General features: G+C 65.1%; 43 protein-coding genes and 1 pseudogene. 26 read left to right on the forward strand and 18 right to left on the reverse strand.

Going from position 1 to position 46,621, the window contains the following annotated elements; translation table 11 throughout:
• A partial coding sequence (locus IF803_RS34525; RefSeq protein ID WP_461195265.1) for an MmgE/PrpD family protein occupies positions 1 to 595 on the reverse strand: 595 nt, incomplete at its 3' end.
• 162 nt (positions 596 to 757) lie between these two features.
• On the opposite strand from IF803_RS34525, the gene IF803_RS34530 reads away from it, so the two are divergent.
• A complete protein-coding gene (locus IF803_RS34530; RefSeq protein WP_028341389.1) occupies positions 758 to 1,897 on the forward strand; it encodes an FUSC family protein in 1,140 nt (379 codons plus the stop codon).
• A 13-nt stretch (positions 1,898 to 1,910) separates the two neighbouring features.
• On the opposite strand, the gene IF803_RS34535 is transcribed toward IF803_RS34530, so the two are convergent.
• From IF803_RS34535 to rpsT, 9 genes are all read right to left on the reverse strand, one after another.
• Entirely contained in the window at positions 1,911 to 2,384 is a 474-nt protein-coding gene (locus tag IF803_RS34535) for a DUF2867 domain-containing protein (RefSeq protein WP_212057907.1), read from the reverse strand.
• Entirely contained in the window at positions 2,381 to 3,778 is a 1,398-nt protein-coding gene (locus IF803_RS34540; protein WP_461195267.1) for an MATE family efflux transporter, read from the reverse strand. The genes IF803_RS34535 and IF803_RS34540 overlap by 4 nt, the downstream gene beginning before the upstream one ends.
• A 57-nt stretch (positions 3,779 to 3,835) precedes the next feature.
• Entirely contained in the window at positions 3,836 to 5,128 is a 1,293-nt protein-coding gene (gene murA / locus IF803_RS34545) for a UDP-N-acetylglucosamine 1-carboxyvinyltransferase (RefSeq protein WP_411782674.1), read from the reverse strand.
• 165 nt (positions 5,129 to 5,293) lie between these two features.
• Positions 5,294 to 7,729: a DNA topoisomerase (ATP-hydrolyzing) subunit B gene (gyrB, locus tag IF803_RS34550; RefSeq protein WP_461195269.1), complete on the reverse strand. Its 2,436-nt coding sequence runs from the start codon at positions 7,727 to 7,729 to the stop codon at positions 5,294 to 5,296.
• A gap of 488 nt (positions 7,730 to 8,217) precedes the next feature.
• Positions 8,218 to 9,354: a DNA replication/repair protein RecF gene (recF, locus tag IF803_RS34555; RefSeq protein WP_028341394.1), complete on the reverse strand. Its 1,137-nt coding sequence runs from the start codon at positions 9,352 to 9,354 to the stop codon at positions 8,218 to 8,220.
• 74 nt (positions 9,355 to 9,428) lie between these two features.
• Entirely contained in the window at positions 9,429 to 9,794 is a 366-nt protein-coding gene (locus IF803_RS34560; protein WP_461195305.1) for an endonuclease domain-containing protein, read from the reverse strand.
• A gap of 78 nt (positions 9,795 to 9,872) precedes the next feature.
• On the reverse strand, positions 9,873 to 10,991 hold the full coding sequence (gene dnaN / locus IF803_RS34565; protein ID WP_074126563.1) for a DNA polymerase III subunit beta: 1,119 nt from the start codon (positions 10,989 to 10,991) through the stop codon (positions 9,873 to 9,875).
• 265 nt (positions 10,992 to 11,256) lie between these two features.
• On the reverse strand, positions 11,257 to 12,687 hold the full coding sequence (dnaA, locus tag IF803_RS34570; protein WP_461195271.1) for a chromosomal replication initiator protein DnaA: 1,431 nt from the start codon (positions 12,685 to 12,687) through the stop codon (positions 11,257 to 11,259).
• 1,226 nt (positions 12,688 to 13,913) lie between these two features.
• Positions 13,914 to 14,180 carry a 30S ribosomal protein S20 gene (rpsT, locus tag IF803_RS34575; protein WP_016842667.1) on the reverse strand — a complete coding sequence of 89 codons (267 nt, stop codon included), beginning with the start codon at positions 14,178 to 14,180 and terminating at the stop codon, positions 13,914 to 13,916.
• Between the two features lie 374 nt (positions 14,181 to 14,554).
• On the opposite strand from rpsT, the gene IF803_RS34580 reads away from it, so the two are divergent.
• The 3 genes from IF803_RS34580 (at position 14,555) to IF803_RS34590 (ending at position 16,601) form a co-directional block, all read left to right on the forward strand.
• The gene (locus IF803_RS34580) at positions 14,555 to 14,872 is read left to right on the forward strand and encodes a hypothetical protein (RefSeq protein WP_016842666.1); all 318 of its coding nucleotides are present in this window, start codon (positions 14,555 to 14,557) and stop codon (positions 14,870 to 14,872) included.
• A gap of 146 nt (positions 14,873 to 15,018) precedes the next feature.
• Positions 15,019 to 15,675 (forward strand): peptide-methionine (S)-S-oxide reductase MsrA, encoded by a 657-nt coding sequence (msrA, locus tag IF803_RS34585; protein ID WP_411782669.1) that lies wholly within the window; start codon positions 15,019 to 15,021, stop codon positions 15,673 to 15,675.
• 173 nt (positions 15,676 to 15,848) lie between these two features.
• Positions 15,849 to 16,601 (forward strand): polysaccharide biosynthesis/export family protein, encoded by a 753-nt coding sequence (locus IF803_RS34590; protein WP_411782668.1) that lies wholly within the window; start codon positions 15,849 to 15,851, stop codon positions 16,599 to 16,601.
• A gap of 109 nt (positions 16,602 to 16,710) precedes the next feature.
• On the opposite strand, the gene IF803_RS34595 is transcribed toward IF803_RS34590, so the two are convergent.
• The 3 genes from IF803_RS34595 to IF803_RS34605 form a co-directional block, all read right to left on the reverse strand.
• Positions 16,711 to 17,385, reverse strand: a complete 675-nt coding sequence (locus IF803_RS34595; protein ID WP_461195274.1) for a dienelactone hydrolase family protein — start codon at positions 17,383 to 17,385, stop codon at positions 16,711 to 16,713.
• A 141-nt stretch (positions 17,386 to 17,526) separates the two neighbouring features.
• Positions 17,527 to 17,862 carry a hypothetical protein gene (locus tag IF803_RS34600; RefSeq protein WP_028341400.1) on the reverse strand — a complete coding sequence of 112 codons (336 nt, stop codon included), beginning with the start codon at positions 17,860 to 17,862 and terminating at the stop codon, positions 17,527 to 17,529.
• Positions 17,859 to 18,647, reverse strand: a complete 789-nt coding sequence (locus tag IF803_RS34605) for an alpha/beta fold hydrolase (protein WP_461195276.1) — start codon at positions 18,645 to 18,647, stop codon at positions 17,859 to 17,861. The genes IF803_RS34600 and IF803_RS34605 overlap by 4 nt, the downstream gene beginning before the upstream one ends.
• A gap of 309 nt (positions 18,648 to 18,956) precedes the next feature.
• Here IF803_RS34605 and IF803_RS34610 point away from each other — a divergent pair, with 309 nt between their 5' ends.
• The 4 genes from IF803_RS34610 to IF803_RS34625 all read left to right on the forward strand — a co-directional run bounded on the left by IF803_RS34610 (position 18,957) and on the right by IF803_RS34625 (position 24,621).
• On the forward strand, positions 18,957 to 19,448 hold the full coding sequence (locus IF803_RS34610; RefSeq protein WP_026192016.1) for a (2Fe-2S)-binding protein: 492 nt from the start codon (positions 18,957 to 18,959) through the stop codon (positions 19,446 to 19,448).
• Positions 19,445 to 21,730, forward strand: coding sequence for a xanthine dehydrogenase family protein molybdopterin-binding subunit (locus IF803_RS34615; protein WP_461195278.1), 2,286 nt, complete (start codon positions 19,445 to 19,447; stop codon positions 21,728 to 21,730). The genes IF803_RS34610 and IF803_RS34615 overlap by 4 nt, the downstream gene beginning before the upstream one ends.
• A gap of 294 nt (positions 21,731 to 22,024) precedes the next feature.
• Positions 22,025 to 23,122: an HD-GYP domain-containing protein gene (locus tag IF803_RS34620; RefSeq protein ID WP_028341404.1), complete on the forward strand. Its 1,098-nt coding sequence runs from the start codon at positions 22,025 to 22,027 to the stop codon at positions 23,120 to 23,122.
• Between the two features lie 209 nt (positions 23,123 to 23,331).
• Positions 23,332 to 24,621, forward strand: a complete 1,290-nt coding sequence (locus tag IF803_RS34625; RefSeq protein ID WP_461195280.1) for a cytochrome P450 — start codon at positions 23,332 to 23,334, stop codon at positions 24,619 to 24,621.
• 100 nt (positions 24,622 to 24,721) lie between these two features.
• Here the strand turns inward: IF803_RS34625 and IF803_RS34630 are convergent, their stop codons facing one another.
• Both IF803_RS34630 and IF803_RS34635 read right to left on the reverse strand, forming a co-directional pair.
• Positions 24,722 to 26,302: an AMP-binding protein gene (locus IF803_RS34630; RefSeq protein WP_461195282.1), complete on the reverse strand. Its 1,581-nt coding sequence runs from the start codon at positions 26,300 to 26,302 to the stop codon at positions 24,722 to 24,724.
• 208 nt (positions 26,303 to 26,510) lie between these two features.
• On the reverse strand, positions 26,511 to 26,930 hold the full coding sequence (locus tag IF803_RS34635) for a VOC family protein (RefSeq protein ID WP_038382552.1): 420 nt from the start codon (positions 26,928 to 26,930) through the stop codon (positions 26,511 to 26,513).
• Positions 26,931 to 27,134: 204 nt separating this feature from the next.
• On the opposite strand from IF803_RS34635, the gene IF803_RS34640 reads away from it, so the two are divergent.
• The 13 genes and pseudogenes from IF803_RS34640 (at position 27,135) to IF803_RS34700 (ending at position 36,741) form a co-directional block, all read left to right on the forward strand.
• A complete protein-coding gene (locus IF803_RS34640; protein WP_016843619.1) occupies positions 27,135 to 28,106 on the forward strand; it encodes a Bug family tripartite tricarboxylate transporter substrate binding protein in 972 nt (323 codons plus the stop codon).
• Positions 28,107 to 28,277: 171 nt separating this feature from the next.
• Positions 28,278 to 28,565, forward strand: a complete 288-nt coding sequence (locus IF803_RS34645; RefSeq protein ID WP_028341408.1) for a DUF3551 domain-containing protein — start codon at positions 28,278 to 28,280, stop codon at positions 28,563 to 28,565.
• Positions 28,566 to 28,694: 129 nt separating this feature from the next.
• Entirely contained in the window at positions 28,695 to 29,150 is a 456-nt protein-coding gene (locus IF803_RS34650; RefSeq protein ID WP_461195284.1) for an ArsR/SmtB family transcription factor, read from the forward strand.
• A pseudogene (locus IF803_RS34655) lies at positions 29,135 to 29,497 on the forward strand (SRPBCC family protein); the annotation flags it as partial. The gene IF803_RS34650 and the pseudogene IF803_RS34655, both read left to right, overlap by 16 nt.
• 18 nt (positions 29,498 to 29,515) lie before the next feature.
• Positions 29,516 to 30,253 (forward strand): DUF899 domain-containing protein, encoded by a 738-nt coding sequence (locus IF803_RS34660; RefSeq protein WP_028341410.1) that lies wholly within the window; start codon positions 29,516 to 29,518, stop codon positions 30,251 to 30,253.
• Between the two features lie 128 nt (positions 30,254 to 30,381).
• On the forward strand, positions 30,382 to 30,738 hold the full coding sequence (locus IF803_RS34665) for a DUF1428 domain-containing protein (RefSeq protein ID WP_461195286.1): 357 nt from the start codon (positions 30,382 to 30,384) through the stop codon (positions 30,736 to 30,738).
• A gap of 128 nt (positions 30,739 to 30,866) precedes the next feature.
• On the forward strand, positions 30,867 to 31,484 hold the full coding sequence (locus IF803_RS34670) for a hypothetical protein (RefSeq protein WP_461195288.1): 618 nt from the start codon (positions 30,867 to 30,869) through the stop codon (positions 31,482 to 31,484).
• The gene (locus IF803_RS34675; RefSeq protein ID WP_461195306.1) at positions 31,471 to 31,893 is read left to right on the forward strand and encodes a transcriptional regulator; all 423 of its coding nucleotides are present in this window, start codon (positions 31,471 to 31,473) and stop codon (positions 31,891 to 31,893) included. The genes IF803_RS34670 and IF803_RS34675 overlap by 14 nt, the downstream gene beginning before the upstream one ends.
• A 30-nt stretch (positions 31,894 to 31,923) precedes the next feature.
• Positions 31,924 to 32,664: a di-trans,poly-cis-decaprenylcistransferase gene (locus tag IF803_RS34680; protein ID WP_018269238.1), complete on the forward strand. Its 741-nt coding sequence runs from the start codon at positions 31,924 to 31,926 to the stop codon at positions 32,662 to 32,664.
• A 115-nt stretch (positions 32,665 to 32,779) separates the two neighbouring features.
• Positions 32,780 to 34,306: a magnesium-protoporphyrin IX monomethyl ester anaerobic oxidative cyclase gene (bchE, locus tag IF803_RS34685; RefSeq protein WP_461195289.1), complete on the forward strand. Its 1,527-nt coding sequence runs from the start codon at positions 32,780 to 32,782 to the stop codon at positions 34,304 to 34,306.
• Between the two features lie 154 nt (positions 34,307 to 34,460).
• On the forward strand, positions 34,461 to 34,841 hold the full coding sequence (locus IF803_RS34690; RefSeq protein WP_461195291.1) for an aminoacyl-tRNA deacylase: 381 nt from the start codon (positions 34,461 to 34,463) through the stop codon (positions 34,839 to 34,841).
• Between the two features lie 49 nt (positions 34,842 to 34,890).
• On the forward strand, positions 34,891 to 35,046 hold the full coding sequence (locus tag IF803_RS34695; protein WP_461195293.1) for a response regulator: 156 nt from the start codon (positions 34,891 to 34,893) through the stop codon (positions 35,044 to 35,046).
• A 471-nt stretch (positions 35,047 to 35,517) separates the two neighbouring features.
• Entirely contained in the window at positions 35,518 to 36,741 is a 1,224-nt protein-coding gene (locus IF803_RS34700; RefSeq protein ID WP_461195295.1) for a threonine ammonia-lyase, read from the forward strand.
• Positions 36,742 to 36,918: 177 nt separating this feature from the next.
• Here the strand turns inward: IF803_RS34700 and IF803_RS34705 are convergent, their stop codons facing one another.
• Both IF803_RS34705 and IF803_RS34710 read right to left on the reverse strand, forming a co-directional pair.
• Positions 36,919 to 37,431: a DUF1697 domain-containing protein gene (locus IF803_RS34705; protein WP_461195297.1), complete on the reverse strand. Its 513-nt coding sequence runs from the start codon at positions 37,429 to 37,431 to the stop codon at positions 36,919 to 36,921.
• Positions 37,432 to 37,434: 3 nt separating this feature from the next.
• On the reverse strand, positions 37,435 to 37,740 hold the full coding sequence (locus IF803_RS34710) for a hypothetical protein (RefSeq protein ID WP_411783501.1): 306 nt from the start codon (positions 37,738 to 37,740) through the stop codon (positions 37,435 to 37,437).
• 96 nt (positions 37,741 to 37,836) lie between these two features.
• On the opposite strand from IF803_RS34710, the gene IF803_RS34715 reads away from it, so the two are divergent.
• A complete protein-coding gene (locus IF803_RS34715) occupies positions 37,837 to 38,208 on the forward strand; it encodes a dienelactone hydrolase family protein (RefSeq protein ID WP_411783500.1) in 372 nt (123 codons plus the stop codon).
• A 24-nt stretch (positions 38,209 to 38,232) separates the two neighbouring features.
• On the opposite strand, the gene IF803_RS34720 is transcribed toward IF803_RS34715, so the two are convergent.
• Entirely contained in the window at positions 38,233 to 39,345 is a 1,113-nt protein-coding gene (locus IF803_RS34720) for a helix-turn-helix transcriptional regulator (protein ID WP_461195299.1), read from the reverse strand.
• 657 nt (positions 39,346 to 40,002) lie between these two features.
• Here IF803_RS34720 and IF803_RS34725 point away from each other — a divergent pair.
• The 4 genes from IF803_RS34725 (at position 40,003) to greA (ending at position 46,392) form a co-directional block, all read left to right on the forward strand.
• Positions 40,003 to 41,139, forward strand: coding sequence for a hypothetical protein (locus IF803_RS34725; protein WP_461195301.1), 1,137 nt, complete (start codon positions 40,003 to 40,005; stop codon positions 41,137 to 41,139).
• A gap of 312 nt (positions 41,140 to 41,451) precedes the next feature.
• Positions 41,452 to 42,687 (forward strand): efflux RND transporter periplasmic adaptor subunit, encoded by a 1,236-nt coding sequence (locus IF803_RS34730; protein WP_461195302.1) that lies wholly within the window; start codon positions 41,452 to 41,454, stop codon positions 42,685 to 42,687.
• On the forward strand, positions 42,684 to 45,830 hold the full coding sequence (locus IF803_RS34735) for an efflux RND transporter permease subunit (RefSeq protein WP_461195303.1): 3,147 nt from the start codon (positions 42,684 to 42,686) through the stop codon (positions 45,828 to 45,830). Before IF803_RS34730 ends, IF803_RS34735 begins: the two co-directional genes overlap by 4 nt.
• Positions 45,831 to 45,909: 79 nt before the next feature.
• The gene (gene greA, locus IF803_RS34740; protein WP_411783495.1) at positions 45,910 to 46,392 is read left to right on the forward strand and encodes a transcription elongation factor GreA; all 483 of its coding nucleotides are present in this window, start codon (positions 45,910 to 45,912) and stop codon (positions 46,390 to 46,392) included.
• Positions 46,393 to 46,621: the final 229 nt, after the last annotated feature.

Consider the following 46,621-nt stretch of genomic DNA (forward strand, 5'->3'; position numbering starts at 1 on the left):
GGAATTGCAGCGAGCCCGCAGCCTGGCTGCCGGAGACGCCGAACGCGGAGACGATCTGCTCTTTCGACAATCCGAACAGCTTGGCCGCCGCCGCGGCGGCGCCATAGGTGCCGGCGGTCGCGGTCGGGTGGAAGCCGCGGGCGTAATGCGAGGTCGGGTCGAGCGCGTTGCCGAGCCGGCAGCACACTTCATAACCGGCGACGATCGCGGTCAGCACGTCGCGGCCGGAGGCGCCGACCATCTCGCCGACCGCGAACGCGGCGGGCACCACCGGTGCGCTCGGATGCAGCGAGGAATCGGCGTGGGTGTCGTCGAAGTCGAGCGAATGGCCGAGCGCGCCGTTGAGCAGCGCGGCGACCGCCGGGGTCCAGGTCTTGGTGTCGCCGAACACGGTGGCCTCGCCCTTGCCGTCGAGCGCCAGCGCCTCCAGCATCTTCATCAGCGAGGGCGTCGATTCCGCGTCGCGCCGGGCGCGGATGGTGCTGCCGAGGAAATCCAGCGTCAAAACCTTGGCGCGCTCCAGCACCTCCGGCGGAATGTCGGAATATTTCAGGTCGGCGACATAGGCGGCGAGCGTTGCGGTTTCGTGGGCCATCGTGTTTCCTCAATTTTGCGGCGCAGGGTAGGCGGGCAGGTCAGGCCTTTCAAGCCACCTTGCCGCCGCGGGCAGCTGCCATGCTCCAGATCGGTTAGCTTCAGGTCGGTTAGCTTCAAGTCATGTAACACGGGCCTTTCCTTTGATTGCGGATCACGGTGCATGAGGACCTTCGCAAAACGCATGTTCGACCAGCTCTGGACCCGCAAGACGCAGCTGGCGCTGGCGGTCCGGATCGCGTCCGCCGGCGTGGCGGCCTATACCATCGCGCTGGCGCTCAACCTGATGCTGCCGCTCTGGGCGGTGCTGACCTCGCTGATCGTGACCCAGATGAGCGTCGGCCGCTCGCTGAAGGCCAGCCGCGACTACATGCTCGGTACCATCGGCGGCGCCGTCTATGGCGGCGCGATTGCAGTTTTGATCCCGCATTCCGGCGAGGGCAGCCTGCTGGCGCTGCTGGTGCTGGCGATCGTGCCGCTGGCCTTCATCGCCGCGCTCAATCCGAGCCTGAACTCTGCGACGGTGACGGCGGTGATCGTGCTGCTGCTGCCGACGATGCATCACTCCAACCCGCTGGATTCCGCGATCGACCGCGTCCTCGAGGTGACGGTCGGCGCGCTCACCGGGCTCCTGATCTCGTTCCTGGTGCTGCCGTCGCGCGCGGTCAGCCAAATCAGGGTCAATGGATCGAAGCTGTTGGAGCTGCTGTCGGCGGCGTTCGCCGAATTGCTCGCCGGGCTGACCCGCGGCCTCGACAACGACGCGCTGCACCGGATCCAGGACGGCATCGGCACCGCGGTGACCAATCTGCACGCGACCGGCCTCGAGGCCGAGCGCGAGCGCTCGATGCATCTGTCATCGGGGCCGGACACCGGTCCGTTGCTGCGGACCATCCAGCGGCTGCGGCACGACGTCGTGATGATCGGGCGCGCCTGTGTGGTGCCGCTGCCGACGGATATTCAGGCGAGGCTGGCGCGGCCATTGGCCGACGTCAGCAAGGCGATCGTGACTTACATGGTGGCGGTCGCGACCGCCTTGCGCGCCGGCAGCGGCCCGGCCGACATGGCGCCGGTCGATGCCGCGCTGCATGCCTATAGCGAGGAGGTCGCCGCGGTCCGCAGGGATGGCCTGATCCGCGGCCTGCCGGTCGATGCCGCCGAGCGCTTCTACGCGCTCGGCTTCTCGCTCGACCAGATGCGGCAGAATCTCAACGACCTCAAGCGCTGCCACGGCAATTGGTGCACCAACGCCGACGGCTCCGAGAAGATCGTCGCCGACACGCCGGAGAAGAGCGCGGCTTGAGATGGAGCAGGGCTCAGTCTACGGCCTTGCGCAGCATCGCGGGCACGATCAGGCGGTGGAACGGCATGATCACCGTAAGATAGGCCCGCCCGAGCCAGTTATGGGTGAGCACCAGCGTGGTCGCGGTGATGCTGCGCGCGGGCCCTGCGGGCGCGACGTCGACGACGAGCCGGAAGTCGAGATGCTTGTCGTTGAAGCCCGCAACCAGCCGCTCCGGCGTTTCGCTGACCACCGGAAAGATCCCGATCATGTCGCGCGCCACGCCCTCAGTTGCGCCTGACGTCTTCAGGCCGAGCGGCGCGACCAGGAGATTGCGCAAGGCGACCAGCCATTCGAACCAGCGCGGCTGGCGCGTCACCATCGCTTCGGCGGCGTGGCGCGCGTCGAGGTCCGGACGCGTGGTCGCGATCCGGAACGCATCGATGAATTGCGCGCCGGCGAGCAGCGCGGCTGAATCCACGTTCGGCGTGACCTCGTCGACCCTCATTTGCCCAGTCTGCGTGCCAGCAGGCGGAAACGCAAGACAAGGAGGGTCGCATAGACCGCCGTCCCGAGCGACAGCCCGATCCAGACACCGGCGGCGTCGAGCTTCGCCCAGAAGGCGAGCGCGGAGGCCGACGCGAAGCCGATCAGCCAATAGCTGATGACGGCGAACAGCAGCGGCACCTGGGTGTCGTTCATGCCGCGCAGCGCGCCCGCGGTGGTGGTCTGGATGCCGTCGGCGATGAAGAAGGTCGCGCCGATCAACAGCAGCGCCGCGGTGAGCTGCGCGGTGGTGTCGGAGGCCTCGCCGAGAAACAGCGCCGCGATCTCGAAACGCGCGAGGATCACCGCGAGCGTCATGACGCTCATGAAGACGCCGGACAATGCGACCGCGACAAAGCCGGCACGCTGCACCGCGTCGGTATCGCGGCGGCCGACGGCCTGGCCGACCCGCACGGTAGCGGCCATGCTGACGCCGAACGGCACCATGAACAGGATCGCCGCGATCTGCAGCGCGATCTGGTGCGCGGCCAGCGCCGTGGTGCTGATCAGCCCCATCAGCAGACCGGCCGCACCGAACAGGCCGTATTCCAGCAGGAAGGCGATCGAGATCGGCGCGCCGACGGCGACCAGCTTGCCCATCAGCGGCCAGTCGATGCGCCAGACGCGGCTGAATACGTGGTACTTGCGGAACGGGCGCCGGCGCGCCGCGAACCACACGCCGGCAAGGAAGGTGCCGAGATTGACGATCGTGGTCGCAAGCCCGGCGCCGAACATGCCGAGTTCGGGCATGCCCCATTTGCCGTACAGCAACAGGTAGACCATCAGCGCATTGGCCGGGATCGCGGCAAGCGTGATCCACAGCACCGGCTCCGGCCGGTTCACGGCGCTCATGAAGCCGCGGAGCGCGATGAACCACAGCGCCGGCAAGATGCCCCAGGCGAGCCCGAACAGATATTGCTGCGCCAGATGCGCGGTGGCTTGGGTCTGGCCGAGCGCGAGCAGGATGCGCTCGCCCTGGAACGGCAGCGCCATCAGCGGCAGCACCATGAAGAAGCCGGCCCACAGGCCGACGCGGAGCGCGCGCCGCATCACGCGCGGGTTGCGCGCGCCGAACGCCTGCGCGGCCAAGGGCGAGACCGCCGACATCATGCCCATGCCGATGGTGAAGCTGACGAAATACACGGTATGCGCCAGCGCCGCGGCGGCGACCTTTTCGCTGCCGAGCCGGCCGATGAAGGCGAGATCGGTCGTCATCATTGCGATCTGACCGAGCTGCGTCAGCGCGAGCGGCACCGCGAGCTTCAGCGTTTCCGCGAGCTCGGCCGTGAGCAGGTTGCGAGGGACGACAACGGCCGCGTTCGGCGCGGCCGGGTCGATCTTGTCGATGCAGGTCATGACGGCACGCTTAGCACGGCAAACCGGCCGGAAGGATGGCCAAGCTGCCGCAGGGAATCACGATCGCGCGGGAATCCGCTTGATCTTGGCGCCGAGGGCGTTGAGCCGCTCATCGATCCGCTCATAGCCGCGCTCGATCTGGTCGGCGTTGTTGATGGTGGAGGTGCCCTCGGCGCACACCGCGGCGAGCAGCATCGCCATACCTGCCCGGATGTCGGGCGAGTTCATCGGCGCGCCGCGCAGCCGGCTGGGGCCGGCGACGATCGCGCGGTGCGGGTCGCACAGCACGATGCGGCCACCCATCGCGATCAGGTTGTCGACGAAGAACATCCGGGATTCGAACATCTTCTCGTGCATCAGGATGACGCCGTCGCACTGCGTCGCGGTGACGATCGCGATCGACATCAGGTCGGCCGGGAAGGCCGGCCAGGGCTGGTCCTCGAGCTTCGGCACATGGCCGCCGAAATCGTCCTGGATCTTCATGGTCTGGCCGGACGGTACGACGAGGTCGTCGCCCTCGACGCCGCAGACGATGCCGAGCCGCTCAAAACCCATCCGGATCGAGCGCAGATGCTCGACGCCGGCGCGCGCGATGCGCAGCGGCGAGCGGGTCACCGCGGCAAGCCCGATCAGCGATCCGACCTCGATATGGTCGGGCTGGATCGCGAAAGTCGTGCTGCCGAGCGTCGCCGGCCCGTGCACGACGATGGTGTTGGTGCCGACACCTTCGATCCTGGCGCCGAGCGCGATCAGGAAATTGGCGAGGTCCTGCACGTGCGGCTCGGAGGCCGCGTTGCGCAGATAGGTGGTGCCGCGGGCGGCGACGGCGGCGACCAGCGCGTTCTCCGTCGCGGTGACGCTGGGCTCGTCGAGGAACACGTCGGCGCCCTTCAGCCGCGTGGCGCGGAATTCGAGCCGGTGTGTCGCGGTGACGGTGGCGCCGAGCTGCTCGAAGGCCAGGAAGTGCGTGTCGAGCCGGCGGCGGCCGATCACGTCGCCGCCGGGCGGCGGCAGCGCGACCTCGCCGCAGCGGGCGAGCAGCGGGCCTGCGAGCAGGATCGAGGCGCGGATGCGCGCGCATAGCGCCGGATCGAGATCGGCGGCGCGGATCTCCTTGGCATGAATCTGCAGCGTGTTGCGCTCGGTCCATTCGGCGGTGGCGCCGACCGAGCGGCACAATTCGACCAGCGTTTCGGTGTCGCGGATGCGCGGCACGTTGGTCAGCGTGACCGGGTGCTCGGTGAGCAGTGCCGCGGCGATGATCGGCAGCGCGGAGTTCTTGTTGCCAGATGGCTCGATGGTGCCCGAAAGGCGGCGGCCGCCTTCGACGATGTATTGGATCGGCGGCACGCGGATTGTCCCCTAACGCATCATTCAGACCGGGCCATTGGAAATTCCACAACGGAATCAACGGCCGTCCGGCACCGTAACACAACTTCCGGCGCAGCTTCCACACGAAAGGTAGCGCCGCGCCGGCGCCGAGAAGCGCACGCCCGCCTGGCCGTCCGCAGAACCCTAGATGTCGATGGTGGCGCTGAGCGAATTGTCCTGGATGAACTCACGGCGCGGCTCGACCACGTCGCCCATCAGCTTGGTGAAGATATCGTCGGCCTCGTCGACCTCCTTAATCTTCACCTGCAGCAGCGAGCGCGCCTCGGTGTCCAGCGTGGTCTCCCAGAGCTGTTCCGGGTTCATCTCGCCGAGACCTTTGTAGCGCTGCAGCGAGATGCCCTTGCGGGCGGCGTCGGTCACGGCCTCGAACAGGTCGATCGGGCCGTGGATGATCTGCTCGGCATCCTTGCGCCGCAGCTTGCCCGCGCGCACGTAGATCTCCTGCAGTTCGGTCGCGTATTCATCGAGCTTGCGGGCGTCGGCCGAGCCGAGGAAGGCGTCGTCGATCACGGCGAATTCCCTGACCCCGCGCACGGTGCGCTCGAACTGAAACCCCTGGCCTTCCGTGAAGGTGCCGATCCAGCCGCGCTCGACCTCTTCGGCCACGGCGTCCAGCCGCTTGGCAATGTATTCGGCCGCCGAATTGGCGGTGGCGATATCGCTCGTGATTCTGGGATTGAGCACGCCCGCGATCGCGGCCTGCTCGATGACGGCGCGATTATAGCGGCTGTGCAGGTTGCGCAGCACCGAGCGGATGACCCGGGCGTCTTCGACCAGCGACAGCAGATCACGGCCCGAGCGGTCGTCGCCGGAGGCCGGCTTGAAGACGCACTCGTCGAGCCCGGTCGAGATCAGATAATCCTCGAGCGCGCGCTCGTCCTTCAGATATTGCTCGGACTTGCCGCGCGAGACCTTATAGAGCGGCGGCTGGGCGATATAGAGGAAGCCGCCGTCGATGATCGAGCGCATCTGGCGATAGAAGAAGGTCAGCAGCAGCGTGCGGATATGGGCGCCGTCGACGTCGGCGTCGGTCATCACGATGATCTTGTGATAGCGCAGCTTGTCGACCGAGAAATCGTCGCTGATGCCGGTGCCGAGCGCGGTGATCAGGGTGCCGATCTGCTCTGACGACAGCATCTTGTCGGGGCGCACGCGCTCGACATTCAGGATCTTGCCGCGCAGCGGCAGCACCGCCTGGAATTCGCGATTGCGGCCCTGCTTGGCGCTGCCGCCTGCCGAGTCGCCCTCGACGATGAACAGCTCAGACTTCGCCGGATCCTTTTCCTGGCAGTCGGCGAGCTTGCCGGGCAGCGAGGAGACGCTGAGCGGATTCTTGCGTGTCAGCTCGCGCGCCTTGCGTGCAGCCTCGCGGGCTGCGGCGGCCTGGATCACCTTGCCGACGATTTCCTTGGCTTCCTTCGGATTCTCCTCGAACCAGGCGGCCAGCGCCTCGTTCAGGACGTTCTCGACCACCGGTCGAACCTCCGAGGACACCAGCTTGTCCTTGGTCTGCGACGAGAATTTCGGATCGGGCACCTTCACCGACAGCACCGCGGTGAGGCCTTCGCGGCAATCGTCGCCGGTCAGCGCGATCTTTTCCTTTTTCGCATTGGCCTCGGCATAGCCGTTGACCTGGCGCGTCAGCGCGCCGCGGAAGCCGGCCAGATGGGTGCCGCCGTCGCGCTGCGGGATGTTGTTGGTGAAGCACAGCACGTTCTCGTGGTAGCTGTCGTTCCACCACAGCGCCGCCTCGACGCCGATGCCGTTGGCTTCCGATCGCACCATGATCGGCGCCGGCACGATCGCCTTCTTGTTGCGGTCGAGATATTTGACGAATTCCTCGACGCCGCCGGAATAATGCATCTCCTCGCGCTTCTCGACCGCGTGGCGCATGTCGGACAGCACGATGTGGACGCCGGAGTTGAGGAAGGCGAGCTCGCGCAGCCGGTGCTCGAGCGTCGCGAAATCGTATTCGACGTTCTTGAAGGTCTCGGTCGAGGCGAGGAAGGTGACCTCGGTGCCGCGCTTGCCCGGGGCATCGCCGACCACCTTGAGCGGCGCCACGGCGTCGCCGTGCGCGAATTCGATGTAGTGCTCCTTGTCGTCGCGCCAGATCCGCAGCGCGAGCTTGCTGGAGAGCGCGTTGACGACGGAGACGCCGACGCCGTGCAGACCGCCGGAAACCTTGTAGGAGTTCTGGTCGAATTTTCCGCCGGCGTGCAGCTGGGTCATGATGACTTCGGCTGCCGAGACGCCCTCTTCCTTGTGGATGCCGACCGGAATGCCGCGTCCGTCGTCGTACACGGTGACGGAATTGTCGGCGTTGAGGGTGACCAGGACGCGGCTGGCATGGCCCGCCAGCGCCTCGTCGATCGCATTGTCGACGACCTCGTAGACCATGTGGTGCAGGCCGGAACCGTCGTCGGTGTCGCCGATATACATGCCGGGCCGCTTGCGGACGGCGTCGAGGCCCTTCAGCACCCGGATCGATTCCGCACCATATTCAGCCGGAATGGGATGCTCAGATTCGGCAGGGGTCTGCCGGGCAGGTTCAGTCATGTGAGGCCTTCGAGGATGTCCCGAATCAGCTGCACAAAATGAGGCGCTGATTCCGCTATTTGTGCCACGAAAGAGGGGTTGCGCCTAGCGCAAAGTCTCCATCTACAAACTATTGAATAGATGGGATTTTTTAGGCCTTTTTCAAGGTCTTCAAAGGCGGATTCCGAGGGCTTTGAAAAGCCCGATTCGGTGGCGGATTCGGAGCCCTCATCGAGGCCGATTCTGCGCCGCCAGAAACATGATGAGACCAGGCTGAATTGGAGCGGCTTCGGAGGTTCGCTTCTCCCCGCTGGGCATGGGCGAACCGGGGGCGAGGGATGCTGGCGCAATTTCGGAATATTAGAATAATGTTCCTGAGTTGCCCGACGTGTCAAGCTGCTTGGTCGAACGCCGGCCGCCGCTGGCTACTTTGCATGGGGTTGTTTTCGATATTTTGGCAATGCGCTCTGCGACGGCGCCATCGCTTCAGATTGCCCTAGACTAGCCAATCAGCCGCGCCGCGTGGCGCGGCCGGATTCGACGTCGAAAATCTCCCCCCGAGGGCCGATGTCGACGAACGCCGCGGGATCGGCGCCGGTCATCCAGACCTGCGCGCCGAGCTTGGCGAGCTCGTCGAACAGCGCCTTGCGGCGGTTCGGATCGAGATGGGCGACGACCTCGTCGAGCAGCAGCAGCGGTGCGATGCCGGTCATCTCCGCGACCATCGTGGCGTGCGCCAGCACCAGCCCGATCAAGAGCGCCTTCTGCTCGCCGGTCGAGGCGTCACGCGCCGGCATGTTCTTCGGCGCGTAGATCACCTGCAGATCGGTCAGATGCGGGCCGTCCAGCGTGCGGCCGGCGGCGGCATCGCGCGGCCGGCCGGCGCGCAGGATCTCGCGGTAGCGGTCCTCCACTGCGGTTGCGGGCTCCTGTAGCAGCGCGTTCTCCATCCAGCCGTCGAGCATGATCTCGGCGGAGGGGAAGGCCGAGGCGGCGCCGCGCTCGCGCAGCATCACGGCGAGCTTGGCGGCGGTCTGGCCGCGCGACGCGGCGACCGCGACCGCAAGCTCCGCGGTCTCGCGCTCGATCGCGTCACACCAATGGTCGTCATAGTTGCGCACCTCGAGCAGCCGGTTGCGCGAGCGCAGCGAGCGCTCCAGCGCGGAGACGCGGCTGGAATGCTCGGAATCGATCGCCAGCACCAGGCGATCGAAGAAGCGCCGCCGTTCCGAGGCGGCGCCCATGAACAGGCCGTCCATCGCCGGCGTCAGCCACACGATGCGCAAATGATCGCCGAAAGCGGTCGCGGAACCCACCGGTTCGCGGTCGATGCGGCAGCGCCTTGTGCTGCCGGCGTCACCGGTCGGCGGATCAATACCGGTGCCGAGCGTGGCGAGGCCGAGCGCGCCCTCGACTTCGGCCGACACCGCCCAGGAGCCGTCGCCCTGATTGTCGGCGATGTCCTCCAGCGTCGCGCGGCGCAGGCCGCGACCCGGCGACAGGAACGAGACCGCTTCCATGCAATTGGTCTTGCCGGCGCCGTTCGGCCCGACCAGCACCACCATGTCGCCGGCGACCTGCAGCGTCGCCGTCCGGTAATTGCGGAAATGCGTCAGCGACAGGCGATGAATGCGGGACGGGGTCATCTGTCTTCCTTCCCCTCTCCCCCTGTGGGAGAGGGTGGCGCCTTCACGAAGTGAGGCGACGGGTGAGGGGTATCTCACAGCTCGGCAAGCTTGGCGACAATGTCTTCCAGCACTGCCCCGGGCGTCCGCAAGACGTCATTGTTCCAGTAGCGCAAGACCTGAAAGCCTTCCGCCGCAAGCGCGTCACTCCTGGATGCATCACGCGGCGACGAAGCGTGCTGACCGCCGTCGATCTCGATGGCGAGGCGCTTCTCAAAGCACGCGAAGTCGAGAATGTAATTGCGAAATGGAACCTGCCTTCGAAATTTCAAGTGCGACAGGCGCCGATCGCGCAGCAGGCGCCACATCTTCGCTTCCGCGTCAGTCGGCTCTCGGCGCATCTTCTTTGCGAAGGTGCGGAGGCGTTCATCGGTCGGTCGATGGTGCGGTGTTCGCGGCACCAACCCCTCACCCGGCGCCTTCGGCGCCACCCTCTCCCACAAGGGGGGAGGGTGCAGTTGCGCGTGTGGAGAGGGTCATCACACCCGCATCGGCATCAGCACGTAGAGCGCGCCCTTGCTGTCGCGGTCCTGCACCAGGGTCGGCGAACCGGGATCGGCGAGCTTCAGCACCGCGACCTCGCCCTCGATCTGGGCGGCGATGTCGAGCAGATAGCGCGAGTTGAAGCCGATATCGAGCGCGTCGGAGGCGTACTCGACCTCGAGTTCTTCAGTGGCGCTGCCGGAATCCGGGTTGGTGACCGAGAGCACCAGCTTGCCCGCGGACAGCGCGAGCTTCACCGCGCGGCCGCGTTCGCTGGAAATCGTCGAGACGCGGTCGACGGCGGCCTCGAAGTCCTTCTTGTCGACGACGAGTTCCTTGTCGTTGTTCTGCGGAATGACGCGGCCATAGTCCGGGAAGGTGCCGTCGATCAGCTTCGAGGTCAGCACCACATTGCCGAGCGTGAAGCGGATCTTGCCGTCCGACAGCTCGATCGAGATCTCGGCGTCGTCGCCCTCGATCAGCCGCTGCACCTCGCCGACCGTCTTGCGCGGGACGATCACGCCGGGCATGCCGGTTGCGCCCTTGGGCAGCGCGAGGTCGATCTGCGCCAGCCGGTGGCCGTCGGTCGCAACCCCGCGCAGGGTCGCCGCCTTGGCGCTGCCGGCCGCGTGCAGATAGATGCCGTTGAGGTAGTAGCGGGTCTCCTCGGTCGAGATCGCGAACTGGGTGCGGTCGATCAGGCGCTTGATGTCGGACGCCGGCAGCGAGAACGAATGCGTCATGTCTCCAGCGGCAAGGCCCGGGAAGTCGCTCTCGGGCAGGGTCTGCAGCGTGAAGCGCGAGCGGCCGGCACGCACGGCGAGCACCGAGCGGTCGCCATCGGCTTCCAGCACGATCTGCGAGCCGTCGGGCAGCTTGCGGACGATGTCGTAGAACATGTGCGCGGGCACCGTGGTCGAGCCGGCGGTTCCGGTCTCGGCGGCCAAGGTCTCCGTCACCTCGAGGTCGAGGTCGGTCGCCTTCAGCGACAATTTGGCGCCCTCGGCGCGGATCAACACGTTGCCGAGGATCGGGATGGTGTTGCGGCGCTCGACCACGCGGTGAACGTGACCCAGCGATTTCAGGAGTTGCGCGCGCTCGACGGTGACCTTCATTGCAATACCCGCCAGATCCCTCAGATGGAAAAGCCGGGCGGCCGTTCAGGGCAGCACCGCGGCATTGGAAACCCGAAAAGCCGGATCAATACCGGATTTGATCAAACCCACGGGGGGACCGCAAGGTGGCGCGTATGGGCGGCCGGTGCAAGGGATACGGGCGTGAAACGAGCCCCGTTCCCCACGTTTTGGGTCGGAAAAAAGTTTAGCCCTCCCCTTTGGCAAAGGGGAGGGTGATGGAACGAGCCGGCCGGATGAAGCGGCCCTATTCCTGCAGTTGGCGCTTCAGCGATTCGACTTCCTCCGAGAGCGCCGTGTCCTTGGCGACCAGTGCCTCAATCTTGCGCACGGCGTGCAACACCGTGGTGTGGTCGCGGCCGCCGAAGCGCCGGCCGATCTCCGGCAGTGAGCGCAAGGTCAGCGTCTTCGCCAGATACATCGCGACCTGGCGCGGACGGACCACATTGGCGGTGCGGCGGGACGACAGCAAGTCGGAGCGGCTGACATTGTACTGCCGGGCGACCACGCGCTGGATGTCCTCGATCTTGATCCGCTTCGGCTCCTGCGGGCGGATCAGGTCGCGCACCTCGCGCTCGGCCATCTCCAGCGTCACCGGCTGGTTGTTGAGCTTCGAGTGCGCCAGCAGGCGGTTGATCGCGCCTTCAAGGTCGCGGCCGTTATGGGTGATGGTGCGCGCCAGATAGTCGAGCACCTCCTCCGGCACGTCGAAGCTTGCATGGTGGACGCGGGCCGCGGCGACGCGCGACTTCAGGATGCCGAGCCGCAGCTCCTCGCCGAGCGAGCCCATCTCGACCACGAGGCCGCCGGCGAGCCGCGAGCGCACGCGGTCGTCGAGGCTTTCCAGATCCGACGGCGGACGGTCGGCCGCGATCACGACCTGGCGGCCGGCATCGATCAGCGCGTTCAGGGTGTGGCAGAACTCGGCCTGCGTCGACTTGCCCTGCAGGAACTGCAGATCGTCGATGACCAGCACGTCGATGCCGCGCAGCGCCTCCTTGAAGGCCAGCGCCGTCTGCGTCTTCAGCGCCGCGACGAAGCCGTACATGAACTTCTCGGCGGTGAGATACAGCACCTTGCGCTCGCCGCCGGAATTGCCGGACCAGGTCACCGCCTGCAGCAGGTGCGTCTTGCCGAGGCCGACGCCGGCATGAATGTAGAGCGGGTTGAACATCACGGGATCGCCGCGGCGACCTTCCGCGACCTGGCGGGCCGCCGCATGGGCCAGCGTGTTGGACCGGCCGACGACGAAGCTGGCAAAGGTCAGGCGCGGATCGAGCGGCGAACCGCCGAGCGCGTCATGGCTTGCCGACACCGGCGCAGTCGCAAACGCGCGCAATTCGGGCGCGGGGCGGCCGTCGGTGCGCTCGATGCGGCGCACTTCGACGGGCGCAGCCGTTTCCTTCACCGGAGCCGTCGCACGGATCGCGGAGCGGACGGTAAGGTCGATCTTGTGCACTTCCGGCATCTCGGCCTGCCAGCAGGACAGCACGCGATCGGCGTAATGCGCCTGGATCCAGCTCTTGAGGAACCGGGTCGGAACCGACAGGTGCACGCTCTCGTCGTGCACGCTCTCCAGATCCATCCGTGCGAACCAGCTCGTGTAAACGTCCTCGCCAACGCTCGTCCGCAGACGTCCCTTCACCCGCGACCAGCGATCCTGTTCCGTGTTCGTCATTGCCTTCGTACTTCCAAGTCTGAGAGATATTCGTTGCGAAAGCGCCGCGCAGGTTTGCTGCCACGGCGCGACCTCTAGCGGGCGCGGTCTGCTCCGGACAAAGCTCTCCCGTGCGGCGACCATGCGCCACCCGACAGATCAGCTGTTTGGAGAAGATGCGCCCCGCGAGGTCAGCGCGTACTCGACGGACGCTGCGGGTAGGAACTGACGTCCGAGGGGTTGATTACGGCACCACTGGAAATTTGCGCTTCGGCTGTCGTTGGTTCGACTGCAGTGATGATACCGTAAGGCATAAGTCCTCCCCCTCCCGCCGCGACGTATCGCGGCAAGTTGTCAGCTTGCTCGTGTCTTCAAATTCGAACTGCTGCTACCGAACACCGAAATGCCCGGCGCTTCGCCGCCGCCGTGTCGTCGTCAACCCGTTCACTCGCTCCGCGTTCCCGCTGCCAGATTCCGACCGACGTCCTGGTCTCTCTTGTTCGATCCCCCAAATTGCCGGGGACATCGCCGGAGAATTTTTGACACAGGTCGTCCGTCCTCATATCGCTATGAGCCGTCAATCCAGCTTCGCTTGGAAAGCGTCGCTAACGCACACACCGCCGCCGATTTGTGCGTCCGCCCCTGGGTCTCAAACCGCGCTGATCTGGAGAGCCGTGGGCGTCGCGAACAAGAAATAAATACACCAAGCACATTTCCTGACAATCCGTGGATTCGACGGGGACCGAGACTCTTCGCGACTGTTGCGGCGTTGCCGATGCTGAGTTGCGAAAGCAAGTTTTTGAATCACCGCACAGATTCACGCGCGTCACAAACGACGGTGCAATACCAAAAATTTTTCATAGAAAATTTACATTTGGTCTCGCGCCGGTCATTTTTCCAATCGCTGACCAACGCTATGTGCATAAGTAATTCGCGAGACGTCATTTTTCTCGATTACTTTTGCAGGGTAACCCCGCGTCGCAGGTTTCGCCGCGAAATGCTTGCGCGCTATTCCATCTATCCAGCTTAGCGAAGAACAATCTGTGGGCGAGTGCGGCGCATTAAGCATGTTGAGCCGGTAGAACTACGGACGCGACGAAACATGACACGCAGTTCGTTGCGCGGCAACGCGAAGTGTTCTCGCGCTAAGAAACTTCCACGACAAAAGTCGAGACAAAAACAAAAAGCCCGGCGCGAGCCGGGCTTCGTGACAAATGTGTCTTCCAGTCAGCTCACGCGCCGAGCCCTTACTTGGCGAGCTTGGCGATCCGCTGCGACAGACGCGACACCTTACGGCTCGCGTTGTTCTTGTGAATGATGTTGCGCTGCGCTGCCTTCATCAGCTCGGGCTCGGCGCGGCTCATCGCCTTCAGTGCCGCCTCGCGGTCGCCGCTCTTGATCGCTTCCTCGACGGTGCGCACCGCGCCACGCATCTGCGTGCGGCGCGACTTGTTGACGATGGTGCGGCGGGCAATCTTGCGGGTCGCCTTCTTGGCGGAGGTGGTGTTGGCCATGGTTCTCTAACTGTCCTTCGGCGGTGATCGCTCGGTGGTCGGGCTTGCGCGCACCGGCCGGTTCAAATCTCAACTCTGATGTATTTGTCCAAGGTGGTTTTCTTGGGTGTCCTTGAGGCGGCCATGCGAGGAGCGCAAAATGCTGCCCCGCGCCTGCGGCACTGTCCAAAGAACAGCGGCGGCAGGATTGCGCCCGCCGCCATCGGCCGGTCTTATAGATGGCGCGGGCTGAAGCGTCAACGCTTTCGGGACTCAAAAAGGGCCCGAAATCGCCCCCGCGGGGGCCGGATAAGCCGCTGAAGAGGTTGAATTTCCGGGGGGCGCCCGGTAAGGCCTGACGACGCGTGGGGCGCGACTGGGAGTTAGGGTGACGCATGATCCGCGGCTTTTTCCGTCTGATCGGCCTTCTGCTGCTGGCCGGCAGCTTCATCTTCATGGTCTATGACGGGGCCCGCTACGTCGCCGACCAGAGCCTGCGGTTCACCCAATTCGGCCAGTTCTGGAACGACATCCACCAGTCGAGCCAGCAGGCATTCCATGCCTGGGTGGACCGCTTCGCGCCCTGGCTCTGGAATGACGTGATCCGCCTGCTTCTGGAGCAGCCGGTGTTCGCAGTGCTCGGCATTGCCGGCATCCTGCTGATGATCCTGTTCCGGCCGCGCAAGCCCTTGATCGGCTACGCGCGCGACTGACTTGTCGGCAGCCCTCCTTGGCTGCAGGTTTCCTTGGCCGCAGCACTCAGTAACGGGGCTGCCATCATCCGCGTAAGGACATATATAGGTGACAGCCGGCCCGCAGGCCGTTGCCGCGTCGGCCGATGTCCCGCCTGGAGGTATCCATGTTGTTCATGCGCAAGACCACCGCGTTGCCGAGCGCCGCCGAAGCGCTGCAGGGCCGCGCGACGCCGATCCCGACCGCGACCACCCATTTCGTCAATGGCAGCAAGTTGCAGCCGCCTTATCCGCAAGGCCTTGAGCAGGCGGTGTTCGGGCTCGGCTGCTTCTGGGGCGCGGAGCGCAAATTTTGGGAACTCGGCGAGGGGATCTACACCACCGCGGTCGGCTATGCCGGCGGCCACACGCCGAACCCGACCTATGAGGAAGTGTGCTCGGGGCGCACCGGCCACACCGAAGTGGTGCTGGTCGTGTTCGACCCGAAGAAGATCTCCTACGAGAAGCTGCTGAAGACGTTCTGGGAGAGCCACAACCCGACGCAGGGCATGCGCCAGGGCAACGACATCGGCACGCAATATCGCTCCGCGATCTACACGTTCAGCGACGCGCAGCGCAAAGCCGCCGACGAGTCGCAGGCGATGTATCAGAAGGCGCTGGCCGCCAAGGGCCTTGGAGCGATCACGACCGAGATCGCGCCGGCCGGCGAATTCTACTTCGCCGAGGACTACCACCAGCAATACCTCGCCAAGAATCCGGCGGGCTATTGCGGGCTCGGCGGCACCGGCGTGTCCTGCCCGATCGGCGTCGGCGTCACCGCCTGATCGTCTTGTTGAGAAAGAGCTCGCTTCGGAAAGCCGGTTTGCGCTCTTGCCGGGCACGGCGTTAAGCCAATGGGAGGCCCGCTTTTCCGGCCTCCCGCTCGACCCTCGAAAACCCTTTATTAACCATAAGTGGTGCAAGACTGGGCCGGTCTCGCCGTTGAGGGATAGGTCCGGTGCCGGTTGCACGCGCGTTACGATTGCCGATCACTGCCGTTGTGGCTGCGCTCGCGCTGTCTGGCTGCATGAGCACGTCCGGTCCCGTCGCCGTCGGCCCGCAAGGCGTCGATGCCGTCAGCTATGGCCCGGCCTACGCACCCGCTCCGGTTGCCGATGCAGGCGGCGGCGGTGCGATCAGCGCGTTGCGTTCCGCCTTCGCCAGCGCGTCCCCTGGTTATGGCTATGCCGCGCCGGCCGCCGCCCCGGTCGTCTATGCCGCCGCCCCGGGTGGACCCCCGGCCGGCTACGACAACGGCTATCATCTTGGCCCCGGCGACAAGCTCCGCGTCGTGGTCTACGGCCAGGAAGGCCTGACCAATTCCTATGCGATCGACGCCGCGGGCGCGATCACGATGCCGCTGATCGGCTCGGTGCCGGCGCGCGGCCGCACGCCGGCCGGGCTCGCCGGCGAAATCTCGGCACGGCTGCGCAACGGCTTTATTCGCGAGCCTTCGGTGGCGGTCGAGATCGAGTCCTATCGTCCGTTCTTCATCCTCGGCGAAGTCCAGGCCCCCGGCCAATATCCCTACGTGCCGAACATGACGGTCGAGAGCGCGGTCGCGATCGCCGGCGGCTTCTCGCCGCGGGCCCGCCGCGACAGCGTGACGTTGACCCACACCGATGCGTCCGGCTCCGGCCGCTTCGTGGTGCCGCTGGGCACGCCGATGAGCCCGGGCGATACGGTGTTCGTCGGCGAGCGCTGGTTTTGACGAAGGACAGCGTCCTTCGTCATTCCGGGATGGTGCGTTAGCACCAGACCCGGAATCTCGAGATTCCGGGTTCGATGCTGCGCATCGCCCCGGAATGACGCTTGCAGCGTCACTTCCGCAAATGCTTCGCGAAAAATTCCATGCTGCGCGGCCAGGCGATGTCGGCGCTTGTCTTGTCGTAGCTGGCGCGCTCGTCGCAATGGAAACCGTGCTGCGCGCCGGGATAGATGAAGACCTCGACCTCCGGCCGCTTCGACTTGATGGTCTCGACATCGCTCAACGGAATGCCGGCATCCTTCTCGCCGAAATGCAGCTGCGTCGGCACTGCCGGCTTGTCATCGGCGAAGCGCACGATGGCGCCGCCGTAATAGCCGACCGCGGCTGACAGCCCGGCGAGCTTGGTGGCGGCAGCATAGGCGACGCTGCCGCCGAGGCAGAAGCCGATGATGCCGACCGGCCCGACCGGTTTGACCGCGTCGATCGCGGCCTGGGTGTCGCCCAGCATCGCGGCCCAGTCCGGATTGGCGACGAACTTCCGCGCCTCGGCGATCTCGTCGGGGGAATAGCCGCTCTGGAAGTTCGGTGTGATGCGGTCGAAGATCGACGGCGCAACCGCGACATAGCCTTCCTTCGCCAGCCGGTCGCAGACCGAGCGGATGTGGTGATTGACGCCGAAGATCTCCTGAATCACGACGACCGCGCCCTTCGGCGCGCCGGCAGGATCGGCGCGGTAGGCGCCGAGTTCAAATCCGTCCGAAGCCTTGAGTTTGATGTCTTGTCCCATGGTCCATCCTTGTCAGTTTGGGGGTTGCATGAAGCTCTCAATGATGAGGTCCAAAGCGCGCTGAGATTGTCATCGCGCTTTGGCTCTTCGTTTGAGCATGGCCGTTTCGGAAAACCGCTTCGCACGTTTCCGGACCATGCCCTATCGCCACATCCAGTTCTCGCCCCAGTCGGCCTTCCAGCCGGTCAGCCGGTGCTTGCGGAATTGGAGGAAGAGACGGTCGTGGTGCGGAAACAGCCCGCTGCCGCCGAGGTCGCGGAAGGTCAGGAAGATCTCGTTGCCGGGCCGTCCGCTGACATAGGTGAGGGGCGTGCCGAGCGCGCGCTGCGCGTCCGCGACGCCCATGCCGAACACCAGCGGCGTGGTGTTCGACAACGTCGCGGTGAAAGTGGACGGGGCTGTTACGAACGGCAGCTTCTGCGCGCTCGCCCCTGTCGTGGCCGCAGTCAGCAACAAGGCAACGGCGATCGTCTTCATGGCGCGGTCTTTCCCGGCGCGCCGGCCTCAAGGCCGTCCAGGAACGGCAGCACCGCGGCGATGAAGGCCTGCGGCTGGTCGATGTTGACGGCGTGGCCGGCGTTCGGAATCACCGCCTTCTGCGCACCAGGGATCTTTGCCGCCATGTAGTCGGACGCCGCCAGGAACGGCGTGTCGTCGGCGCCGACCACAACCAACGCTGGCACCCGGATCCCGGGCAGCGATTCGATCACCCGTGCATCGCGCTGTGCCAGCATGCCGCGCGCCGCGAGCGCGAGGCCCCTTGCGTCGCGATGGGTGACCGACGCGCGCTCGGCGCTCAGCGATCTCAGCACCTCGAGCCCTTCGCGGTCGAAGCGGTCGCCGGTCTCGCGGGCGCGCTTGTTCCAGACCTCGCGGGCGTCGTCCTTCTTGAAGCCCGGGCCGGTGTCGATGATCAGCAGCGCCCGCACCCGCTCCGGATGGGCGCGATGAAAGGCGAGTGACATGTAGCCGCCCAGCGACAGCCCGCCGACGATCGCCTTGTCGGCGCCGGCAGCGTCGAGCAAAGCGGCGATGTCGCCGACCGTCAGCGCTTCGCTATAGGCATCGGGATCGTCGGGATAGTCGGATTGGCCGTGCCCGCGCATGTCCCACAGGATCAGCTTGTGCCGTTGCGACAGCGCCTCGATCTGGCCCTGCCACATCGCCGACGTCGAGGAATAGCCGTGGGTCAGGATCAGCGGCGGGCCGCTGCCGTGAACCTCGTAGTAGATGTCGACGCCGCCGCGGTTGAGCTTGGCCATTGACGGGCTCCTTGTGTTTCTCTCGCCGCTGTCATCGGACGGCGTTGCCGGTGCTTGCTGCCGACGCTTTGAGCAAGCGCCTGTCGATTAGACACGAACGCTGTCATTCCAAAAAGCGTCATGCCGTTGCCGCATCGCACAACAGGCATCTTCGGAAATTTATTCTTTTCGAGCAATTCCAAATTGGATTGCCTCCAGCCGGGAACCGGATCATTGTTTCGGCAACTGTCGCTGACCCGGTGGGCGCCGGCCAAGACCCAACAGTGAGTTGCCGCCGTAAGCGGCTTCCTACACCGGAAGGGGAGAGAGATGCCAAATCTCAATATCAACGGACGGAATATGTCCGTCGAGGCGGCCAATGACACGCCGCTGCTTTGGGTCATCCGCGAGCAATTGCAGATGACGGGCACCAAATTCGGTTGCGGCGCCGGTCTGTGTGGCGCCTGCACGGTTCACGTCAACGGCGAAGCGGTGCGGTCCTGCCAGACCTCGGTCGCCGACGCCGTCGGCAAGAAGATCACCACCATCGAAGGCCTGTCCGCCAAGGGCGATCATCCCTTGCAGAAGGCCTGGGTCGCCGAGCAGGTGCCGCAATGCGGCTACTGCCAGTCCGGCCAGATCATGCAGGCGGCGGCGCTGCTGTCGAAGAACACCAACCCGACCAAGGAAGAAGTGGTCGCGCATATGGACGGCAATCTCTGCCGTTGCATGACCTATTCACGAATCCAGAAGGCGATCATGCGCGCTGCGTCCGACATGCGCACCGCATCGGCCACCGGATCCGAGCGGAGGGCCACATGAACAAGCACGTGAAAAACCTCGCGCCCGAGACGACCGATCTCAGCCGCCGTTCCTTCCTGGTCGGCACCGCTGCAACCGGCCTCGTGCTCGGCTACTCAGCGTCCGGCATCGACCAGGCGCTCGCGGCACCCGCACCCGCCAACTTCGAGCCGAGCGTCTGGTATTCGATCGCGCCCGACGGTCTCGTCACCGTGACCTGCGGCAAGGCCGACATGGGCCAGCACGTCGCCTCGACCATGGCGCAGATCGTGGCCGAAGAGCTCGGCGCGAACTGGAAGGACATGCGGGTTCAGCTCGCCTCCAATGATCCGAAGTTCAACGATCCCGTGCTGGGCGCGCAGATCACCGGCGGCAGCTGGTCGACGATGATGAACTTCGACGCCATGAGCCGCGCCGGCGCCGCCGGCCGCATCGCATTGACCGAGGCGGCGGCGGCCTCCATGGGCGTGCCGGCCGGCGAGCTGGTGGTGCGCGATTCCAAGATCAGCCATGCGAAGTCGAAGAAGTCGATGTCGTTCGCCGAAGTGGTGAAGAGCGGCAAGGCGACCAAGACTTTCACGGCGGATGATCTGAAGGCGATCAAGCTCAAGACGCCCGACCAGTACACCATGATCGGCGTCTCGGTGCCGCAGCTCGACATTCCGTCGAAGGTCAACGGCACGGCCAAGTACGGCATCGACGTGATGGTGCCGGGCATGGTCCACGGCGCGCTGGTCACCCCGCCGGTGCGTTACGGCGCCACCGTGAAGTCGGTCGACGATAGCGCGGCCAAGAAGCTGCCCGGCTTCATCAAGGCCGTCACCCTCGACGACAAGACCACAACCACGACCGGCTGGGTCGTCGCGGTCGCCAACACCTATGCGCAGGCCAAGAAGGCCGCCGCGGCGCTGAAGATCAGCTATGACGGCGGTCCGAACGCAAAACTGTCGAGCGAATCGCTGTTCACGGAAGCCAAGCGGCTTCAGGGATTGAGCGATTCCGGAGAGTTCTTCGTCAAGGACGGTGATCCGAACGCGGCCTTCGGCTCGGCGGCCAAGCTGTTGGAGGCGGAATACACCACCAACATCAACATCCACGCGCCGATGGAGCCGATGAACGCCACCGCGGAGTTCAAGGGCGACATCCTGCACATCTATTCCGGCAACCAGTTCGCGACGCGCTCCGGCGCGATTGCGGCCGGCGCCGCCGGGATCGATCCGAAGTTCGTGGTGATGCACCAGATGTGGCTGGGCGGCGGCTTCGGCCGGCGTCTCGACGCCGACATGATGGTGCCCGCGGTGCAGGCGGCGAAGGCCGTCGGCAAGCCGGTCAAGGTCATCTACACGCGCGAAAACGACATGACGATGGATTTCTCGCGTCCGCTGACCTACCAGAAGGTGAAGGCCGGCATGGACGGCGACGGCAAGATCGTCGCGATGAGCCACGACGTGGTCTCGGCCTGGCCGACCGCGCGTTGGGGAATCCCCGATTTCCTGACACCGTCGGTCGACAAGAAAGGCCCGCTCGACTCCTTCACCGTGAACGGAGCGGACTTCTTCTACACCGTGCCCAACCACTATGTGCGGGCGATCAAGAACGAGATGGCGCACAACGCCACCCCGTCGGGTCAGCTCCGCTCGGTGGCGCCGGGCTGGACGTTCTGGGCGGTCGAAAGCATGATCGACGAGATCGCGCATGCGACCGGCAAGGACCCGGCGCAGCTGCGCATCTCGTTGCTCGACGGCAAGGGCAAGAATGACGGCGGCGCGCAGCGCCTCCGCAACACCTTGCTCGCTGCGATGGGCCTTGCCGGCTACGGCACCAAGCAGCTGCCCAAGGGCGAAGGCATGGGGGTTGCCTGCGTGTCGTCGCAGGAGCGCGCCACCGCGAGCTGGACCGCCTGCGTCGCCCATGTCGCTGTCGCCCCGTCGGGCGAGGTGACGGTGAAGAAGCTGACGGTTGCGACCGACGTCGGTACGCAGGTGAATCCCGACGGCATCCGCGCCCAGGTCGAGGGCGCGGCGCTGTGGGGCATGTCGCTGGCGCTGTTCGAGAAGGCGACGTTGAAGGACGGCGGCATCGAGCAGACCAACTTCGACAGCTACACGCCGCTTCGGATGAGCCAGCTGCCGGAAGTCGCGGTCAACGTCATCGCCAATGGCGAGAAGGCGACCGGCGTCGGCGAGCCCGCGGTGACGGTGGTGGCGCCGGCGATCGGCAACGCCGTCTTCAACGCGGTCGGTGCCCGCGTCCGCGGCCTGCCGATCACCGCGGAAGCCGTGAAGGCGGCGATGAAGGCGTAACGACCTGAACGAACAAGGACGCCGGAGAGCACGAGCTCTCCGGCGTTTTCCTTTGCTCCGCGCGTCGGCCGGCCGGTGACGGCATCAACATTCTCGAAGCCGCAAAAATTCATGATTCGCCGCCGACGCTCGCATCTGCATTGATTTTCGGCCGGCCTGATTTTGCTGGCGGATTCGGCGATCCCTCAAATTGTATCCATTGCGCTTAAGCGCCGTTCAGCATCCCCATTAAGCCGGAGGGAACGCATCGTCAGGTAGCGTCCCGGCGTCGGTCGTTACCGCGACGGGGATGCCATGACTGCCTTAGCCAACAACCAGACTTCGAAGCGCCGCCTCCTGCTGGCGTCAGATCGAAGCGATCAGAGCAACGAGCTCGCGAGCATTTTGCGCTCGGTGGGCGAGGTCGATACCGTTCCGACCTCCGACATTCCCGAGCAGCCGGCCCGCGATCTCTCCGGCATCGTCGTCGACATCAACCTGCGCTCGCCCGAAGCCGTGCAGCTCGTCCGCGCCAAGCTGCAGGCCGACGCCTATCGCGAGATGCCGCGGCTGTTCGTGCTGGCGGATGCCTTGCATCACGCCTCGATGCAGGCCTGGGCGCTCGGCGCCACCGACACGATCTCGCGGCCGTTCGATGCGCGCGGCATCCTGCAGCGCATCCGCGCCGCGTTCCCCGACGACAGTGGTTATGACGAGACCGATCGCGGCAAGGCGCTCAACCGCGGCGTCGAAGCCGCGCACGGCGTGATGGTCAAGATGTTCGAGCGGATGCGCGCCGGCGAGCCGCTCAAGTTCGAGGACATCGTCGCCGCCGAAAACAAGATCCTCAAGGCGATCAAGCACAACTCGCTGCGCGAATGGCTGACCACGGTCGGCTGCCATCACCAGGAGACCTATCGCCACTGCCTGTTCGTGACCGGTTTCGCGGTTGCGTTCGCGCAGCATCTCGGCATGCGTGAGGACGATCAGCGCCGGCTCGCCCGCGCCGCGCTGCTGCACGACGTCGGCAAGGCCTTCGTTCCGGTCGCGCTGCTCGACAAGCCCGGCGCATTGACGGTCGAGGAAATGGCCGAGATGCGCGAGCATCCGCGCCGCGGCTACGAGGCGCTGTCCGCGCAGGGCGGCTTCCCGCCGGAAATGCTCGACGTGATCCTGCACCACCACGAATTCCTCGACGGCACCGGCTATCCGAACGGCCTCAGCGGCAACCAGATCAGCGACATCGTCCGCGTCACCACGATCGTCGACGTCTATGCCGCTTTGGTCGAGAAGCGCGCCTACCGGCTGCAGTTCACCCACGCCAAGGCGTTCTCCATGATGGAGGAGATGGGCGGCAAGCTCGACCAGCAATTGCTGCAGGCGTTCCGCCCGGTGGCGTTCGGGCATTATTGAGCGGATGTCATTCCGGGGCGATGCGTGAGCATCGAACCCGGAATCTCGAGATTCCCCGATGCGCAATTGCGCATCTGAGGTCTGGTCCTTCGGACCATCCCGGAATGACCTAGTCTGCGCTAGCCAATCAACGCAAGTCGTTCTCCTTACCTCCGCCTAGATTCCGGTGATCATCGGCATGACCGGTGCTCCGACGGGTGAGGACGATCATGGATACGGCAACGGCCGGGGATTTCGACATCCCCGCCGACATCGCGGCAACCCTTGTCGATCCCGTCGCCTATGCGGACGACCGCATCCACGACAGCTATCGATGGCTGCGCACCAACAACCCGCTCGGCATCGCGCGGCCCGAGAAGTTCGATCCGTTCTGGGTGGTGACCAAGCACGCCCATATCCAGGCGATCAGCCGGCAGAACGAGCTGTTCCACAACGCCGACCGGCCGACCACGCTGACGACGCAGGCGCTCGAGGAGCGCGTTCGCAAGATCACCGGCGGGCCCAATCTGGTGCGCTCGCTGGTGCAGATGGACGCGCCCGATCACCCGAAATATCGCGCGCTGACGCAAGGCTGGTTCATGCCGGCCAATCTCGGCAAGTTCGAGGCCCGCGTCCGCGAGATCGCGCGCGCCACGGTGCAGCGCATGCTCGCGAGGGGCGGCGCCTGCGACTTCGTCGAGGACGTCGCGCTCGGCTATCCCCTGCACGTCATCATGGAGATCCTCGGCGTGCCCGAGGCGGACGAGCCGCGCATGCTCAAGCTGACGCAGGAACTGTTCGGCCCGCAGGATCCCGACACCGCGCGCGTCCGCGACGCGCTCAGCGCGGAACAGGTCTCCGCGATGCTGCAGGCGATCATCGCCGACTTCTCCGCCTACTTCCGCAAGATCACCGAGGATCGCCGCCAGAACCCGCGCGACGATCTCACCACCGTCATCGCCAACGCGAAGATCGGCGGCGACTACATGCCGGAGCACGATCAGACCAGCTATTACATGATCGTCGCGACCGCGGGCCACGACACCACCTCATCATCGACCGCCGGCGCGATCTGGGCGCTGGCCAGGGACCCCGCGGAATTCGCCAAGGTGAAGGCCAATCCGGAATTGATCCCGGGTCTGGTCGACGAGTCGATCCGCTGGATGACGCCGGTCAAGCATTTCATGCGCTCGGCCACCGCGGATACCGAGCTCGGCGGCCGCAAGATCGCCAAGGGCGATTGGCTGATGCTGTGTTACGCCTCGGGCAATCGCGACGAGGAGGTGTTCGAGGACCCCGATCGCTTCCGCAGCGATCGCAAGCCCAACCGCCACGTCGCGTTCGGCTATGGCGCGCATCTCTGCCTCGGCCAGTATCTGGCCAAGCTCGAGATGCGCATCCTGTTCGAGGAGCTGCTGCCGCGTCTGAAGTCGCTATCGCTCGACGGCGAGGTGAAGATGACGCAGGCCTATTTTGTCAGCGGCCCGAAGAAGCTGCCGATCCGGTTCGAGGTGAATTGAAGTCCGTCCGTCATTGCGAGCGAAGCGAAGCAATCCATAGTGCCGCACACGCGGAAGCATGGATTGCTTCGTCGCTCCGCTCCTCGCAATGACGGAAACGTCATTCCAGCATCTTCCGCAGTTCCGCCTTCGCGACCTTCTCCAGCGTCGAGCGCGGCATTTCGTCGACGAAGCGGATGTCGCGGGGCACCTTGAAGTCTGCGAGCCCGGAGCGGCAGGCGGTCATGACGTTGTCGTGCAAATCGGCGGGCAGGGCGGCGACGCCGGCATGCGGGATGATGAAGACGACCGGGACCTCGTCCAGCATCGGATGCTTCTTCGCCACCACGGCGGCCTCGCGCACGCCCGGCACCACCGCGATCACCTGTTCGATCTCGGATGCTGCGACATTCTCGCCGCCGACCTTCAGCATGTCCTTGGAGCGATCGCCGAACTTGATGTAGCCGCGCTCCAGCATCGTGACGCGGTCGCCGGTGATGAAATAGCCGTGCTCGTCGAAGCTCTCGCGCGTGGCCGTCTCGTTGTGCAGATATTCGGCGAACAGCGACAGGCCCGGAATGCCCTTGATCAGGAGGTTGCCGGTCTCGCCGACGCCGGTCGGCGTGCCGTCGTCATTGGTGATGCGGATTTCGTATTCGGGCGCGGCACGGCCGATCGACATCGGCGTGTTGGGTTGATCGACCTCGCCGATGATGCCGTGGGTGATGGTCTCGGTCATGCCCCACCAGCCGATGATCTTGATGCCGAACACATTGAACGCCGGCGGTTCGTTCACGGCGGTGCCCCAGAGCCGGAACTTGTGGTTCTTCGGCACCTCGTGTTCCAGCAGCGCCTTCATGCAGAACGGGATCGTCGAGGTCCAGGTCGCGCCGTGCTCGAGCGCCACCGGCCAGAAGCGGCTCGCCGAGAAGCGCGGCTGGATCACACAGGTCGCTCCGACCCACAGGCTCGCCAGCATCGAATAGGCCAGCGCGTTGGTGTGGAACAGCGGCAGATAGGTCTGATGCACGTCAAAGGCGTGCAGGTCCTGATGCGCGGCGTTGATCTTGGCGCCCCACAGCGCGTTGGCGTGGGTCCACAGTACCGCCTTCGGCCGCGACGTGGTGCCGGAGGTGTATTGCACGCTGCAGGGCGCGAGCGGATCGGTCGGGCGACGCGGCCGGTCGGCGCTGTCGGCAAACAGCGCGTCAAAGCTGTCGCCGCGTGCGGGCGGCTGCGCCGGCGCTTGCCCGGCGTCGTGCGAGGTCACCGCGATCCAGCGCAGGCCCTTGCAGTTGGCTGATATCAGCTCGGCATAGGCCGGCTGGGTGATCGCGGCGACCGCGCCGCAATGGGCCGCAAAATATTCGATCTCGGCCGCGGCCGAGCGGGTGTTGGTGGTGACCGCGATGGCGCCGAGCTCGACGCAGGCGAACCACGACATGATCGCCTCGATGCAATTGTCGAGATGGATCAGGACATAGTCGCCCTGCCGGATGCCGCGCTTCGCAAGGCCCGCAGCCAGCGCGCCGACGCGCTCATGGAATTCGCCGTAGCTCCAGCGCCGTGCCGGCGTGTCGAACGGCGCCCAGATCAGGAATGGATGATCGCGGCGCACCTCGGCGCGCATCCGCAGCAACCATGGCACGTCGAGCCCCGCAAACGGTCCCACGACGCCCGGTACTGCTTTTGAATTGCTCATATGTCCTCCCGCGCGGCCTTGCCGGCCGCCATTGGTCTTGGTTGGGAGCAGTTCTGCCATCGGCGTGCGCCGAGAGCAAATCGCGATTTGCAAACCGGTTTGGCGCTGAAGCAATCTGTTCCGCCGCGCGGAAGAGATCGACTTATTGTGGCAGCCGGCATCGAGCGCGCACTCGCACGCCACGCCGGCTCGCAATGACGAGCGAAAGCTAGGTCGCGCCCTTCTCGTACGACGAGATCTCGATCAGGCTGCCGTCAGGGTCGCGGCAATAGACCGAGCGCAGCGTGCCGCGCGCGCCTTGCTTGGCCACCGGGCCTTCCTCGATCCTGACGCCATTGGCTTTCAGATGCGCGACCACTTCCTCGGGCGTGCTCGAAGTGAGGAAGCAGAGATCGTCGCTGCCGGCCGCTTCGTGATCGGCGGTGAACCAGTCTACCTTGTCGGCATCGCGCGGCCGCACATTGATCTTCTGGTTGCCGAACACCAGCGAGGTGCGCGGTGTCTTGCCCTTGCCGGGGTCGAACACCTTCACCTCCATGCCGAGGATCCTGCTGTACCAGGCAACCGAGCGCACGACATCGGTGACGTTGATCACGAGATGGTCGAGCCCATTCACCTTGACGGACATGATCGATCCTCTTCGGTCCAGAGTGCTTTCGAGCGATGTGGTCGCCGGTTCTGGTGCGATCAGAGCCGAAGCTTAGTCTTTCGTCGCGGTCGGCGGCGCACGTGTCGCACTGGCCGCTTCAGGCATTGTTTGTTAAAACCGCGCCGCACGCAACGCAACAGAAACGGGCAGGGCGCCAAACCCTGCTGGATTGGGAGAAACTTCATGATTTCACGCCGTACCGCGCTGGGCCTGATCGGGTCGGGGATTTCGACATTCGCGATCGGCCGCGCTTCCGCTGCCGACTATCCGGCGCGGCCGGTGCGCTGGATCGTGGGTTATCCGCCGGGCGGCGCCACCGACATCATCGCGCGCCTGGTCGGGCAGCGGCTGTCGGAGAGGCTCGGGCAGCAATTCGTGATCGAGAACAAGCCGGGCGCCGGCAACAATATCGGCACCGAGGCGGCGATCAACGCCGAGCCGGACGGCTACACCGTGCTGCTGGTCAATCCGGCCAATTACATCAACGCCTCGCTCTACGCCAATCTGAAGTTCAACTTCGTGCGCGATGTCGCGCCGGTTGCTTCATTCAATCGCGTGCCGAACGTGATGACCGTCAACAAGGACGTGCCGGCCAAGACCGTCGCCGAGTTCATCGAATATGTGAAGGCCAATCCCGGCAAGGTGAACATGGCCTCTTCCGGCAATGGCACCTCGGTGCATCTCTCCGGCGAGATGTTCATGGCGATGACCGGCTGCAAGATGCAGCACGTGCCGTATCGCGGCGCCGCGCCCGCGATCACCGACATGCTCGGCGGCCAGGTGCAGGTGATCTTCGACAACATGCCCTCGATCATCCAGCACATTCGCTCCGGCGCGTTGCGCGCGCTGGCAGTGACGTCAACGGAGCGATCCTCGCAACTGCCCGATGTTCCGTCGGTCGCCGAAACCGTGAAGGGCTACGAGGCGAGCGCGCTGTTTGGCATGGGCGCGCCGAAGAACATGCCGAAGGAAGTTATCGCCAAGCTCAACACCGAGATCAACGCCGTGCTCGCCGAACCCGACATGAAGAAGCGCCTGGTCGAGCTCGGCGGCGATCCGCTGATCCAGACGCCGGAAGCCTTCGGCAACGACATCAAGGCCGAGACCGACAAGTGGAAGAAGGTGGTCGAGTTCGCCGGCCTCAAGGTCGAGTAGGCTTCGCAAGAGGTGCGATGCTGGATCGCGCGGGACTAATGTGGCCCGCGCGGTACAGCCGGTCCCTGGCCGAAGCCAAATTCGTCGGCCTTGACGCGGAATAAAATGACGTTCAGGAACCTTACAAAAGATGCCGTATCTTGCTAACTGCGGCATCCGAGGAGCCGGATCATGCGCGCATCGGGATTGGCAATGCTTGTTCTGGGAACGGTGACGCTCGCCGGCGCGGCGAGTATCACGCCCGCTTCCGCCGATCCTTATGACTACCCATGGTGTGCGCAGGGCCCGAGCCTGGGCTATCCCGGCGAATGCGCTTACCGAACCTACGAGCAATGTCTCGCGAGCGTTTCCGGCCGCTATCTCTATTGCGGCGAGAATCCGCGCTTCCTGTTCAGCGAACCGCCGCCGCCACCGCCGGGCCGCTATCAGCGCCGGCACCGGACCGTTTATCCCGACTAGCGTTGCGGCATTACCGCAAGGCGGTCTGTCGCCACCGTTCCTGACGTTCGTCCCCGCACCGGCCACATCCTGACGCGATCGTGAAGTCGCGCGCTTGACGTCGCGCCGTTTGCGCCTATACTAAACCACATGGTTAAGTATCAGGACGAGACGCTGGACCGCACCTTTGCGGCGCTTTCCGATCCCACCCGCCGCGCGCTGCTGGCGCGGCTCGGCGAGCAGGACAGCCTGTCGGTGAGCGAGCTGGCGCAGCCATTCGCGATGTCGTTGCCGGCGATCATGAAGCATCTCGACGTGCTCACCGATGCGGGTCTCGTCGCGCGCGAAAAGACCGGCCGCACGGTGGCGTGCCGGCTCACCGCGCGGCCGATGGAGCAGGCGATGAACTGGCTCAATCGCTATGCGCAATTCTGGTCCGACAACCTCGACCGCCTTGCCGCTTTTGTGGAGGAAGATCCATGGCAAACAAATCCGCAGTCGCCGCCGACGCCGGCCTCGCCGCGCGCCCAAGCCTCACCCTCACGCGGCGGCTCCGCGCGCGGCCGGAAAAAGTCTACGCCGCGTGGACCGAGCCGGAAAATCTAGCGCAGTGGTTCGGACCGGGTGGGGTCAAGCCGGCCACGACGCGTGCGGAGCTCGATGTCCGCGTCGGCGGACGCTATCGCATCGGATTCATCGGCACGAACGGCGAGTATCACGAGGTCGGCGGCGTCTATCGTGAGGTGGTGCCGAACGAGAAGCTGGTGTTCAGTTGGGCTTGGCATTCGACGCCCGAACGCGAATCCGAGGTGACGATATCGATCAAGCCCGATGCCGGCGGTACGCTGCTCACCTTCCATCACGCGCAGTTCGTCGATGAGACCGCCCGCGACAACCACCAGCGCGGCTGGACCGCATTCCTCGGCAATCTGGAAAGCTTTGTCGACGCCTGATCTGCAAAGGAGCATCCCATGCAACAGCACAAGATCGTCTCGCGCGAGGAATGGATCGCAGCCCGCAAGGCGCTGATGATCGGCGAGAAGGAACTGACCCAGGCCCGCGAAGCGCTCAGCCGGCAGCGCCGCGAACTGCCCTGGGTCAAGGTCGACAAGGACTATGTGTTCGACGGGCCGGGCGGCAAAATGACACTCGGCGATCTCTTCAGGGGCAGGCCGCAGCTCGTGGTGCAGCACGTGATGTTCGCGCCGGAGTGGGACGCAGCGTGCAAGAGCTGCTCGTTCTGGGTCGACGGCTTCGAGCGCATGGTTCCGCATCTGGCCGCGCGCGACACCACAATGATCGCGATCTCGCGGGCGCCGCTTGCCAAGCTCGACGCATTCAAGGCACGGATGGGCTGGACCTTCGACTGGGTCTCCTCGGGAGAGAGCGACTTCAACTACGATTACGGCGTCTCGTTCACGCAAGCGCAGATCGATGCGGGGACCGCGAAGTACAACTATGGAACGACCCCGCTCTACGGTCCCGAACTGCCTGGCATCAGCGTGTTCTGTCGCGACGAGCAGGGAAGCGTGTTCCACACCTACTCGACCTTCGCGCGCGGCCTCGACATGATGAATGCCGCATATCACTATCTCGACCTGACGCCGCTCGGCCGCCACGAGGAAGGATTACCCTATCCGATGGATTGGGTGCGGCTACGTGACCAGTACCAACCGGCGCCGGTTCAGGCATCCTGCTGTCACAGCTGACGAACGCTGACGCGTAGCGTTGGCGTTCGTCATCCCGGGGCGATGCGAAGCATCGAACCCGGGATCTCGAGATTCCGGGTTCACGCTTCGCGTGCCCCGGAATGACAATAGAACCGCAGGAAACGCCAATGCCTTACGTCGATGGATTCATCGTCGCCGTGCCGAAGAAGAAACTCAAAGCCTATGCGCAGCTCTCGAAGAAGGCCGGCAAGGTCTGGCGCGAGTATGGCGCGCTGGATTATCGCGAATGGGTCGCCGACGACGTCAAGCCGGGCAAGCTGACCTCATTTCCGCAGAGCGTGAAACTGAAGGCCGGCGAAACCGTCGTGTTCGCCTGGATCACCTACAAGTCGCGCGCCCAGCGCGACAGGATCAACGCCAAGGTGATGGTCGATCCACGCCTGGCATCGATGGGCACGGGCGACGTGCCGTTCGACGCCAAGCGGATGATCTATGGCGGCTTTGCTAGCCTCGTGAAGGTCTGACGCGGCACGGTTTCGCCGCAATCCGCGCAGTAACCGGCTGTTTAACATCACGCTCGGCAGGCGGCGCGATGCCGCTTGCGTTTACTTGGTGAGCCCGTATACTTTGCAATACAAAGTTCGGGCGAATCATGCGTGACCTCGACAAGGCGTTGGCCGATATCCTCGCGATCCGCACCCAGATTGCGGCCGGAACGGCGTTTCGCGGCTACGGTCCGGCGACCGTCGCCGCCACCAGCGGCATCGCGCTCATCACGGCGCTTGCGCAATATCTCTGGCTCGCCGATCCCACCGCTCATCCGATCGCGTTCCTCGCAGGCTGGGCGGCGGCCGCGTTGGTCTCCGCCGTGCTGATCTGGATCGAGATGCAGGCGCGCTCGCGCCGGCATCATTCCGGCCTTGCGGACGCGATGGTTCAGCAGGCGATCGAGCAGTTCGTTCCGGCTGTTATCGCCGGCGTGCTGCTCGCGATCCTGCAATGGAAGTTCGCGCCCGAGACGCTGTGGATGCTGCCCGGTCTGTGGCAGGTGCTGGTCAGTCTCGGCGTATTCGCCTCGGTCCGCCTGCTGCCGCGCACGATCGCGCTCGGCGGCGCCTGGTATTTCCTGTCGGGATTCACGGTGCTGCTGATCGCAAGCCAGAGCCACGCGCTATCGCCCTGGACCATGGGACTGCCATTCGCGATCGGCCAGTTGCTGCTCGCAGCGCTGCTCTATTTCGCTTCCGGAGGCCATGATGCCGAAGACTGACCTGACCACCGCGCCGTTCGCCTATGATGGCCTCGACCGCGTCATCCACGAGAAGGCGCGGCTCGGCCTGTTGACCTCGCTGATGGCGCATCCGAAGGGGCTCGCCTTTGCCGATCTCAAGCAGCTCTGCGGCCTGACCGACGGCAATCTCAGCCGGCACCTGCAGGTGCTGCAGGAGGCCGGTCTCGTCGACGTCATCAAGGGCTATGAAGGCAATCGTCCGCATACCACCTGCCGCCTGACCAAGAGCGGCCGCCGCCGTTTCCTCGACTATCTCGCCGTGCTCGAGCAGCTGGTACGTGACGCGGCCAAGGCCGCCGGCACGGCCGAGAGGGCTGCCGGCAAGTCTGAAAAGGCCGCCGGCAATGACGACGGCGCAGCTGGCCGCCTCGGTATCCAGCCGGTTTGAACCATCCCATTTTTGTCCGGAGACTTTGTGATGCAAAGTAACGTCGCGCTCAAGCCGGAAGCCGCCATCAGGCTCCATGTCGGCATCATCATGGATGGCAATGGCCGCTGGGCGACGCGGCGCGGCCTGTCGCGCCTGCGCGGACACGAGGCCGGCGTCGAGGCGATCCGCCGCATCGTGGAGGCCGCACCGGACCAGGGCGTCGGCACGCTGACGCTCTACGCCTTCTCGAGCGACAATTGGCGGCGTCCGAAGGCCGAGGTGGCGGCACTGATGGGGCTGTTGCGGTTCTACCTCGCCAACGAGATCGCCGCGCTCGTGCGCAACGGCGTTCGCCTCACCGTGATCGGCCGCCGCGACCGGTTGCCCGACGGCATCGCCGCCGCGATCACGCGCGCGGAGGCCGAGACCGCCGGCGGCACCACGCTGCATCTGCGCATCGCGATCGATTATTCGGCGCGCGACGCCATCCTGAACGCCGCCGCACGCGCGGCCGGCGCCGGCGAGCTGAGCCGCGAAACTTTCGCCGATCTCATCACCGGCGAGGCCGGCCTGCGCGACGTCGACCTGATCATCCGCACCTCGGGCGAGAAGCGGCTGTCGGACTTCCTGCTCTGGGAGGGCGCTTATGCCGAGCTGCATTTCACCGAGCGGATGTGGCCCGAATTCGATGCCGACGATCTCGCCGACGCACTCGGCTCCTTCCATCGTCGCGAGCGCCGCTTCGGTGGACTGACCGCGATCGCGCCGGCGGAGGTGCCGAACCTCTAGCGCGTCAAGCCGCGCCAACTGCTCTCTTCCTAAAGCCCGGCCGGGGGGTTGGGCTCCTTCTCTCACAAGATGCGGGGACGAACGATCACGCCAACCAAAGCGGGAGCGATCATCCATGCGCATTCTTCTCATCAACGTGCCGCATCCGGCGATCGGCAGCCGGATCCCCGACGACCATCTGCCGCCACTCGGGCTGCTGTCGATCGGCGGGCCGCTGATCGATGACGGCCACGACGTCGGTCTTATCGATGCCGAGTTCGGGCCTATGCCGGTCGGAGCCATCGTGGCGGAGGCATCGAGATTTGCACCGGATGCGGTGCTGTTCGGTCATTCCGGCTCGACGTCGGGCCATCCTGTCATCACCGAGGTGGCGCAGGCGATCGTCAAGGCCGTGCCCGGTGTCCGGATCGTCTATGGCGGCGTGTTTCCGACCTATCACTGGCGCGACATCCTGCGCGAGGAGCGCTTCGTCACCGCGATCGTGCGCGGCGAGGGCGAAGAGACCGCGCGGCGTCTGATGCGCGCGCTGGAGGCCGGCGAGGATCTCCGCATCATCAACGGCATCGCATTCCGCGATGATTATGGGCCGCGCGTGACGCCGCCTGCGCCTGTTATCCGTGATCTCGATGCCTATCGCGTCGGCTGGGAATTGATCGATCACGCGCGCTACAGCTATTGGGGCGGCCTGCGCGCCGTCGTCGTGCAATTCTCGCGCGGCTGTCCGCATCTCTGCAATTACTGCGGCCAGCGCGGCTTCTGGACGCGATGGCGGCATCGCGATCCCGTGCGGTTTGCGAAGGAGCTGGCGCGGCTCCATCGCGAGCACGGGGTCAAAGTGATCAATTTCGCCGACGAGAACCCGACCGTCTCGAAGAAAGCATGGCGGACTTTTCTCGAGGCTTTGATCGCGGAGGATGTCGATCTGATCCTGGTCGGCTCGACCCGCGCCGACGACATCGTGCGCGATGCCGACATCCTCCATCTCTACAAGAAGGCGGGCTGGCAGCGCTTCCTGCTCGGCATGGAGAACACCGACGAGAAGACGCTGGAGCTGATCCGCAAGGGCGCGACCACCACGATCGATCGCGAGGCCATCCGTCTGATGCGCCGGCACGGCATCCTGTCGATGGCGACCTGGGTGGTCGGCTTCGAGGAGGAGACCGATCGCGATCATTGGCGCGGTCTCAGGCAGTTGTTGTCCTATGATCCCGATCAGATCCAGATGCTCTACGTCACGCCGCATCGCTGGACGCCGTATTTCCGTCTCGCGGCGGGGCGGCGCGTCATCCAGACCGATCGTAGGCTCTGGGACTACAAGCATCAGGTGCTGGCGACCCGGCACATGCCGCCATGGCGCGTGCTGCTCTGGTTCAAGTTCACCGAGATGGTGCTGCAATGCCGCCCGAAGGCGCTGCTCCGCGTGCTGCTTCACCGCGACGCCGGACTTCGTCACGCGATGCGCTGGTACACGCAGATGGGCCGCCGGGTCTGGCCGCACGAAATTCTCGGCTTCCTGCGCGACAAAAGACTGAAGCACGGACCGACGGTGCAGGAATTTTGGGGCGCGCCGCAGGATATGGAGGAGGAATCGATGTCGTCGCACCGGCCCGAGCGCCGCGTCGGCGCATCACGCGCGGCGTAAGTCGATACCGTTTTGTCGGGTTCTGGATAACTGGTGCTGATGACTGGACGCCTGAGTCATCAGCGCGATAATTTCCAGATCGGCTGCGCAGAACAAAAAGAACCGTGGCGGTCGAGGCGTCGAGTTGAGCATACAGGTTGCGATCTTAAAAATATTGGCCAGTCACGTCGGCGGCAGAGCCACTCTCAATTCACTCAAGCACGACCTCGCAATCCTCTCATCGAGTGGCGACGATTGGCATGCGCGGATCAAACGTCTGGCATCGCGGGTCCCCGAACTCGACATCTTTAGCCATGGCTATGTGCTCCGTGACGTCGAAGGCTGGGAGATCACATCGTCCGGTCGTGAGTTCCTGCGCGCGCTGGAAGCGGTCACGCAAGACAATCTGCCGTCCGTGCCAGCGGCCGAGGCCGCGATCCGCGCCGAGGGCAAGCTGATCGTGGTCGGTCACCGCTTCAAAAGCCGGGTGCGGCCACAGCGTGATCCCGAACAGAGCACGTTGGCGCGCCGCCGGCCGATCCGCGAGCCGCATTGAACCTCACTGCGCTGCACGCGACCTACCTTCGGGACACCGGAGGTCGCAGATGGCTGCTTTGGCTCAATCGATCGCACGCGCGTTTCCGGCCAATTCGCTTCGAAGCGGCATCGCCCGGCATGTCCTGCTGTTTGCCGCCGCGGCCCTGTTCGTCGCGGCGCTCAGGGCGAGCTACGGCCTCGATCTCAGCGCCGGCTTCTTCTGAAGCATGATCCGGAAAAGTGCGAAGCGGTTTTCCGAAGAGATCTTGCTCAAAAAAGACCGCGCGACAAATTCTCCGGCGGCAGGTCATACTGGGTTAACCGGACCGAGGTAGCTAGGCGCACGCTTTCCTTGCATCTCGAACCCAGGCCGGTTTTCCATGGATAAGCCGATGCGCTGCCAGTGCGGCAGGACGCGAACCATTGTGCTCGACAAGCATTTCCGCACTGCGCTGATATGCCCAAAATGCGATGAGGTTCAGCTGGCTAGCCCGGCGAGGCCAGAAGAACGGGTGTTGACCGCACGCTGAAGCGCGATGAGATCGGGTTGAATCGTCATCGCGTCTAGCTCGTTGTTTAAGCATGATCTTTCCGGAAAGCCGCTTCGCACTGTTCCGGATCATGCTCTGCGCGGTCGTTTTCGGCGCCGAAACCCGCTAGGTTCCGTCTGACGAAACGGACCAAAGCGAAACCCGATGCCGCAGCCTGCCCATACCGCCGCCATCACCCTTGCCGACATACGCCGTGCCGCGGATGTGATCCGGGATGCGGTCATGGTCACGGCCTGCAATGAGAGCCGCACGCTGGGTGAGATCTGCGGCTGCCGCCTGTTCCTCAAATTCGAAAACCTGCAATTCACGGCGACCTTCAAGGAGCGCGGCGCGCTCAATCGCCTGCAGGCGCTGTCGCCCGAGGAACGCAAGCGCGGCGTGATCGCGATGTCGGCCGGCAATCACGCCCAGGGCGTGGCCTATCACGCCAAGCGGCTCGGCATCCCCGCCACCATCGTGATGCCGATCGGCACGCCAATGGTGAAGATCGAGAACACCAGGCGGCACGGCGCCGAGGTCATCATCACCGGGCAGACGCTGGAAGAATGCTTCGCGTTCGTCGGTTCGCATGCCGTGCAGAAGGGCCTGATCCTGATCCATCCCTATGACGATCCGCTGATCATCGCCGGCCAGGGCACGATCGGACTTGAAATGCTCGCGGCGGTGCCGGAGCTCGATATCCTCGTGGTGCCGATCGGCGGCGGCGGGCTGATCTCGGGCATCGCCACCGCCGCGAAGGCGCTGAAGCCGTCGATCCAGGTCGTCGGCGTGCAGGCCCAGCTCTATCCGTCAATGTACAATACGGTCAAAGGCGAGCAGCTGCCGATGCGCGGCGACACGCTCGCCGAGGGCATTGCGGTCAAGGCGCCCGGGCAGATCACCACGAAAATCGTCCGCCAGCTCGTCGACGACATCATCCTGGTCAGCGAGGACCAGATCGAGCGCGCGGTCGCGACCCTGATCTCGATCGAAAAGACGGTGGTCGAGGGTGCCGGCGCCGCCGGCCTCGCCGCCGTGCTCGCGGCACCGGCGCGCTTTGCCGGCCGCAATGTCGGCCTGGTGCTGACCGGCGGCAATATCGACACCAGGCTGATCGCTTCGGTCCTGACCCGCGAGCTCGCGCGCGAGGGACGGCTGACGCAGCTGGCGCTCGACATCGTCGACCGGCCTGGACAGCTCGCGGCGGTGTCGATCCTGCTTGCCGACGCCGGCGCCAACATCATCGAGGTCTCGCATCAGCGCACCTTCTCCGATCTTCCGGCAAAGGCGACGCTGCTCGAGCTCGTGATCGAAACCCGCGACCGCGCGCATCTGGAGGACGTGCTGGCAAGGCTCAGCGCCGAAGGATTCGCGGTGCGGGAGAGCTAGCTGTCAGACTGCTTGACCGTCATCCCCGCGCAAAGGCTTCGCCTTTGTCGCTGGAGGCGCGAGCGGAGCGAGCCTCGAAGGATGAATCGGCCACCAGCCGGGCCGTCGATCCTTCGAGACGCGCGCAAGTGCGCGCTCCTCAGGATGACGGTTCACGAGGCGAATGGGGCTGATTGCTCACTCACCCGCCGCCAGCTCGGCGAGCTTCGCGATGGTGTTGATGTTGCGCGCGGTGCCCTTGGCGGCGGCGGGGATCTTCAGTTTCGAGCGGCCCATGCCGCTGCCATAGGCGACATAGATCTCGCGCTTGCCGAGCCGCACCTCTTCGTCCTGCCGGCCCTTGATGTCCTTCAAGGCGTCCTTCGGCGGTGGCTCGTCGAGGAAGATCGCGACAGTATGGTTCGGCGGCGCCTTCGGAAACGGATTGGCCTTCAGCACCGCGGCGATCTCGTCCGCGCTGCGGACGACAACGCCGACCGGCTTGCCGGCATAGGCCTGCAGCCGCCGCTCCAGCGCGGCCTTGATCTTGGCCGCGCCGAGCTTCGAGGAGAGCACGACATTGCCACTGGCGATATAGGTCTGCGCGTCGGCAAATCCTTCATCGATGCACATCGCCTTCAACTCGGTCATCGGCAGCTTGCCGGTGCCGCCGACATTGACCGCGCGCAACAGGGCGACGTAACGCGGCATCGACTAGCCGTCGGCTTTCTTCTTCGCGGGCTTCTTGGCCGGCGGCGGCTCTTCCATCGCCTTCTTCATGGCGCGGGCATAGGCGTCGGCGGCGTTCTCGGCCGAATTCTGCAACCGCTTGGCGGTCGCGGTTGCGTTCAGCATCGTGCTCTTGGCCAGGAAGTGGAAGCGCGCCTTGGCCTCCTTGTCCTTGGCCTTGGCCGCGCGCGCGACCCAGACGGCCTGACGTTTCTTGGCAGCCGCCATCACGGCCTTGGTCTGCGCTCTTGCGGTTTGCCGGATGACGGCGTCGAGGTCGGCTTCGGCCATTCAGATGCACTCATTGACTGGACATGCGCCGGAGCGGGCGCGGAGGGAGGGGAGCTACCCCTAGCGTAACCGGTGCCGTTTGAACATGCGATCCTTTTGCGACGTCCCCGCGGCCGGATCGGACTGCTCGGCTTCTCGCTCGGCGGCTACGTTGCCGCGACTGCGGCGGCCCGCGACGCGCGAGTGGCCGCGCTGGCCGTGCTGTATGGCGGCATGCCCGACAAGATTGCGCCTGAGGTCAAGCACCTGCCGCCGATGATCGAGTTGCACGGCGAGGCGGACCGCAACGTGCCGCTCGCCAAGGGTGAGGCGCTTGTCGGGCTCGGCAAGTCGGTCGGCGCCGAAGCGGAGATCGTCCGATATCCGGGCAAGGCGCACGGTTTCGATTTCGCGGACAATGATCCGATGACCGCTGACGCGGTCAGCCGTGTTGCCGGCTTCTTCCAGGCCCGCCTGAGCGCGGCATGAGTCCGAGGCCGTGCGCCGCGTGCGCTAGTCTCCTGACGACCCCGGCGGCACCTTCGCGCCGGCGAGCAGTCCGGCCAGCTCCACCTGCCGGCCGAGTCCGGTCTTGGCCAGCACCGCCTTGAGCTGGTTGCGCACCGTTTCGCGGGAGATGCCGAATGCGCCGGCGATTGCCTCGACGGTGCGTCCTTCGCCAATGCCGCGCGCAACGCGCGCCTCCGCCGGCGTCAGGTCGAACAGACCCTGCAGCACTTCCGCGGTCGGCACCTCGGCCGGCACCACCGGCGTCACGATCACGATCGCCGCCGCGCGGTCGAACAGGTCACGCGCCGCGCCATGGATCGGGACCAGATGCACGATCAGCGGCGGGCGATCCTCCTGCGCCGCGATCGGTACCGAGCGCACCTCCACGCCGATCAGTCCCTGATCAAGCGCGGCCAGCGCCTGGGCGAACAGCGCGTCGGCGGTGGTCGCCGCCAACGTCAGGCGCTCGCCGCGATCCTGCATCACGTCGGGCACCAGGCGGTCGAACAGCGTGTTGGCCGCCATCAGACGGCCGCCGCGCCGCAGCACTGCCGCGGGCAGGCCGAGCATCGCCAGCGATTCGGTTGCCGCCCTGGCGCGCTCCATCCCGAGCCGCGCCGACAGCAGCGCGGCACGCGCCAGATGCGGCCGCAGTGCGTCGAGCTGCTCGATTGCTTCCCGCTCGATCGGTCCGTGCTGGTATTCGCGCTCGACGCTGTAGATCAGCACGTCGCCGCTCGGCACCGGGATCGCAGTACCGGCGCCCCATCCGAGCCCGCGCGGGCGGAAGAATTCGCGGATCTGGAAATCCTGCTGCACCTCCTCGGGCGTATCGAACACGTCGATGTCGCGCAGGAAGCCGGCGTGGTTGGCCGCGAGCAGGCGCGGCAATCGCCCGTTGCGCTCGTGCCAGCCGCCCTCGACATAGGCCACCGTGTCGTCGTGCATGTCGGGCGACGCGACCCAGCGGACGTCGTGTGGGGCCGCTGTCAGCAGCACGATACCGCGCGCACGCGCGATCGCACCGACCTGATGCAGGACATTCGGCCACAATTCGGGGACGACCGCGGCCTCATAGGCCAGTTCAATCAGATGCTCGTGCAGGTCGTTCGCCATCGGTCATCCCAAAAACCGTTGTTGCCCAATAGATAAACCCGGCGACCCCGGAAATATTGCGTAAAGCAATTCAGCCCGAGCCACGAGTCCGGGTTATTCCGGTGCGCGTTCACGCGCATCAGGGGAAATTACGACGTTTTTGCCGCTCTTCTTCGCGATTTTCGGGCGGGGGCGTGGGGCCTCGCTCGGTCGGCTGCGACCCGGCGCGCGGCCGCCGGCGCCCGGACAACGAAGGCGAAGCCCGATGCCAGGTCGGCGGGGCGGCCCCAAGATTTGATAGAGACTTGATGAAGACTCGATAATCAAGGCCTGACGATCATCGCCGCGTGTGGCGAAATCGAAGCGGCGTGACAGGCGGAAATATTCCGAAGCATCCCGAAACCTGATTGGTGTGGATCGACGCTGCGCCAGGCCTGCCGGCGTCACACATTTGCAACGCTGCACGCGATCGTTCGAGCATGAACATCCTTTAATTTGTGTCCGCGCGATCCGTAGCGCCAGCTACGGCATGATCCGGAAAAGTGCGAAGCGGTTTTCCGAAAAGATCATGCCTGGGGAGCGGCCTCAAGCGCGATGACGATTCAAACCTGGCCTCATCGCGCTTTGGGCAACCACCTCTGACATTCATGCGAGCCATCGTCGGCTCGGGGAGAGTCGATGATCAGCCGCAGGGCGCTTTCCGGATTGTTGATGACGCTGGTCGGCCCCTCGTCGCGGGCCGGCAACGACGGGCTGGCGCTGGGCCATTGCCAGGGATCATGCGCGAATGTCGACTTGCCGACCCTCGGCTACGATCAGTTCTGCCGGTCGTTGTTCGATATCGCGGCAAGCGGCAGGCTGCATGCGGTCGCAACCGGTTCGGAGATTCGCGGAGAGATGCGATCTCTGTTCCGGGCGCGGCGGCTTTATCGGCCGTCGCGTGACGAGATCCGGGTTCTCTGGCGCGCGCCCGCGGATGGATTCTCGGTCGTGAAGGTCGAGTTCGATCTGGAATGCGGCGTGCCGGTGCGCGGATGTCTTGGAATTCCCGACGGAGAATTCAAGGGATTGATCCTGCTCGGCCACGGCATGGCGAGCACACCGGAGCGCTGCTTCGACGATGCCGACAAGGACTACATGAACGCGCTCGGCAAACGGCTATGTCGGGACGGCTATGTCGTCTGGTGTCCTTACATCGTCCAGATCGGAAATCAGGAGAGCCAGAACAACATCGCCGCGATGCTGGCATCCCACGGTGTCTCCGCCCACAACGTGTCATGCGCATCGCTCGACGCCGGCGAAATCGTCTGCCGGAAGCTCACCGGCGCGTCGGGTTTGAACGTCGGCGTATACGGGGTGTCCTGGGGCGCCTTTCTCGCGCTCCATCTGGAAGCCGCTACGGGGCGGATGCGGCCGACCGTCGTCTCCGGATATATGCGCGACGAGAGGAGGTTTCTGACGTCGCCCGTCATCAGCAAGAATCTCGGCGTCGAACTTGCGGCTTACATTCATTTCAGCAACGGCCGCGCCAAGTACACCGGCGCAGAGCTGGCGTACCTGCTCTGCCCGTGCCCGCTGTTCGTCGAGATCGGGAGCCGTGACGGTGCAAACGCCGTGGAACTTGGACGCGATGAGAAGTTTTCGCAAATGCAGTCGATCTACGCATCGTCAGGCCATCCACATTTGATCGACATGGACGTCTTCGATGGCGCGCACGAGGTCAGCGGCAAGCGCGCGCGGCCATGGCTATCCGAACATCTGGCGTCGCCTGCCTATCAAGACACCGCTCGCTTGAAGAACGCCATCGCGCTGTGAGCGGCAGCCTGACCGCGACCGTACCGAGGGTGCGCTCGCGTGGATCACATTGACGGGAGCTTTCGGCGCCGGCGGCATGCACTGAGCCGACCCGTGCGGCCGCAATGGCTGTGTCATGGTGGCATTGCAGCGCTCTTGAAAGCTGGCTGTCGTCGGGATCGGCGCAACGATCGCGGTCGAGTTGCAGGATTGTCGGATCGGCCGCGTTATGATCTGCTGCAACGCACCTGCCCATCCTGACCTTCGGGTCTGAGGGAACTCGACGTCATATCCGTCTCGTAGCGTCTGTTGGTAGCCGAAGGGTTGGACTGCATGAGTGATACGGAACGCATGCGCGGTCGTTTGGCAGGGCTTCTCGTATCGGCGGGATTGGTGGCGGCGGGAGTATCAGCGGCCCATGCGCAGGCGGGGCCGCCCGGGCCTCCTGCCGTGGGCGTGTTCGAGGCGGTGAAGCGGCCGGTCACCGAAACCAGTGAATTTCTCGGACGCATCGAGGCCCCCAACCGCGTCAATGTGGTGGCGCGCGTCACGGCATTCCTGGACAAGCGGAACTTCGTCGAAGGCTCTGAAGTCAAGGCCGGCGATCTCCTGTATCAACTCGAGCGCGGACCGTTCGAGGCCGATCTTGCATCGAAGAAGGCACAGGTGGCCCAATTGCAGGCGACGCTGGTCAACGCCAAGCTGACCACCGACCGCGCCAAGGCCCTGATGGGCGGTCCGGCCGGCCAGCAATCCAATGTTGATGCGGCGGTCGCCAACCAGCAGAGCCTCGAGGCGCAGGTGCAGGCCGCGCAGGCGCAGGTCGACCTGTCCCAGATCAATCTCGACTACACCATGATCCACTCGCCGATCGACGGCAGGATCGGACGCACCGCGGTGACCGAGGGTAACGTCGTGACGCCGAGCTCGGGAACCCTGACGACCATCGTCAGTCAGGACCCGATGTATGTCACCTTTCCCGTGCCGGTGCGCGAGGCGCTCGATCTGCGCGACCGCTATGCGACGCGCGGCGGCTTCAAGGCCGTCGTCATCCGCCTGCGGTTGACGGACGGCCGGCTCTACGAGAAGACGGGTGAGCTGAATTTCGTCAACAACACGATCGCGCAGAATACCGACACCATCTCCCTGCGCGGCGTCATCCCCAACCCGTCAACCTACACGTCCGTCGCAGCCGGCGGCTCGGTCCGCGAGCTGACCGACAATGAGTTCGTGACCGTTCTCCTCGAAGGCGTGCAGCCGGTCGAGGTGCTGGCGATCCCGCGTTCGGCGGTGCTGTCGGACCAGCAGGGTGAATATGTCTATGTCGTCGGCGCGGACAACAAGGCCGAGCAACGGCGGATCCAGCTTGGGCAATCGACCGCAACGATTGCGGCGGTGACGAGCGGCATCTCGCTGGGCGACAAGGTGGTCGTCGAGGGATTGCAGAAGGTCAAGCCGGGCGAGGTGGTGGCGCCGGGGCCTGTTAGCGCGCTGATCCAGTCGAGCATGAAGGTTTCGGCGGACGGCGGCGCCAGCAGCACGCCGAAATCGACGGGCAATAACCCATGATTTCCGCTGTCTTCGTCGATCGTCCGCGGCTTGCGATCGTCATCGCGTTCGTGATCACGATCGCGGGCGCGCTGGCGCTGATGCAGATTCCGGTCGCCCAGTTCCCGGACATCGTGCCGCCGCAGGTCACGGTCTCCGCTGTGTTCCCCGGCGCATCGGCTGAAGTGGTGGAATCGAGCGTCGCCCAGCCGCTGGAAGCGCAGGTCGTGGGCGTCGACAAGATGCTCTACATGAAGTCGACCAGCGGCAATGACGGCAGCTACACGCTGACGGTCTCCTTCGCGCTCGGCACCGACCCTGATATCAACACCGTCAACGTCAACAACCGCGTGCAGAGCGCGCTCGCGCAATTGCCGACCGAGGTGCAGGCGCAGGGCCTGACCGTGCAGAAGAAATCTTCGGCGGTGCTGCAATTCATCGTGCTGTACAGCAAGAGCGGCGAGCAGGACCCGCTGTTCATCACCAACTACGCCATCATCAACGTGCTGGATGCGATCTCGCGCACGCCGGGCGTCGGACAGGCCTCGCTGTTCGCGAAGCTGAACTATTCGATGCGGATCTGGTTCGACACCCAGCGCCTGACCAGCCTCAATCTGGCGCCGTCGGACGTGATCGCTGCGATCCGGGCCCAAAGCGTGCAGGCGCCGGTCGGCCGCATCGGCGCACGTCCGATCAGCAATGACCAGCAGTTCCAGTTCAATGTGCAGACGCAGGGCCGCCTGACGACATCCAAGCAGTTCGGCGACATCGTGTTGCGGGCCAATCCGGATGGATCGGTGCTGCGGATCAGGGACGTTGCTCGCGTCGAGATCGGTGCGCAGAACATGGATTCGGAGTCGCGGATCGACGGCAATCCCGGCGTGCCGATGGGCATCTATCTCGCGCCCGGTGCCAATGCCGTGACCACGGCCAAGGCGGTGCAGGCCACGCTTGCGCGGCTGTCGGAGCGGTTTCCGCCGGGGCTGACCTATCTCGTGCAGTACGACTCCACCACCTTCGTGTCCGATACGATCAAGGAGGTGATGAAGACGCTCGGCGAGGCCTTCGTGCTCGTCGTGATCGTGGTGTTCCTGTTCCTCGGCAATCTGCGCGCCACGGTGATCCCGGCGGTCGCGGTTCCGGTCAGCCTGATCGGCGCCTTCGCGGTGCTGCTGGCGCTCGGCTATTCCGCCAACACGGTGTCGCTGCTGGCGATGGTGCTTGCGATCGGCATCGTGGTCGACGACGCCATCGTCGTGGTCGAGAACGTCGAGCGCGTCATGGAGGAGGAGCCGGAGCTGTCGCCGACCGACGCCACCAAGAAGGCGATGGCGCAGATCACCGCGCCGATCATCGCGATCTCGCTGGTGCTGCTCTCGGTGTTCGTGCCGATCGCGTTCATCCCGGGCATTTCCGGCACGCTGTTCCGCCAGTTCGCGGTGACGATCAGCGCCGCGATGGTGATCTCGGCGCTGAATGCGCTGACGTTGTCGCCGGCGCTGTGCGCCGTGTTCCTGCGCCACGGCGGACCGCGCCGCGGCATCATGGGGCGGGTGCTCGGCAGCATCGACTGGGTGCGCGATCGCTACGCCGGCGTGGTGCAACGGCTGGTTCGTGTGGCTGTGCTCTCGCTGGTCGCGGTGCTGGTGTTTGCCGGCGCGGTGTTCGGCGTGTCGAAGATCACGCCGACCGGCTTCCTGCCCGAGGAGGACCAGGGCGCCTTCTTCATCGCGGTGCAATTGCCCGAGGGCGCATCGGTGGCGCGCACCAGCGAGGTCACCAAGCAGGTCGAGGCGCTGTTGAAGAAGAATCCGGCGATCGACCATGTGCTGTCGATCATCGGTTTCTCGCTGCTCGACGGTGCCAGCGAGCCGAATTCGGCCTTCATGGTGGCGCGCATGAAGGCGTTCGCCGATCGCAAGGCCGTCACCGACTCGGTGCAGGCGGCGATCGGGCAGACCTTCGTCGGGGGATCTCAGATCCGTCAGGCCTCGGTGCTGCCATTCAACCTGCCGCCGATCATCGGGCTTTCGACCTCCGGCGGCTTCGAATATCAGCTGGAAGCGCTGGAAGGGCAGGATCCGGCTTCGCTCAGCAGCGTGATGGGCGGGCTGATCGGCGCAGCGAACCGAAATCCAAATCTGGCCCGCGTGTTCTCGACCTTCACCGCGACCAATCCATCGGTTTTTCTCGATATCGATCGCGCCAAGGCGCAGGCGCTCGGCCTCAACATGGCCGACGTTTTCACCGCGCTGCAGGCCACGCTCGGCGGCATCTACGTCAACAATTTCAACCTGTTTGGCCGCACCTGGCAGGTCAATGTGCAGGGCGACGCGGCCAACCGCCGCGACATCCCCGATATATGGCAGATCTATGTGCGCAACAGCGGCGGCGAGATGGTGCCGATCCGCTCGATCGCGTCCTTGCGGATCGTGACCGGCCCGCAGGTGATCACCCGCTACAACAATTATCGTTCGGTCACCGTGAACGGCAGCCCGGCGCCAGGCGTGTCCTCGGGCACCGCGATCGCGACGATGGCCGACCTCTCCAAATCGACGCTGCCTTCCGGCTATTCCTATGAATGGACCGGCACCGCCTATCAGGAGCAGGCCGCCTCCGGCCAGACCGGCATCATCCTCGGGCTCGCGGTGCTGTTCGCCTATCTGTTCCTGGTGGCGCTGTATGAGAGCTGGACGATCCCGATTCCCGTGCTGCTGTCGGTCACGGTCGGCGTGTTCGGTTCCTATCTTGCGATCAAGCTTGCGGGTCTGAATCTCGATCTCTACGGCCAGATCGGCCTCGTGGTGCTGATCGCGCTCGCCGCCAAGAACGGCATCCTGATCGTCGAGTTCGCCAAGGAGCAGCGCGAGGCCGGCAGGCCGATCGCGGAAGCCGCGACGATGGGCGCGCAAATGCGCTTCCGCGCGGTCATGATGACCTCGATCGCCTTCATCCTCGGCCTGGTGCCGCTGGTGGTCGCGACCGGCGCTGCGGAAATCAGCCGCCGTGCGGTCGGCACCGCGGTGTTCGGTGGCATGCTCGCCGCAAGCTCGGTCGGCATCTTCCTGGTGCCGATGCTCTTTGTCACCTTCCAGGGCTGGCGCGAGGGTGTAAAGAACCGCTTTGGCAGACGGAGCAAAGCCGAGCAGCCTGCCTCGCATTAGATTCCGCCTAATCCCTTCGCGCATTAGCGGGGCGCGTGGGGCGGGGCTATGCTGCTGGCCTCATCGATGGAGTTCCGGATTGAGCGTTGCCTTCACCAAAGAAGAAAGTGCCGAGACGGCGGCCGAAACGCTGTTGCCGGACCGTCCCATTTCGCCGCATCCCAACCTGGTGACCGAAGCCGGACGCAAGGCGCTGGAGCGTGAGCTCCAGGCGGCGCGCGAGGCCTTTGAGGCCGCGCAACAGCTGGACGACGTCAACGAACGGCGGCGGCAGTCGGCGGTTCCGCTACGCGACGTGCGCTATCTCACGGAGCGGCTCCGCACCGCGCAGGTCGTGCCTGATCCTGCTTCCACCGAAATCGTCGCCTTCGGCAGCACGGTGACGTTCAGCCGCGCCGATGGGCGGGTGCAGACCTATCGCATTGTCGGCGAGGACGAAGCCGATCCCAAGGCAGGCTCGATTTCCTTTGTCTCGCCGGTGGCGAGGTCGCTGATGGGCAAGGCCGTGGGCGACGTCGCAGGCGCCGGCGATCAGGAGTTGGAGATCGTCGCGATCGCCTAGCGCGTAATGAGATTGGATTGCGGCCGCAAAGGCGGCCTGCTCCCTATCCCGCTTGCGGGGGAGGGCCGAGGTGGGGGTTCTCTCCACGAGTCACATTGTGGAAAGAGCCCCACCCGCATCGCATTTTCAATGCGATGCGACCTCCCCCGCAAGCGAGGGCTTTGCGCAAAGGCGAATCTGCGATTCTCTAAGACCGATCTGAAGGGGGAGGCGGGGATGGCGTATCGGC

This window comes from Bradyrhizobium sp. UFLA06-06, assembly GCF_054820065.1.

Excerpts from the sequence above, each read along its gene's own strand:
- IF803_RS34705 (WP_461195297.1), bottom strand. The coding sequence starts at position 37,431 with ATGCCGCGTTACGTCGCCCTGTTGCGCGCGGTCAATGTCGGCGGCACC.
- IF803_RS34530 (WP_028341389.1), top strand. The coding sequence starts at position 758 with ATGAGGACCTTCGCAAAACGCATGTTCGACCAGCTCTGGACCCGCAAG.
- IF803_RS34625 (WP_461195280.1), top strand. The coding sequence starts at position 23,332 with ATGGATACGGCAACGGCCGGGGATTTCGACATCCCCGCCGACATCGCG.
- IF803_RS34725 (WP_461195301.1), top strand. The coding sequence starts at position 40,003 with ATGATCAGCCGCAGGGCGCTTTCCGGATTGTTGATGACGCTGGTCGGC.
- bchE (WP_461195289.1), top strand. The coding sequence starts at position 32,780 with ATGCGCATTCTTCTCATCAACGTGCCGCATCCGGCGATCGGCAGCCGG.
- IF803_RS34720 (WP_461195299.1), bottom strand. The coding sequence starts at position 39,345 with ATGGCGAACGACCTGCACGAGCATCTGATTGAACTGGCCTATGAGGCC.
- IF803_RS34615 (WP_461195278.1), top strand. The coding sequence starts at position 19,445 with ATGAACAAGCACGTGAAAAACCTCGCGCCCGAGACGACCGATCTCAGC.
- IF803_RS34600 (WP_028341400.1), bottom strand. The coding sequence starts at position 17,862 with ATGAAGACGATCGCCGTTGCCTTGTTGCTGACTGCGGCCACGACAGGG.
- IF803_RS34680 (WP_018269238.1), top strand. The coding sequence starts at position 31,924 with ATGCAAAGTAACGTCGCGCTCAAGCCGGAAGCCGCCATCAGGCTCCAT.
- IF803_RS34710 (WP_411783501.1), bottom strand. The coding sequence starts at position 37,740 with ATGGCCGAAGCCGACCTCGACGCCGTCATCCGGCAAACCGCAAGAGCG.
- IF803_RS34730 (WP_461195302.1), top strand. The coding sequence starts at position 41,452 with ATGAGTGATACGGAACGCATGCGCGGTCGTTTGGCAGGGCTTCTCGTA.
- IF803_RS34595 (WP_461195274.1), bottom strand. The coding sequence starts at position 17,385 with ATGGGACAAGACATCAAACTCAAGGCTTCGGACGGATTTGAACTCGGC.
- dnaN (WP_074126563.1), bottom strand. The coding sequence starts at position 10,991 with ATGAAGGTCACCGTCGAGCGCGCGCAACTCCTGAAATCGCTGGGTCAC.
- IF803_RS34670 (WP_461195288.1), top strand. The coding sequence starts at position 30,867 with ATGCGTGACCTCGACAAGGCGTTGGCCGATATCCTCGCGATCCGCACC.
- IF803_RS34675 (WP_461195306.1), top strand. The coding sequence starts at position 31,471 with ATGCCGAAGACTGACCTGACCACCGCGCCGTTCGCCTATGATGGCCTC.
- recF (WP_028341394.1), bottom strand. The coding sequence starts at position 9,354 with ATGACCCCGTCCCGCATTCATCGCCTGTCGCTGACGCATTTCCGCAAT.
- IF803_RS34650 (WP_461195284.1), top strand. The coding sequence starts at position 28,695 with ATGGTTAAGTATCAGGACGAGACGCTGGACCGCACCTTTGCGGCGCTT.
- IF803_RS34630 (WP_461195282.1), bottom strand. The coding sequence starts at position 26,302 with ATGAGCAATTCAAAAGCAGTACCGGGCGTCGTGGGACCGTTTGCGGGG.
- IF803_RS34695 (WP_461195293.1), top strand. The coding sequence starts at position 34,891 with ATGGCTGCTTTGGCTCAATCGATCGCACGCGCGTTTCCGGCCAATTCG.
- dnaA (WP_461195271.1), bottom strand. The coding sequence starts at position 12,687 with ATGACGAACACGGAACAGGATCGCTGGTCGCGGGTGAAGGGACGTCTG.
- IF803_RS34660 (WP_028341410.1), top strand. The coding sequence starts at position 29,516 with ATGCAACAGCACAAGATCGTCTCGCGCGAGGAATGGATCGCAGCCCGC.
- IF803_RS34735 (WP_461195303.1), top strand. The coding sequence starts at position 42,684 with ATGATTTCCGCTGTCTTCGTCGATCGTCCGCGGCTTGCGATCGTCATC.
- IF803_RS34620 (WP_028341404.1), top strand. The coding sequence starts at position 22,025 with ATGACTGCCTTAGCCAACAACCAGACTTCGAAGCGCCGCCTCCTGCTG.
- gyrB (WP_461195269.1), bottom strand. The coding sequence starts at position 7,729 with ATGACTGAACCTGCCCGGCAGACCCCTGCCGAATCTGAGCATCCCATT.
- IF803_RS34635 (WP_038382552.1), bottom strand. The coding sequence starts at position 26,930 with ATGTCCGTCAAGGTGAATGGGCTCGACCATCTCGTGATCAACGTCACC.
- IF803_RS34700 (WP_461195295.1), top strand. The coding sequence starts at position 35,518 with ATGCCGCAGCCTGCCCATACCGCCGCCATCACCCTTGCCGACATACGC.
- IF803_RS34610 (WP_026192016.1), top strand. The coding sequence starts at position 18,957 with ATGCCAAATCTCAATATCAACGGACGGAATATGTCCGTCGAGGCGGCC.
- msrA (WP_411782669.1), top strand. The coding sequence starts at position 15,019 with ATGTTGTTCATGCGCAAGACCACCGCGTTGCCGAGCGCCGCCGAAGCG.
- IF803_RS34540 (WP_461195267.1), bottom strand. The coding sequence starts at position 3,778 with ATGACCTGCATCGACAAGATCGACCCGGCCGCGCCGAACGCGGCCGTT.
- IF803_RS34640 (WP_016843619.1), top strand. The coding sequence starts at position 27,135 with ATGATTTCACGCCGTACCGCGCTGGGCCTGATCGGGTCGGGGATTTCG.
- IF803_RS34665 (WP_461195286.1), top strand. The coding sequence starts at position 30,382 with ATGCCTTACGTCGATGGATTCATCGTCGCCGTGCCGAAGAAGAAACTC.
- IF803_RS34580 (WP_016842666.1), top strand. The coding sequence starts at position 14,555 with ATGATCCGCGGCTTTTTCCGTCTGATCGGCCTTCTGCTGCTGGCCGGC.
- rpsT (WP_016842667.1), bottom strand. The coding sequence starts at position 14,180 with ATGGCCAACACCACCTCCGCCAAGAAGGCGACCCGCAAGATTGCCCGC.
- IF803_RS34605 (WP_461195276.1), bottom strand. The coding sequence starts at position 18,647 with ATGGCCAAGCTCAACCGCGGCGGCGTCGACATCTACTACGAGGTTCAC.
- IF803_RS34645 (WP_028341408.1), top strand. The coding sequence starts at position 28,278 with ATGCGCGCATCGGGATTGGCAATGCTTGTTCTGGGAACGGTGACGCTC.
- IF803_RS34535 (WP_212057907.1), bottom strand. The coding sequence starts at position 2,384 with ATGAGGGTCGACGAGGTCACGCCGAACGTGGATTCAGCCGCGCTGCTC.